Below are 57,671 nucleotides of genomic sequence, written 5' to 3' on the forward strand. Positions count from 1 at the left end.
AAATTTTAGCGCTGGCCGGCATTGCCCCTGCCGGCCGCGGCGTTGACAGCGGCGATGATTCCCTGCAAGCGCTGCCCGCCGCACGGGCGCTGGCCAAGGATTGCGGCGCGGTGGTAGCGGTAACCGGCGCGGTAGACGTGATTACCGACGGTATTCGCGTCTGGCAGGTCGATGACGGCCATCCGTTAATGACGCGCGTGACCGGTACCGGTTGCGCATTGTCGGCGGTGGTGGCCGCCTGCACGGCCTTGCCGGGCGAGCGGCTGGACAATGTCGCCGGCGCCTGCCGGCTGATGGCCCGTGCCGGCCGTCTGACCGCCGCCTGGGCAGCGGGGCCTGGCAGCTTTTCCAGCGGCATGCTCGATGAGTTGTATCGTCTGTGCGCGGAGGATGTGCAATGAGTCGAATTTACTATGCGCTGTCCATCGCCGGCACCGATCCCAGCGGCGGGGCCGGTATCCAGGCCGATTTGAAAACCTTTTCCGCGCTCGGCGCCTATGGCACTACGGTTGTGACCTCGCTGGTGGCGCAAAACACGCGCGGCGTACAGTCGGTCTATCCCATTGATGCGGCGTTTGTGGCGGAGCAGATGGAGTCGGTGCTGAGCGACGTGCGTATCGATAGCGCCAAAATCGGTATGCTCGGACAAGCATCGGTTATCCGCGCGGTGGCGGCCAAGCTGCAAAAATACCCCATTCCCTGGCTGGTACTCGATACGGTCATGGTTGCGAAAAGCGGCGATGCGCTGTTGGATGAGGACGCGGTCACCAGCCTGCGGGATATTTTGTTGCCGTTAGCGTCAATTATTACCCCCAATCTGCCCGAGGCGGCGGTCCTGCTCGGCTGTGCGCCGGCGGTGGATGAGCATCAAATGCGTCAGCAGGGCCGCGCGCTTCTGGCGTTGGGGTGTCAGGCGGTGGTGATGAAAGGCGGCCATTTGGCCGGCGGCGCGAGCCCGGACTGGCTGATAAGCCCGGAGTATGAGCTGCGCTTCGACAGCGCGCGGGTCGCCACACGCCACACCCACGGCACCGGCTGCACGCTGTCAGCCGCGCTGGCCGCGCTGCGCCCGCGTTATGATGATTGGCCGCAAACCCTGCGGGCGGCCAAAGCGTGGCTGCAGCAGGCGCTGCTGCATGCCGATGATTTACGCGTGGGGCAGGGTATCGGACCGGTCCATCATTTCCATGAGTGGTGGTGATACCCCTTCAAGAATGCCGGCGGCGTAGGTGAGCAGGTCATGCGCCAGCTGCAAATGCCGCGCATCGAACGCGTTAAGCATGAAACTGGTCTCGGCGCGCTGCGGCCGGATCAGCAAGGCGGGACGCGATTGTGCCTGCGCGTTTGCTTCCGCCTGAGCGGTACTGGCGGCCAGGGTATAAATATAGCCCGGCTGGATCTGGTTTTGCGCATCGCGCCAAAGCAGTTGCAGCGCCGGCACCGCGCCCTGTCGACGGCTGATAAAGACATTGCCTGCCCAAAAACCGGTGAAGTCTCCATCCTGCTGTAGGCGCTTGTCGTCGAAACGGGAGGAGTCGACCCACTGAGCGAGGGCATCGGCGCTGAGGCTGTCCATGAGGGTCCGCCAGAGCGGTTGATCATTTTCCAACTGGTAACACGCCATTCCGACGTAGTCGTTGAGCGCCTGCCATTCCTGCTCCAGCCGCTGTTTTAACGCTTTATCCGTCAACTGGGAATATTGCACCAGCGGGCTTTGCCGCTCGCCCAGTTGGCCATAGGTAATCAGGGCCATGGTACGAGGCCTGCGGCGCAGCGACATCCACAGTAAAAATTTGGGGATGCGGAAAGTAATGGACTGCACGCTCAGCCGTAATTCGCCCTCTTTGGTCAGCACCAGGCCACTCGCGGTGCCACGTTTGTCCTGATAGTGATGAATGATGACGACGCTATGGGCGCCCATCCATCCGGTCACATAGTGTTCTCGTTCGCTGGAATGGATACGCAAATCGCTAACGATATGGTCGATGGTATCGACGGCAAGCGTTGCCAAGGGGTGGGCTTCGCCCGCGCTGTAGTAGAGCGACGGCGGCATCGTGGCGTCAGGGGTAAAGAGCGGCATAAAGGCATCCTGAGGGAAAGATATGGCAGATAGCTTAACTCAAGTTGTTATACAGATTCCCCTTTAACCCGCCGAAAACTGTGATTAATGTGCGGAAGATCAACTCAGCGCGCGCGGTCGCCTCTTTGCCGCGCCGCTCACGCCAGCAGGGGACACTGCGGCGGCAGCCGGCAGGTTAGCGCGGCGGGGATGACGGTGATATGGAATTGGCGGCCGCGCAGCGGTTCCCCGTCCAGATTAAAGGTAATCTCATTCGGTGCATCAACCTGTAACCAGGGCAGGGAGGCGCTGATGGATTGCGGGTGATCATCGCCGCTCGCCAGACTATTGATAAGCGTCGGGAGCCACTCTTCCGAGGCGATAATGCGCAACTGCAGCCGGCCATCATTAATCAGCGCCCCCGGGCAGAGGGCCTGGCCGCCGCCCGCCAGGCGGCCGTTGCCGATGCCGATCACCAGCGCATCGCCTTGCCAGCGGAAATCCGGCCCGCGGATTTCGCAGCTGTCCGCCTTGAGCGTATCCATGCGCAGCAGGCCGTGGATGAAATAAGAGGCGCCGCCCAACGCCGATTTCAGTTTTTCCGGCGTTTCCGTGGTGATGCGCGTGCCGAAGCCGCCGGTTGCCATATTGATGAAGAAACGGTCGTTATTGACCTGGGCGATATCGATGGGCGTTGGTTTGCCGGCTATCGCCAGCAGCAGCGCTTTATCCATCTCCAGCGGGAAGGTGCAGGCGGTGGCAAAATCATTGGCGGTGCCGAGCGGCAAAATGCCGAGGCACGGGCGCTGTTGTGCCGGCAGCAGCGTCAGGGCGCCGGCGACTTCGTTGATGGTGCCATCGCCGCCGCCGGCGATGACGGTGGCTACGCCGAGCTCAACCGCTTCCGCGACGTAGCGTTGCGCATCGCCCTGCTCCCAGGTGACGCGGACGAATAGCGGGTAGCCTTCCTGGCGATAAAATTTGACCGCCTGGCGCAGCTCTTCATTGCCGGCGCTTTTGCCGTTGAGGATCAGGAGTGACGCCGGCTGTTTTGGCACCTGTGCTTCCATTGAGGCTGTTTCCTTGCTGAAATCGGAGGATTGACCGCTTGCGGAGGCGGCATTTATTTAAGCATAGATACTAACTTGGGCCACGGGAAAGTCGAGCGCCGGCGAAAGGAAATATCTTGACGGGCGCAAGGATAGCCGGGCGTGATAGTCGTGAGGAGAAGGAATGGGAAAATAAAGTGCCAGCTCAAGGGAGGATGAGCTGGCAAAAGAGGTGGTCCTGGTGAGTAACTGGTCGTTGTTTTCCTTTTTTTCAGCAAACGGATTATACCCCGTTCCCGTCCATGGGATTGTGACCCAATTCTAATTACCGGATAAAAATCAGGCGATGGCGGCGTCTGGCCTGCCGTGCGGCTGACGGGTGGTGGTACCGCCGAGATTGCGCAACAGCAGCGCAAAGCGTACATCGACCTCCGGCGGCACCGGCAGATAAATCGTATGGCCGTTACCCGGCGCGACCTCAATGGCGTCGTCTTGGCCGTTGGTCATACTTGTCACCGTAAAGCGAATATTACCCTGCGGCGTCATCAGTTCGACGCTGTCGCCGCAGGCGAACTTATTTTTCACCCAGACTTCCGCCCGGTCGCCGCGGCGTTCGCCGCTGAATTCACCGACAAATTGTTGCCGGTCGGATACCGAGTAGCCATAGTCGTAGTTTTGCAGCTCCTGATGGGTATGGCGGCGCAAAAAGCCTTCGGTATAGCCGCGGTGGGCCAGCCCTTCCAGGGTCGTGAGCAGGCTGGGATCAAAGGGTTTGCCGGCGACGGCGTCGTCAATCGCCCGGCGATAGACCTGGGCCGTGCGGGCGCAATAGTAAAACGACTTGGTGCGCCCCTCGATTTTCAACGAATGTACGCCGATGGCCGCCAACCGTTCCACATGCTGCACCGCGCGCAGATCGCGGGAGTTCATAATATAGGTGCCGTGCTGATCCTCGAAGGCGGACAGGTATTCGCCGGGGCGTTGTCCCTCCTCAAGCATGAAAACCTGGTCCGTCGGCGCCCCTTCGCCCAGCGGCGCATCAATTTCCGTTACCGGGATAGACGACGCGTGGACGATATTGCCCACCTCGTCTTCCATACCTTCATGCACCTTGTATTCCCAGCGGCAGGCGTTGGTGCAGGTGCCTTGATTGGGATCGCGCTTATTGATATAGCCCGACAGCAGACAGCGGCCGGAATAGGCCATACACAGCGCGCCGTGCACAAACACCTCGATTTCCATTTCCGGCACGTGGGCGCGGATCTCGCCTATCTCTTCCAAAGACAATTCCCGCGACAAAATGACGCGGCTCAGGCCGGCCTGTTGCCAAAATTTCACCGTAGCCCAGTTAACCGCATTGGCCTGTACCGATAAATGTATCGGCATGGCCGGAAACGCCTCGCGAACCAGCATAATCAGGCCGGGATCCGACATAATCAGGGCATCCGGCCCCATGGCGATAACGGGCTGCAGATCGCGCAAAAAGGTTTTTAGCTTGGCGTTGTGCGGGGCGATATTCACCACTACGTAGAATTTTTTGCCCCACTGATGGGCTTGCGCGATGCCCAACGCCAGATTCTGGTGATTGAATTCATTATTGCGCACCCGCAGGCTATAGCGGGGCTGGCCGGCATAAACCGCGTCGGCGCCATAGGCAAAGGCGTAGCGCATATTTTTTAGCGAGCCGGCGGGAGAAAGTAATTCCGGTGTCAACATGGGTCCCTCGTCTGATGTCAGGTCAGGCTGCCCTGCATGGGCAGTATTGCGGCGGCGATTTTAGCGCCTAAAGGAGAAAAAAGCAGGAGGTAATGGCGGGAAGGGCGGTTTTTCGGCCGGCGGCTTGATCCCGGGCAATAAACGCCGCCGCGCACAACCAGACCGGCGCGGGGCGCCGGCCTGGAGTGGCTAGTGGGTCATATCCTTGATTTCCAGGGTGATGGCGAGGGCCATTGCTGCCCTGATACCCTGTTTTGCCGCTTTGAGCGAATTATAAGGATTGCTGTGGCCTATAATCTGCTGATTCTTCCCGCGCAGCACAAAATAAGCGGCGTCATCGCTGTTCTGTTTCAGTTCATAATTGGTTTCATCCGGCGCAACATACCGGGCGAAAGTGATGGCATTCTCGGCGGAGGCTTTGCTGGAAAACGTTTCGCTGTGGAGAATAGTCTCACCATTGTTCCCTTTTAGATGAAAAAGGAAGTGTCCATTTCGCACTTTTTGTAGCTCATAATGACCGGTTGACATACAAGCCCTCCTCTTCTGTTCGGCGCTTTCGCGCTCTTGGCAGTATAGGAGAGGATTCTGAATTTCACCGTGGCTGAATCGGTTATTTTAACTCGCAGGGGGTCGATTCCCAGCGATAGCCCACGCCATAGACCGCCCGGATAAACGCCTCCTCCTCCGCCAGGCTTTCGAGCTTTCGGCGCAAGTTTTTGATATGGCTATCAATCGTGCGGTCGGTCACCACCCGATAATCGTCATACAGCTGGTTGAGCAAGGCTTCGCGGGAAAAGACTTTTCCCGGCGCGCTGGAGAGAATTTTCAAAAGCCGCAGCTCCGCCGGGGTCAAGTCCAGCGGCACGCCCCGGTAGCTGGCCTGGAAACGGCTCTCATCAATATGGAGCGCGGCGGCCTGTTCGGCGGGCGCGCGGCTACCGCTGCGCCGTAAAATCGCTTTCACCCGCGCCACCACTTCGCGCGGGCTATAGGGTTTGCAAATATAGTCATCGGCGCCGATTTCCAGCCCGAGCAGGCGATCGATTTCCTCGGTTTTCGCGGTGATCATGATCACCGGCACGTCGGAGAAGCGCCGTAGGTCGCGACACACGCTTAAACCGTCCCGGCCCGGCAACATGAGATCGAGCAGCACCAGGTCGGCGCGCTCCGATTGCAAATAATCGATGACGCCGTCGCCGCGGGTGAGCCAGCGCGTGCGGTAGTCCGCCGCCTCAAGGTAATCCACCAGCAATTGTCCCAGTTTGGGCTCATCTTCCACGACAAGGATAATCGGCGCAGCGGTTGTGTCTTCAGTCATAGACGGTTACGGGTCTGGGGTCGAGGGGTAATTCTAGCGTGATTTGCAACCCGCCTAAAGGCGAATCTGCGGCGCTGATTTGCCCGCCGTGCGCGTCGACGATGTTGTGACAAATCGCCAGACCCAGCCCCGATCCCCCGCTGGCGCGATTGCGTGACCCTTCCGTGCGGTAAAAACGTTCAAAAATATGCGGCAGCTGGTGCGGTTCCACGCCCGGCGCGCTGTCGAAAAAGCGCAGGGTAAGCCTGCCGTCGTCCACGTCGCCCACGATGCGCAACTGACCGCCCTCATCGGTATAGCGCAGGCTGTTCTCCAGCACATTATGGAATAATTGGCTCAGACGTTCCGCATCGCCGAATACCGTGACCGACGGCGGCAACTGCTGGCTGAGCGCAATGTTTTTTAGCTGAAAACGGTCGGCGAAGCCCTCCAGCGACCTTTCCAGCAGCGGCACCAGGTCCAACCTGGCTTTGCGGTAACTCAGCGCCCCCGAATCCGAGAGGGAAAGCTGATGCAGATCCGCCACCAGTTTGGTAAGCAGTGCCACCTCCCCCAGCAGCGAGCTCAGCGATTCCGGCCCGGCACGCCTGACGCCGTCCTGCAACGCCTCCAGTTCGCCGCGCAGCACCGCCAGCGGCGTGCGCAGCTCGTGGGACACATCGGCCATAAACGCCCGGCGCGTGGCCTGATTTTTTTCCAGCGTCATCGCCAACAGGTTGAAATCCCGTGCCAGCCGGCCTAACTCATCGCGCGAGCTTTCCGGCACGCGGGCCGAGAAATCGCCGGCGGCCAGCCTGTGGGTCGCGATAATGAGACGTTTGACCGGCGCCAGCAGACCGCGGGCGGTGAACCAGGCCACCGCCGCCGCCAGCAGCGCGGCCAGGGCCACGATAAGCCAGCTGGTACGGCGCTGCTGAGTGTCGAAGGTGATATCGGCGTTGCGGGTCAGCCGCTCTATAGGTGTGGACACCAGCCAGCCGACGATTTGGTCATCGGCGCGGATAGCATAGCGCGGCCCTTCAGCGGGCGGAGGGCCGGGCGGGCCGACCAGTTTTCGCTGGCGGTTATCCAGCACCCAAATTTGCGTGCGCCAGCCGTGAGGTGGTAAATCGCGGCTCTCTTCGGCGCTCTGCTCAAACGAACGCAGCAGCTGATACACCAGCCGCTGATTATTATGGAGAAATTCCCAACTGCCGTGCAGGGCGTACTGCTCCGCCAGTGCGTTGCCGAGCAGGCTTATACGCTGGGTGTTGCTGCGTTTAATATAGTGGATAAAACCGTGCTCGAAACTGACCCTCACGCCCCACTGCATGGTGATGACCACCAGCATACAGGTGGCAAACAGGGCGAAAAACAATTTGGCGGTGATCCCGTAGCGCATCAGGAACCCTCGCCGTTACGCTGGGCGAGCGCCGCGTTTTGTCCGCTATCCGCCGGCACGCGGGCGAAAACCAGCGCCGGCAGCGCAATCACCACCGCCATGCACAAGTAGGTAGCGATAAAGACGGCATGCATATTGGTGCTGCCGTCCAGGGTATGGGCCGGTACAAACAGACCAAGCAGTATGCCGGCAATGGTGACCCCGAGGCTCATCGATAGCTGCATAACCATCGACAATAGGCTGTTGCCGCCGCTGGCCAGCGAATCCGGCAGATCTTTCAAGGTCAGCGTATTCATCGAGGTAAAACGCATCGCATTCACCACCCCTTGCAGCAGCAGCACCACGGGAATCGCGTATAGCCAGCCCGCCAGCGCGACCAGGGGAAAAAGCAGGTTAATCACCGCCAGTCCCAAGGTGGCGCCGGTCAGCACATGCCGATAACCGAACCGATTAACGATCTGTACTATCAGCCGCTTGGTGCCCATGCTGCCGATGACCATCGGTATCATCATCAGCCCAGCGTGAAAAGGGCTAAAACCGAGACCCAACTGCAAAAACAGCGGCGTCATGAACGGCAGCATGCCGCTGCCGATCCGTCCGAGTAAACTGCCGGTCAGGCCCAGGGAAAAAGTAGGCGTGTCAAACAGACGCAACGTAAACAGGGCATTGTCGTTGCCGCGCGCGTGCAGGTAATAACACAGCAGCGCCAGCACGCCGACCACCACCAGCGCCGTCACGTTGGCCAGGCTGATATTCAGGCTCTTATGCCCGTCAAGCGCCAGCGTTAACGTCGCCATGCCCAGCGCCAGCAGCAGGAAGCCGCCAAAATCAAAGCGTCGGGTCTGCATGGTGTAATTGGGCATCAGCCACCAGGTCACCATGGCGCCGATAATGCCCACCGGCAAGTTGATGAGGAATATCCAGTGCCAACTGGCGTACTCCACTAAAAAGCCTCCCAGCGCCGGTCCTACCAGCGGTCCAATCTGGCCCGGCAGGGTGACGAAGGCCATCGCCGCCATATACTGCGCTCTGGGGACGATTTTCATTACCGTCAGCCGGCCAACCGGCACCATCATCGCGCCGCCAACCCCTTGCATGACCCGGGACATCACCAGGTCTTGCAGGCTGGTGGCGCGCGCGCACAGCAGCGAGCCCAGGGTGAACAGCACAATGGCGCTGAAAAACACCTTTTTCACCCCGAAGCGATCCGCCAACCAGCCGCTGGCGGGCAACATTACCGCGACCGTCAACACATAGCTGACGATGACGGAATGCATGCGCAGCGGGCTTTCGTTGAGGCTGTGCGCCATTGACGGCAGGGCGGTATTGACGATAGTGGTATCCAGCGTTTGCATGAAAAAGCCGAACGCTACGGTCCAGAGCTGCCAGCGCACCGTGGCGGATTGAGCGGGCGGTGTGTGTTCTGTGCGGGAACGAAACAAAAGCCTGAACATAAAACGCGATTACCCCTCTTAGAACGTGGGCGACGGAACGCCGGCGGTGCTGTTGCGCACAGAGTGTATCAAAAAAATAGCCCTTGGCGGCAGGGGCGCCGCCCACCGCGCTCGCGGCTATGCCGCCGAACAGCTTTCGTCGGCAGGAGCACCCTGCGTCCCGCCGATAGTGGGATGCGTTGTCGCGGTGCACGTTCATCGCACTGTAAAATGATAATAAGTGTAGCCAATGGGCTTAGGAGAAAAATGGAGGAATTAAGGAGGTCTCTTCCGGCGTCCAGGGCCGCGCTCATTAGCCCCGCGTTTGGCGCGGCCGGCGCTCGCGCGAAATCCGCACCTCCAGGCTCGGTGGCGAGGATCGGGTTGTGGTTAACGGAGTTCCGGGCGCTGCGCTGATGCGCAGGAGCGGTAATAGGTTGTTGCGCGCCCGCCATCGAAGCCGCGATTGGCTATTATAAGGTAACGGCTGGGCCTAAGGCGAACAGGGCCAACCTGTCATGCGGATAGGGCTCATAGTCACGCTAAACGGGACGGTGAGTGCCGGGCGTGGTCGAAAGCGGTTTTGCCGGGCAAACCCGGTCGGTGTCGACGCTAAATAAGGAGAGGGCGATGGAACAAAGAACACTTGGCCGTTCAGGTCTACAGGTGCCTAAGCTGGCCTTCGGCGGGAATGTTTTTGGCTGGACCGTCGATCGGCCCACCTCGTTCAGTATTCTCGATGCGCTGTTGGACAACGGATTGAATTTTATCGATACCGCCGATGAATACTCCCACTGGGCGGCGGGCAACCAGGGCGGTGAGTCGGAAACCCTCATCGGCGAGTGGTTAAAAAAGAGCGGCAACCGCGATCGGATCATCCTGGCCACCAAAGTCGGCATGCCGATGGGCGCCGGTAAGAAAGGGTTATCGGCAGCCTACATTCGTCAAGCGGTGACCGATTCGCTACGACGGCTGCAAACCGAGTATATCGATCTTTACCAGGCGCATACCGATGACGCTTCGGTGTGCCTCGAGGAAACGCTAAGCGCTTTCGATGCGTTGATCAAAGAAGGGAAGGTACGGGTTATTGGCGCTTCCAACTACAGCGGCGTGCGTCTGGCCGAGGCGTTGCGCATTAGCGAACAAAACGGTTTAGCCCGCTATGAATGCCTTCAGCCGGAATTCAACCTCTACGATCGGCGTATGTTTGAGCAGGATCTACAACCGGTCGTAGCCGCCCATGGCGTCGGGGTTATCAACTATTATGCGCTCGCCAGCGGCTTTTTAAGCGGAAAGTACCGCGCGAAAGAGGACGCCGGCAAAAGCGCGCGCGGCGCGACGGTTATCGAACGCTATCTCAATGCGCGCGGGATGCAGATCCTGCAAGCGCTAGACGCCATCAGCGAAGCCTATCGGGTGACGCCGGCCCAGATAGCGCTGGCCTGGCAGATGAAGCATCCCGCTATCACCGCACCGATAGCCAGCGCAACGTCGCTGGCGCAGCTCGCGGAATTGGCGGAGGCGACCCGGTTAACCCTCAGCGACGAGGATTATCGCACCCTGGATGAGGCCAGCGCGGGCTAAAACAGCTTCACCGCCAGGTCGGCGGGCTGCTCGCGCCCATGTTTGAGCAAGTGATCGAAGGCTTTTTCCGCTCTGATCAGCGCCTGCAAAAATTCCGCCGGCGATAAACGTTCCGAACGGCCGGTCATATACGCCAGCGCCAATTCCTTTGCCTGATAACGGGAAAAATTATACATAACGCGCACCTGTTCACATCCGGGTAAAAACGGTTTGGGCGCGCCGAACCCCGCGGCCGAGCCGCGGCAGGACAATCACCCGCCTTAGAAAACGGCTCTATGATAGCGCAACGGCGGCGCCCTGCGGATGGCTTATACGAATAGATTCAATCGTTAAAGCTTATGACGACGTCGCGCGCGTGGAACGCATCTGACCGCCCTGCGCGTCGCAACGACGCGGCGAGTGCGCATGCCGATGGCCGCCGGAGTTATTAGGGCAGGCAAAATGGCAGATGGCCGAGAGGCGGAAATCCGTTTCCAGCGCGTCCTTGCGGTAGGGGGGCTGGCGGGGCCACGCAGGAGAAAAGGACTTTCGCGCCATTATGGTGCGTTAACCCCACATGCGATCGTTTTGGGTGCGTGGCGTGCAACTTTTTGGTGCAGTTCCCTTTGCCGCCGCGCCGCCGCCGTCTTGCTCCCGCTGGATCAGAATTTGCATCTCGCCCTGCCATTAGCGCATTTCCAGGATGTAAAAACCGCATGATTCACCCGCCACCCGCCGCCGCGACGCTCTCCGCCAGCCTGTCTGAACCGGACTCAACCGGGTGGTTGGGCGAGCTGTCGCTGGATTTCAGCGTACGTGACGGACGTACGCTGCTGAGCCGCCGGCGCCATCGCGGGCCGTTTACCGTGCAGCGGCCGTTCTATCCCGAGGAGGGCTTACCCCACGTTTATCTTTTGCATCCTCCGGGCGGCGTGGTCGGGGGCGACAGGCTTTATCTGAATGTGACCTTAGCTGCCGGCAGCCGGGCGCTGCTGACCATGCCCGGCGCAACGAAATTCTACCGCAGCGCCGGCGCGCAGGCGGCGCTGCGCCAGCGTTTTACCCTGGGAGCCGACAGCGCGCTGGAGTGGTTGCCGCAGGGAAATATTTTCTTTCCCGGAGCGAGGGTGAGGATGCAAACCGACTTCACCCTCGCCCCGGGCGCGCGGCTGATTGGTTTTGAAACGCTGTGCTTTGGCCGCCCGGTCATGGAGGAGCGTTTTAGCGAGGGCGAGCTCGATACGCAATTGCGCATCACGCTGCCCGACGCCGCCGGGCTGATGGAACGATTGCGCGTCACAGGCCCCGACCTGGGAAAAATCGGGGGCTACCCGCTGTGCGCTACCTTTTTTGCCGCACCGGCGGATGAGGCGATGCTGGCGCAAACGCGGGCGCTCATTGCGTCGGCCGGGATCAAAGCGGCAGGGGCCACGCGCTTGGAGACGTTGCTGGTGGTGCGCGCGCTTGAGGAGGATAACCAGCGGTTACAGGGAATGTTGCACCGGATGTGGGCTGCATTACGCCCCGGCATTATGGGACGCGACGCGGTGGCGCCGCGGATCTGGTCGACGTGAGGAATTTGGCATGCAATTAACACCCCGAGAAAAAGACAAACTGTTACTGTTTACCGCCGCGTTATTGGCGGAGCGCCGGCGCGCGCGCGGTTTAAAGCTTAATTACCCCGAGGCGGTGGCGCTCATCAGCGCCGCTATCCTGGAAGGGGCGCGTGATGGCCGTACCGTCGCCGAACTCATGAGCCTGGGGCGGGAGGTGCTGACCCGCGAGGAGGTGATGGAAGGGGTTGCCGACATGATCCCCGATGTCCAGGTGGAAGCGACCTTTCCCGACGGTACCAAACTGGTAACGGTTCACGACCCGATAATCTGACATGAGAAAAGCGCAATGATCCCAGGTGAAATGCGTATCGCCGCGGGCGATATCGAACTGAATGCCGGTCGTCCGCGTGTCACGGTAACCGTCGCCAATCATGGTGATCGCCCGGTACAGGTCGGCTCCCATTTTCATTTTTACGAGGTCAACCCGGCGCTGAAATTTGACCGTGCCGCAGCCCGTGGCTGTCGGCTGGATATCGCCGCCGGCACCGCGGTACGTTTCGAGCCCGGTCAGGCGCGGGATGTTCAACTGGTGCCCTACGACGGCAAGCGGGAAGTGTATGGTTTTCGCGCGCAAATCATGGGCAAATTGGAGCCAAAGACATGAGCCATATTTCCCGGCGTGCTTATGCCGATATGTTCGGTCCTACCACCGGTGACGCGGTACGGTTGGCGGATACCGACTTGTGGGTGGAAGTCGAGCAGGATTACACCTGTTATGGCGAAGAGGTGAAGTTTGGCGGCGGAAAGGTGATTCGCGACGGGATGGGGCAGGGGCAAATGATCGCGGCGCACTGTGTCGATCTGGTGCTCACCAATGCGCTGATTATCGATCATTGGGGGATTGTGAAAGCGGATATCGGCGTTAAAGATGGACGTATTCTGTGCATCGGTAAAGCCGGGAATCCAGATGTGCAGCCGGGCGTCACGGTGCCAATCGGCCCCGGCACCGAGGTCGTGGCGGCGGAGGGAAAGATTGTTACCGCCGGCGGAATCGATGCGCATATTCACTTTATTTGCCCGCAGCAGGCGCAAGAGGCGCTGTGTTCCGGCGTGACTACCTTAATCGGCGGCGGTACCGGCCCGGCGGCCGGCACTAACGCCACCACCTGCACGCCGGGCCCCTGGTACCTGGCGCGCATGCTACAAGCGGCGGAGGCGTTGCCGGTCAATATTGGTTTTACCGGCAAAGGCAATGCCTCGCTGCCGGCGGCGCTGGAGGAGCAGGTGCTGGCGGGCGCTATCGGGCTGAAGCTGCATGAAGATTGGGGGACCACCCCGGCGGCGATTGATTGCTGCCTTGGCGTGGCGGACCGCTATGATGTCCAGGTCGCTATCCACACCGATACTCTCAACGAAGCGGGTTTCGTCGAGGATACGCTGGCGGCGATCGGCGATCGGACCATCCATACCTACCACACGGAAGGGGCGGGCGGCGGCCACGCGCCCGATATTATCCGCGTTTGCGGCGCCGGCAATATTCTTCCGTCGTCCACTAACCCCACCATGCCCTATACGATCAATACGATTGATGAGCATCTGGACATGCTGATGGTCTGCCACCATCTGGATGCCGGTATCGCCGAAGACGTGGCGTTTGCTGAATCGCGTATTCGTCGTGAAACCATCGCCGCCGAGGATATATTGCACGATCTGGGCGCCTTTTCGATGCTATCTTCCGACTCCCAGGCGATGGGGCGAGTCGGCGAGGTTATCCTGCGCACCTGGCAGGCGGCGCACAAGATGAAGCAGCAGCGGGGCGCGCTGCCGGAAGAGCGCGGCGATAATGATAATTTCCGCGTCAAACGCTATATCGCTAAATACACCATCAACCCGGCCATTACCCACGGTATCGCCCATGAAGTGGGGTCTATTGCGCCAGGGAAACTGGCGGATCTGGTGCTCTGGTCGCCGGCGTTCTTCGGTGTCAAACCCGCGCTGGTGATCAAAGGCGGCATGATCGCCACCGCGCCCATGGGCGATCCCAACGCCTCCATTCCCACGCCGCAACCGGTGCATTATCGGCCAATGTTTGGCGCGCTGGGTGGCGCCCGGCACGCGACGCGCATGACGTTTATGTCCGCGGCGGCCCGCGCGCAGGATCTGCCCGCGCGGCTTGGGCTCGCAAGCCTCATCGGCGAGGTGCGCGGGTGTCGCACGGTGCGCAAAAAGGACATGATTAACAATCACTGGCAGCCCACTATCGAGGTGGATGCGCAGACTTATCAGGTGCGCGCCAACGGTCAACTATTGACCTGCGAACCGGCCGCGGTGCTGCCGATGGCGCAACGCTATTTTCTTTTTTAAACCGACAGGATCTGCGGATGATTGTATTGACCCAACGCCTTGACCATGCCCATGCCGTTACCGCCAGCGCGACGCTGGCGCTGGATACGCGGTTAAAAAGCCGTGGGCCTATCCGTCTGGATGACGGGCGGGAGGCGGGGCTGCTGCTGCCCCGCGGCCATCTGTTGCGCGGAGGAGACCTGCTTGCCAATGATGACGTTAGCGAAGTGGTGCGCATCATTGCCGCCCCCGAAACCGTTTCCACGGTAATCGCCGGTGATGGCCTGCTGCTGGCGCGCGTTTGCTACCATCTCGGCAACCGGCATGTGCCGCTGCAAATCGCGGCCGGCTGGGCGCGCTACCAGCACGATCATGTGCTGGATGACATGGTGCGCGGCCTGGGGGCCGAGGTGAGCGTCGAGCAGGCGCCCTTCGAGCCGGAAGCGGGCGCCTACCAAAGCGCGCCGCACGACCATGGGCATGGACACGGGCATGCACACCCCCATCAACACTGAATTTGACGATCCCGGCGCGCTGCTGCGCCTGATGCAGTTGATAAGCCCCAGCTTGCCGGTAGGGGGATTTACCTATTCTCAAGGGCTGGAGTGGGCGGTGGAGTGCGGCTGGGTCAACTCCCCCGCGGCATTTGCCCGTTGGCAGCAACAGCTCATCGACGATCAGCTCAGTTGCCTGGATTGGCCGCTGCTAAAGCGTTTATATCAGTGCGCGCGCGAACGGGACGATGCCGGCTTTGCCCGCTGGGCGGCGATGGCGGTAAGCTGCCGCGAAACCCATGAGCTGCGGCTGGAAGAGCAGCAGCGTGGGCAAGCGCTGGTGCGGTTGATGGCGCAGTGGCCGTCGCTGCCGCTAACGGCGGATCGCTTGCCGGCGCTGCAACAAAGCGGACTGGCGGCGCTCGCCTGGTTAGGGTGCCAGTGGCGGATACCGCTAGAGCCGCTGGCGCTCGGCTTTGGCTATAGCACGTTGGAAGGGGCGGTAATGGCGGGCCTGAAATTGGTGCCCTTCGGTCAGCAAACGGCCCAGGGATTGCTGGCGGCGTTGGCCGCCACGCTGCCGGCGGCCTGGCAACGCGCCGCTTCCCTGGAAGACGCAGCGCTGGGCGGCAGTTTTCCGTTGCAGGCCATCGCCTCCGCCTGCCATGAAACACAATATTCACGTCTATTCCGTTCCTGACCGTCCTCGCCGTCCATGAGGCGCCGGCACGATGCAGGAACGCTATGTTAACTCGATTGCAGGGAGTCCAAATGGCACACTACAAACAACCGCTGCGCGTCGGCGTCGGCGGACCGGTCGGCTCGGGTAAAACCGCGTTATTGGAAGCCTTGTGCAAAGGAATGCGCGATCGCTACCAGCTGGCGGTGGTGACTAACGATATTTATACCAAAGAAGATCAACGTATTTTGACCGAGGCCGGCGCGCTGGAGGCGGAGCGTATCGTCGGTGTGGAAACCGGCGGCTGTCCCCATACCGCTATCCGCGAAGACGCCTCGATGAACCTGGCGGCGGTGGACGAACTGGCGCGCCGGTTCGGCAACCTGGATATTATCTTTGTGGAAAGCGGCGGCGATAATCTTAGCGCCACGTTCAGCCCCGAACTGGCGGATTTAACCCTTTACGTCATCGATGTGGCCGAGGGGGAAAAAATTCCGCGCAAAGGCGGGCCGGGCATTACGCGTTCCGATTTTCTGGTGATCAATAAAATCGACCTGGCGCCCTATGTGGGCGCCTCGCTGGCGGTCATGGCGAGCGATACCGACCGTATGCGCCCCCAGCGTCCCTGGGCGTTTACCAATCTGAAAACCGGCGAAGGGCTGGAGGCTATCGTCGGTTTTATCGTTAAACAGGGCATGCTGGCGGGGTAATTTACGTCACCGGCGCCGCCTCTCAACCCCTGCGAATAAAGGGCGGCGGCGCGGAGGTCGGTCTGGGGCGCGGGCCGCCGCCGTAGGCACCGCCGGCGTAAAACGCCGGGGGCATCAGGCGCGAAACTGACGCTGCGCCCAACGCGCCAGCCCGGCGGTGACGGAGCCGAAATCATCGCCGCCGGCGAGCGGGATCCCCGGCAGGCTGTCCGCCAGCGCCTGACGCAGCAGCGGCGAACGAGCGCTGCCGCCGGTCAGGTAGACCACATCGGGGCGCGTTGCGCCTCCTTGCGTCAGCACCGCGTCGACCTGCTCCAGGATCCGCTGCAAAGGCTGCTCGATGGCCTGCGCCAGCAGCGTTGGATTGAGATCAGCGCCCAGCCCTGGTTGAATAAAATTCAATTCCGCTCTCGCCCGCGGCGCGGATGAAAGCGCGATCTTGCTCTCCTCGGCGCTTTTCACCAGCCGATAGCTTAACCGCTGGCGGTAAACTTTAAGCAGTGCGCCGAAGACCTCGGGCTCGGCCGCATCGCGCAGCAGTTGGCGCAGCAGCAGACCATTCGCGCTGCTGTAAAACTCGCTCTGGGCCGGAATATCGTTGATGGCCACCGCCTGCCAGAAGGGCAGCGCCGGCAATGCCAGACCTTTGTCCATCGCGCCGCCCATCCCCAATAGCGGCATCAGATGTTTGAACGCCAGCATAATATCCAGATCGTTACCGCCGACCCGGCAGCCGCTGTGGCCAAGCAGGCTATGCTGTCTATCGCGCAGCTCGCGCCATTTCGGCCCCATCAGCAGTAATGAACAGTCGGTGGTGCCGCCGCCGATATCTACCACCAATACCCGGGTTTCCGCGCTTAGGCCGGCTTCAAAATCCAACCCCGCCGCGACGGGTTCGTATTGAAAAGCCACCTCGGTAAAGCCCGCCCGCTGCGCTGCGCGCTGTAATATACCCTGCGCCTGGCGGTTGGCTTCATCTCCGCCGGTGCCCTGGAAATTGATCGGCCGGCCGATCATCGCCTGGGTTATCTCTGCCTGCACTTGCGCCTCCGCCTGACGCTTGATATGGCACATCATGGCGCACACCAAATCCTCGAACAGGGCGATTTGCGGCGGCTTTAAACCATTGGCGCCAAGAAACGATTTTGGCGATTTGACGAAATAGCTGTCCTCCGGATCGGCTATATAGCTGGCCAGCGCCTGTCTACCGAATTGCAGACTAGGGTCACGCAGCAAGATCCCCTCTTCGCGGTTAAACCGTATCGCCCGCGCCAGCAGCTGCTGGCTCTCGTCGCTGCCGGTGGGGATGTGCCAGACGCGGTGCAGATATTCGCTGACCGCTTCACGCGTGGGCGCGCTGAGCATCGACGCCATATAGGGTGAGTCGCCATCCAGCGGTAACAGCCGCGGCGTTTCCTCCGTCATGACCGCGACCGAACAGTTGGCGGTGCCGTAGTCAAAGCCAATAAACATTACTGCCTCCCATGCCGTTGAGGCGGGAGACTTTAGCGCAAAGCGGCCGGGGTCACAATCCCGCATGGGGTTAGCGCTTCCAATTGCATAGCCGCGTCGACAACATAAAATCTCCCGTCGGGCGCGGCGAGACGGGAGCGACGCGTCTGCCTGAGGGGCACGTCTCAGGGCCCTAAACGCCGCCGGCTAAATCGATAAAACTTCCGGTGACGTAAGAGGCCCGCGCCGACAGTAGCCAGGCGATGGCTTCGGCGACTTCGCGCGGCTGCCCGCCGCGGCGCATCGGCAGCGTCGATTGCACCCGCGCGATCCTGCCTGGCTCACCGCCGGCGGCATGCATGTCGGTGTCGATAAAACCCGGGCGGACGCCGTTCACGCGGATCCCCTGCGGCGCCACCTCTTTGGCCAGCCCCAGGGTCAGCGTATCCACTGCGCCCTTGGAGGCGGCATAATCGATGTATTCATGGGGGGCGCCGAGACGCGCGGCGGCCGAGGAGACATTAACGATAGCGCCGCCGCTGCCGCCGTGACGCCGCGCCATCCGTCTGACCGCCTCACGGGCGCAGAGCAGCGTGCCGGTAACGTTTGTCGCGAGGATAGCGTTGACCCGAGCGGCGTCCAGATGTTCGATACTCGACTGCGGCAGCAGCATGCCGGCGTTGTTCACCAGACCGCTGAGCGGCGGCAGCCGCCTGTCCAGCTCGGTGAACAGCGCCCGCACGCTTGACTCATCGGCAACATCCGCCTGGAGCGCCAGCGCTTTGCCGCCCTGTTGACGTATTTCCTCTACCACGTTTTCGGCCAATTCCCGGCGTGACAAATAGCTTAGGCAGACCCAGTGTCCTTCGGCGGCCAGCTGTAGGGCGGTAGCGCGGCCGATACCGCGCGATCCGCCGGTAATCAGCGTCACTTTTTCCATAATATGTTCCTTAGAGAAGACCTTAAAACCGCCACGGCCGGCGAAGAGGGCTTCGACGATAGACAGGCCGCGTTAATGAATAAGAAACAGCGTCGCCAGGCCGAGAAAAATAAAAAAACCGCCGGTATCGGTAATGGCGGTAATCATCACGCTCGAGCCTACCGCCGGATCGTGGCCGATGCGGATCATCAACAGCGGTATCAACACGCCCATCAGCGCCGCCAGCAGCAGATTAAGCAGCATTGCCAGCATCATCACGCCGCCGAGACCGGCCTCACCGTATAACAGCCAGGTGACGATCCCCATAATACCGCCCCACACCAGACCGTTGATGATCGCCACGCCCAGTTCGCGCAGAATGAGAAAGCCGGCGTTGCCTTTTTCCAACTGATGCAGCGCCGCGGCGCGCACGATCATGGTAATGGTCTGATTACCGGTGTTGCCGCCGATGCCGGCGACGATGGGCATTAGCGCCGCCAGCGAGACCAACTGGGCAATGGTGCCGTCGAACAGGCCAATGACGCGTGAGGCGATGAACGCAGTGCACAGGTTCACCGCCAACCAGGTCCAGCGGGTGCGCACCGCTTTGCGTACCGGCGCGAAAATATCTTCCTCCGGGCTGATCCCCCCCAGCCGGCGAAGGTTGCTGTCGCTCTCTTCAAAGTAGAGATCAACCATCTGTTCAATACTCAACCGGCCCATCAGCTTGCCTTTACTGTCGATAACCGGCGCGGTGATCATATCGTAACGTTCAAAGGCGCTGGCGGCCTCCTCGGCGCGATCATCGGGGTGAAAGGTGGTGGGGTGCGCGTCCATCACCTCGCTCACCCGCCGGTTGAGCGGATTAAGCAGTAGCGCGGATAGGGTCAGTTCACCGACCAGGGTGTTGTGCCGGTCGACGACGAACAGTTTATCGCTGTTTTCCGGTAGCTTTTTGCGCCAGCGCAGCCAGCGCTGTACCGTGGTCAGCGTGACATCGGAACGAACCGTCGCCAGTTCAAAATCCATATGATGACCGACACTGTCCCGGTCGAAATGCATCATTTCGCGCACCTGGGCGCGGCGGTGCGGTTCGAGGGCGGTCAGCACGCGGCCGACCAGATCCCGCGGCAGGTAGCGGGCCAGATAGGCTTGCTCGTCCACGTCCAGCGGGCTGATGGCCTGCAGAATATCGCGGTTGGACATCTCGGCGATAAGGCTTTCCCAGACGTTCTCCGAGGCTTCCACCAGCGTTTTGCCGCGCTTATTGTTGTCCACCAGCCGCCAAAGCGCCAGACGCTCGTCGTGGGGTAGGCTTTCCAGCAGATCCGCCAGATCCGCGGCGTGCAATTGGCGCACGATCGCTACCAGCTCAGCGGTTTGATCCAACAGATGGCGGTTATCGCCGACCGGCTCCCGCGTGGGACGGTTGAGGATACTGTCGATAAGCGGACGGTTTGCCAGTAAAACGCTTAAGGTCTGGCGCCGTAGTTCGGCGAGTTGCGGGGCCTGATGTTTTACGGCTGGCATGATTTACCTGTTCCCTCCCGGCTGCTCGGACGATAAAGAGTGACGCTTACTCAGTAAAGATAGCGTAAGTCTGTCAAAAGAAAGTAGATTTGTCGCAATTTGCCCGCAATGGGGCGGTGAGGATGTTCAGGGACGCTCAGGCGGCGGCGTCGGCTTAACGGTTTGTTCCGCCGGCGTAACGCGTTTATTTTGATGATGATGCCAGGCGCCCACCGTGGCATAGAGCAGGCGGCCTACGAGAATGATAAAACTGATAAGCAATATCCAGCGGGTCATGCGCCCGGTGGTGGGTCGTCTTCGCATGCGAAATGCCGCTTTCACAGGGTTGGCCTCTTACGGGCGGAGGCAGAAACGGGTTTAAGGGCCGATTGTAGAGCATAAGCCGGCGCCGTTTCAAGGACGCCGCACCGTGGCGACGCACGCGCGACGGGCTCGGAGGCGCTACGGTCGGCCGCTGCCAGGACGCAACGGCGGACCGACGCAGCCAAAGAGGCCTCGGGCAGCTTGCATTCCAGAGCGTCTGCGGGCGCGCCCAGGGCGGCCTTGGCCAGCATGAGAACGGTATCGCTGGCCGGCGCGCGGAGCGGATCCTTGGCCCGCAAGGGCGCGGCAACGCCTGCGGGCGCCAAAGCGCTACCGCCAGCCCGCTGCCCGCTAAGCGCCCGGCTCACGACGGCGTTACCGATTCGGCGACGGCGTCGGCTTCCTCAACTCGCAAACACCAGCCGGGGGTATCCGCCCAATACGCCTGCTCACGCTCCAGATCCAACTGCACCAAATTGTTTTGAGCGAAGAAGCCGGCGGGAAACGTCAGCGTCCAGTGATTAGCCTGGGTAGTAAGCTGCACCGTCACCGGTGAGGTGGCCTGGCGCTGGTTATTAAGCAGCACGCCGAGGCGCAGCAGCTGCAGGCAAGGCAAAAAATGCTTTTTCCTGAAGAGATTGAATCGGGGAAGATCGTCTATCTTGATCGCTTTGCGATGATAGCGCACCAGCGTTGCCAGCAGCAGTTGCTGCTCTTGATTAAAGCCGGGCATGTTGCTCTGCTGCAAAATATAGGCCGAATGGCGCTGCATACCGCTGTGGTTGATACCCAGACCCACCTCGTGCAGTTGTGCGGCCCATTTCAGCAGCGCCGCAAGCTGCACCTGTTCAAGGGCGGCGTTTTGCACCCGCCATTGCTGATAAAGCGCGTCGGTGGTTTCCCACACCCGCCGGGCCTGATCGCTGTCGATATTATAATGTTCCGCCAGACTTTTCGCGGTGCGCATGCGAATATCCTGATGACGAAACCGGCCTTCCATTTCATACAGTACGCCTTCGCGCAGGGCGCAGTCAGACAGTTTGAGTTCCTTAATCGCCAGGGCATCCATGACGCCGCACAGAATGGCCAGTCCCGGCACAAAAACCGCTTTACGTTCATCGGATAACCCCGGCAGGCTGAGCGCGGAGAAATGCGTGAACTGCAGCACCTGCTCACACAGCGTTTCCAGCCGCTCGGGGGTGATCAGGCCGTCTTTGGCGCCCATCTCGGTTAACACTTCACAGGCCGCCTTAAAGGTGCCGGAAGCGCCGAGCGCCACCTGCCAACCCATAATGCGGTATTGCCAGGCCAGCGTCTCGAGTTTTTGCGCCGCCGCCAGCCGCGCGCGGCGGAAATTGGCCGGGTTTATCTCACCGCCGGGGAAAAACAAGCGGCCAAAGCTGATGCAGCCCATGCGGCGGCTTTCCACCAGCAGCGGCTCGAAATTTTCGCCGATGACCAATTCGGTGGAGCCGCCGCCGATATCAATTACCAGCTTACGGCCCTTTTCCGCCTGAGTGTGCTCGACACCCATAAAAATCAGCCGCGCCTCTTCATGGCCGGAAATGATCTCAATGGGGTAGGGGATCGCCTCCGCCGCCCGATCAAGAAAGGCCTGCGCATTGACCGCCTCACGCAAAGCATGGGTGCCGACGATCATCACCCGCAGCGGCGAAAAGCCTTGCAGGCGTTCGGCGAACAGGGCCAGGCAGGCCAGGCCACGTTCCATCGCCTCGTCGCTCAGGCGGTGATCGTCGTCCAGGCCGTCGGCCAGATGCACGCGCTGTTTCAGGCGGCTAAGCACCTGCATGGCGCCGTTGACCACGCGCGCCACCACCATATGAAAACTGTTGGAGCCAAGATCGATGGCGGCGAATTCTTCCGGCCTTTGTGTGGTCGTCGTTGTTAAGGGCATAAATTAGTCCTGCTCTCCGGCGTTTTCCAATTGTTTGATATAGTCATAAATGGCGATTTGCGCGCGCACTTTGCGGCGGTTGCCGCGAGGAACATAATAGTTGTTCAGATCGGCATCGATATATCGGGCTTTAACGGTATCGCTGAACAAAAGCGCCAGGATATCCAGCACCTGCTGTTTCAATCGCGGATCCAGCAGCGCCACGCCCACTTCAATGCGGTAATCAATATTGCGGGTCATCCAGTCGGCGGAAGAGAGAAATACCTTTTTATCACCGCCGTTCTCGAACACATAGACCCGATCGTGCTCCAGGAAACGGTCCACGATACTGGTCACCTGAATATTATTGCTGATACCCGGCAAATCCGGGATAAGCGAACACATCCCCCGCACCAGGATGCGGATGTTCACCCCCACGCCGGAAGCGGCATAAAGACGATCGATCAACCCCTGATCGACCAGATTGTTGACCTTGAGGGTAATTTCCGCCGCTTCGCCCGCCTGCGCATTCGCGATCTCTTGATCGATCATTTGATACAGCATATGGCGCGAATTTTGCGGCGACACCATCAAATAGTCGAATTTAACCGGGCGATAAGGGTTCTCGATGAAATTGAACACGCGCCGCACTTCGTTAGTGATGCGCGCATCAGACGTCAGCAAGGAGTAATCGGTATATAAGCGCGCGGTTTTTTCGTTGAAATTGCCGGTGCCGATATGGGCGTAGCGCACAATATCGTCGCCCTCGCGGCGGGAGATAAGAAACAGCTTGGCATGTATTTTTAGCCCCGGCGCCGAGAAAATAACGTGCACCCCGGCTTCGGTAAGCCGCTTGGCCCAATGGATATTCGCCTCTTCGTCGAAACGGGCCTGTAGCTCTACCACCACGGTCACTTTTTTACCGTTATGGGCGGCATGGATCATTGCGTCGATAATATGCGAGTCCTTGGCGACCCGGTAAATATTGATTTTCACCGACAGCACATTGGGATCGAACGACGCTTGACGCAGCAGCTCCAGCACATGGCTGAATGTGTGGTAGGGGAAATAGAGCAGGATATCATGGTGGCGAATGGCGTCGAACGCGTTGCGGAATTTATCGAACCAAACATGGCGCAAGCGCGGCAGCGGCCGGTTGACCAAATTGGCTTTGCCGACGTTGGGGAAGCTGATGAAATCCTTGAAATTGTGATAACGGCCGCCGGGGATGACCGAGTCATAGGATGAGATGCCTAGTTTGGACTTAAGCAGCTCCACCATGGCGCTGGGCATATCCCGCTGATAAACAAAACGGACCGGCTCCGCGGTCAGCCGCTGCTTCAGGCTGGAGGACATCAGTTCCAGCAGGCTCGATTCCATTTCGGTAACCAAATCGTATTCGGCATCGCGCGTCATTTTCATCGAATAGGTATTAAGCATGTCGTAATCGAAGAAGCCGGTGAAAATATCATCCAGGCAATAGCGCAGAATATTGTCCAACAGGATCATCGGCCGACGCCGACGGGGAGATTCGGCCGGCAAATTGATAAAGCGCGGCACCTTATCGGAGGGGATTTCAAGCAGGGCGTAACGCAGCGTTTGCCCTTGAATAATCTCTACCGCCAAATAGGTATAATCATCTTTCAGAAACTGCACCAAATTGGTATCGCGCTGGATAAGAATCGGCGTTATATGCTGGCGCAGCTGTTGTTTGAAGTATTGCCGCAACCAGTCTTGCTGGCGAGGGGAGAGTTGGCGTTCGTTGATGAGGAAGATCTGATTACGCGCCATCTCCAGCAGCAAGTCGTTGTAAAGGTTATCAAATTCCTGCTCGGCGTTAAGCACTTTCGCCTGGATGCGGTTGAGCAAATGGCGTGAGGCGCCTCGGGTGCCCTGTTCTTCACTTATCAGAATACGCCGTTTCAGCTCCGCGAAACGGACTTTGTAAAACTCATCCAGATTATTGGAATAAATGCCCAGAAATCGCATGCGTTCTATCAACGGATTGCTTTTATCGGCGGCTTCCTGCAACACCCGTTCGTTGAAAGACAACCAGCTTAATTCTTTCTCTATATAGAGCTTTTTCTGACCCATTTCCACTCCATTGATCTGTTCAGGAAGGGAAAATCCTGCGTTAAGCTATTATCGTCTCCCGAGCGACAAAGTCCAACATAACCCACAAACCCCCGCTGAAGATTGTTATCTTATTTTCTTACAGGCAACATAGGCTTTTCCCATTGTTTGGACCGCCCTTCTGGTCGCTGGCTAACCGAGGTCTATGAGCCCAAAAAGGATTTCTCACATCCGCACCGCGGCGTCGCGTCGTGTCATCGATCGACTGACGCGCATTGTGGTGAGCGGCGGCGGTTTGCTGGTGCTCTTAGCCCTATTGCTGATTTTTTGTTATCTGCTGTGGGTGGTGCTACCGTTATTCCGCGCGCCGGCCGTTGGCGTCGTCACGGATCTGGCCGCCTATTCCGCGCCGGCGGCGAACGTTGTGCCGCCATTATCTTTAGCTGCGCCGGAGCTGCCCTCCGCTGCACGGGTGCCGCTCGCCGCTGCGCACGTGTCGCCCTCCGCTGCACGGGTGCCGCTCGCCGCTGCGCACGTGTCGCCTTCCGCTGCACGGGTGCCGCTCGCCGCTGCGCAAGCGTCGCCCTCCGCTGCACGAGGGGCGCCTACTGCCGCGCCGGTGTCGCCTTCCGGCGTACCGCCCTCGTCGTCTCCCCCCTCGGCGTGGTCTCGTGATGACGCCAAGACGGAGAGCGCGCTGTTAACGCTGGGCATCGACGCCAACGCCGGCTGGGCCTGGGCGATTGACCGCGCGGGGCAGGGGATCACGCGCTCGTTGAACGGAGTACGGGACGCAGCGCCGGTACCGCTGCTGACGCAACCGACCCTCGTCGCTGCCGCCAGCGGCGGACAGCCGCTGTTTTGGCTAACCGACGCCTTGGGGCAGGGGGTACTGGCGCGTGTCGACAGCGCCGCCGGCGGCGCGCCGGTTTGGCTACTGCCGTTTGGCGGCGCGCAGACAATCGACCCGGCGCGGCGACCGCTGCGCCGGATCGCGTTGGCCTATTCCGACGCGGATCGGGCGGTCGCGGCGGCACAGCTTGCGGACGGATCCGTTGTGGTGCTGAACTATACATCGAACTCGAGCGCGACCCCGAACTCAAGCGCGACCCCGAACTCAAGCGCGACCCCGAACTCAAGCGCGACCCCGAACTCAAGCGCGACCCCGAACTCGAGCGCGGCCCCGAACTCGCGCGCAACCCCGAACTCGAGCGCGGCCCCGAACTCAAGCGCGACCTCGAACTCAAGCGCGACCTCGAACTCGAGCGCGGCCCCGAACTCGAGCGCGGCCCCGAACTCGAGCGCGGCCCCGAACTCAAGCGCGGCCTCGGCTCTAAACTCGACTACGAGCGCGGCGGTCGGCGCTGGGGCGGTGCAGCGTCTCTATCTGACGTCGCCCGGCCAAGAGGTGGATCGGCTGCTGCTTTCACCCGATGGGCATCTGCTCTATGTACTTTCCGGCAGCCAGCTCAGCATCTGGCGGCTTGACGCCGGCGGCGCCAGACTACGCCAGCAGGTGGCTTTGGCCGCGGCCGGTCCGCTATCGCTGTTCATATTGCCGGCGGAGGGCGCGTTGTTGGTGCGTAACGGCGCCGGCCATCTGTCGTTGTGGTTTGACGTCGCCGGCGATACCGGGCCGCGGCTGACGCCGATTTTCACCTACAACGTCACTCTGGATGCCGGAGCGCGGTTTCTGGCGCCGGCGCGCCGGGGGGGCTTTGCCGTGCTCGATTCTGCCGGGACGTTAACCTTGTTTAGCGTGCGCGATGCGCATCCGCGCGGCCGCCTGGCGATACCGGGCATGCCCCCCCCGGACCAGGGATTACCCGCGGCAAGTTCGCTGCTGTCAGCGCGCGGCGATGGGCTTGCCGGGGCGGCAACCCACGGCGGCGCGGCTCCGCCTCTAGCGCTGTCGCCGCGGGGGGAGGCGCTCATACGCGCCGGTTCCGCCGAATGGCGCGTGTGGGCCCTGTCGCTCGGCGCGCCCGACATGAATTGGCGCACGCTGACCGAAAAAATCTGGTATCCCGGTTACCCAGCGCCGGCGTGGTTATGGCAGTCCACGCCGGCCGGCGACAGTTTTGCCGCGGGGAAATTCAGCCTGGTGCCGTTGGCGGTCGGAACGCTGAAAGCCGCTTTTTGCGCCATGCTGTTCGCTACCCCCCTAGCGCTGGCCGCCGCCATGTATAGCGCTTGGTTCATGTCTGCCGGACTGCGCCGCTGGATAAAGCCGGCCATGGAGATTATGGGCGCGGTGCCGAGCGTGATCGTCGGCGTCATCGCCGGCCTGTGGCTCGCGCCGCATTTGGCCGGCGCGCTCGGCGGCATTATGCTGCTGCCGGCGTTGTTGCCGCTGCTGGTGCTTGCCGTGGCCTACCTGGCCGGCCGCCTGCCGCTGCGCTGGCGTCGCCGATGGCCCGTTGGGGTAGAATGTCTTTGTCTGCTGCCGCTTCTCGCGCTGGCGTTGTGGGGCTGTTTTACCCTCGCGCCGCCGCTGGAACGCCTGTTGTTCGGTATGCCGCTCTCCCTGGCGTTGGGCGAACATTATAATCCGCTTAACGCTCTGGTGGTGGGGATCGCGATGGGCTTCGCGCTGATTCCATTAATGTTTACCCTCGCCGAAGAGGCGCTGTTCGGCGTACCGACCCGTTTGATCCAGGGGTCGCTGGCGCTGGGGGCAACACCCTGGCAGACGCTGCTGGGAGTGACGCTGCCGGCGGCCAGCGCGGGGTTGATCTCGGCCTTTATGTTGACGCTGGGTCGGGCCATGGGCGAGACGATGATCGTGCTGATGGCCAGCGGCAACCTGCCGCGCGTCGACGGTAGCGTGTTGCAGGGGCTGCGCGCGCTGGCGGCCAATATCGCTATCGAGATCCCTGAAGCGCTGCGCGGCACGGAGCACTACCGGGTGCTGTTCCTCAGCGCGCTGCTATTGCTGGTCTTTACCTTCATCATTAATAGCGTCGCCGAGCTGTTGCGTTTACGGCTGCGGCGCCGCTATCGTCAGCCTGGTGGAGGTGACGAATGAGGGCATGTTATCGTCAGCCTGGTGGAGGTGACGAATGAGGGCATGTTATCTTCAGCCTGGTGGAGGTGACGAATGAGGGCATGTTATCGTCAGCTTGCTGGAGGTGACGAATGAGGACATGTTATCGTCAGCCCGGTGGAGGTGCCGAATGAAGGCATGGTGGCATTCTGGCCGGCCGTGGGTTTGGTTAACCTCTGGGGCGGTGAGCCTGAGTTTACTGGCGATGCTGGCGCTGCTCGCGCTGCTTACCGGCCAGTCGCTGCGGCTGCTGTGGCCGCAGCCTATTTATAGTTTTGATCTAATCAGCCCACCTGGCGTGCTTTTGGGCGAGCGCGTCGGCGTGCAGCGGCCGCTTGTACCGACGGCCGGTGTGCCGATGGACCCGGAAATATGGCTTATTCGCACCGGCAATCGCCCTCAGGACAGCTATCGTCTGCCGGCGGCGCAGGTGCGCGCCAGCCGTTTGCCGGCCGATGTGCTGGTGGTACAGCGCCGAAACGGCGCGCGGCTTTACGGCTATCTAGCGGGCATGCGTGAGGACGGGCAGCCGCTGACCGCCGCTTCGATGTCTGCCGCGCTGGAACAGCGGCTGCGGCTCAGCGCCACGCAGCGCCGCCTGGCCGCTCAGGTGGAACAGCAGCGGAGTGCGGTGCGCGCGCAGCGGGCGCAGCAGCAATCGTTGCCACTGCATCGACAAGGCGTGCCCAGCGAGCAGCAGCGGGCCGCCCAGCAGGCGGCGCAAAATGAACGGCAAACGGCCTATGAGGCATTGAGCGAACAACTGGCCGCTATCGAACGGGAGCGGGGGCGCGTGCAGCTGGTGCTGGCCGATGCGCAGGGACAGCGTCAGGTGATCCCGCTAAGCGATATCGACAGCCTCTGGTATCCCAACGCGATGAGCCTGGGGCAAAAACTGCGGCATCTGGCCGCGCAGACCTGGCGTTTCGTTAGCCTGCATGACCCGGTGCGGGAGGGCGACGGGGTCTTTCCGGCGATGGCCGGCACGCTGCTGCTGGTGATACTGATGTCGGTGATCGTCATGCCCCTTGGGGTTATGGCGGCTATCTACCTGCATGAATATGCGGCTCGACACTGGCTGACCCGGCTTATTCGTATCGCGGTGGGCAACTTGGCCGGCGTGCCGTCAATTGTCTACGGTATTTTCGGCCTGGGTTTTTTCGTCTATGCGGTCGGCGGCTCGCTGGATAAACTCTTTTATGCCGACACCTTGCCGGCACCAACCTTCGGCACCCCCGGATTACTGTGGGCCGCGCTAACGCTGGCGCTGCTGACCCTGCCGGTGGTGATTATCGCCACCGAGGAAGGGCTGGCGCGCATTCCGCCCTCCCTGCGCCAGGGATCGCTGGCGCTCGGCGCGACTCAGGCTGAAACGATATGGCGGGTTGTCTTGCCCGGTGCGGCGCCGGCGATGATGACCGGGCTGATTCTGGCGGTGGCGCGCGCGGCGGGGGAAACCGCGCCGCTGATGCTGGTAGGCGTCATCAAATCGGCACCGAAGCTTCCCCTGGACGGGACATTTCCGTTCCTGCACCCGGAAAGGCAATTTATGCACCTCGGTTATCAAATATACGATTTGGCGTTTCAAAGCCAGGACGGCGATGCGGTGCAACCGATGGCGTTCGCCACCGCGCTGCTGCTCATTGTCATCGTCGTGTCGCTGAATCTGGCCGCAATGGGCCTGCGCCACCGGCTGCGTGAAAAGTATCGCGCGTTAACGTTATGATGGAGAACAGGCTGTGATGTTCCGAGTCCCCCCTTTACCCTCTAACGGTGCGGTCGCCGCGCCGGAACAGGACACGCCGCCGGCGGCGCTGGAAACCGAACATCTGCGGGTGCGCTACGGCAATCGGCTGGTCCTCGACGATATATCGCTGCGCATGGCCAAAGGGCGGATTACCGCGCTGATCGGCCCTTCCGGATGCGGCAAATCCACGCTGCTGCGCTGTTTTAACCGCATGAACGATCTGAGCGACGACTGTCACATCAGCGGCGCGGTGCGTTTACTGGGGCAGAATATCTATGAGGACGCACAGGAAGTGGTGGCGCTGCGCCGGCGGGTGGGCATGGTCTTTCAGCGGCCCAATCCGTTTCCCAAATCGATTTATGACAACGTCGTTTACGGCCTGCGGCTATTGGGCATCGGCGATCGCAGGCTGCTGGATGAAGCGGCGGAGCGGGCGCTGCGCGCGGCGGCGCTGTGGCATGAGGTTAAAGACCGCCTGCGGGAAAACGCGTTCAAGTTGTCCACCGGACAACAGCAGCGGCTGGTGATCGCCCGCGCGATCGCCATTGAGCCGGAAGTATTGTTGCTGGATGAGCCAACGTCGGCGCTGGATCCCATCTCCACGCTGACCATCGAAGAGCTAATGATATCGCTGAAGGCGCATTTCACCCTGGTGCTGGTGACGCATAACATGCAACAGGCGGCGCGCGTTTCCGACGACACCGCCTTTTTCCATCAGGGAACGCTGGTAGAGTTTGCCGCCACCGACCGGCTATTTACCGCGCCGACGCATCGCAAAACCGAGGAGTACATCACCGGCCGGCTGCGTTAACGGTCGCGGCGCAGCGACCAGAGGGCAAAACAGCGATGGCGCCGCTATGGCTGCTGCTGCGCATTGCTCAGGAACCCCATTCTCACCAGGTGCCCGTTGAGCCCGCGCCGCAGGCGCAGAGCGTGAGAGGGGGAGGGAATTTTATCCTCTCCCGCCCGTATGAGGCGCTGCCCCCCTCTCAATTGTCGCCAATCATCCGAGTGGTAACAGCATCGGTGGCACAGGGGCAGAAACGTCTTGATTGTCTGTTCGCGCCCACCGGCCAGCGGTTAATCCGCGGCGTAACCGGCGGCCGGCAGGGGCGCGCCGTCCAGCCAGGCGACGTTATCGCGCAGCGTTAGCCGACCCGCCAGCAGCCAGCCGACGACCAAGGGATAAATGGCATGTTCCTGGGCTTTTACCCGTTGCGCCAGTATCTGTTCATCGTCTCCCGCAAAAACCGGCACCCGCGCCTGTAGCACCACCGGGCCGCCGTCCAGTTCGTCGGTGACGAAATGCACGGAAGTGCCGTGTTCGGCATCGCCGTTGGCCAGCGCCTGGCGATGGGTATGTAAGCCGGGATAGCGCGGCAGCAACGAGGGATGCACGTTGAGCATCCGGCCGGCGTAGCGGGCGACAAAGGCGGTTGACAGAATACGCATATAACCGGCGAGCACGATAGCCTCCGGCCGGTAGCGGTCGATAAGGGCGCTGAGCGCCAAATCAAACGCTTCACGGCCGGCGAAATCCGCCGGGTTGAGCGATACCGCCTCGATACCCGCAGCCGCGGCGCGCGTTAGCCCGTAGGCGTCGGCGCGATGGCTGATGACCGCGGCGATGCGCGCCGCGATTTTGCCCTGCTGGCAGGCCTCGATAAGCGCCTGGAGGTTACTGCCTTCACCCGAGATCAGCACAACCAGGCGTTTCATCAGCGGATAATCACCTGTTGCTCGCCGTCGGCGGGCTGAATTTCGCCGAGTACCCAGGCGGTTTCACCCAGGCCGGCGAGTATGCCGAGCGCCTGTTTGGCGCTGGCCGCGGGAACGGCGATAACCATGCCGACGCCGCAGTTAAAGGTACGGTACATTTCATGGCGGCTGACGTTGCCGGCCTGCTGCAGCCAGCGGAATACCGCCGGCCACTGCCAGCTGTTTTCATCGATCACCGCCTGGGTACCGGCCGGCAGAACGCGCGGGATATTCTCCCAGAAGCCGCCGCCGGTCAAATGCGCGATCGCATGTACCTCGGTCTGCTCGATAAGGGAAAGCAGCGCTTTAACGTAAATGCGCGTCGGCGCCAGCAGGTGATCCGCCAGCGATTTGCCCTCAACCCGCGTCTGTTCGGGGTCGGTCTGGCTGAAGGATAAAATCTTGCGCACCAGCGAGTAACCGTTGGAATGGGGGCCGCTTGAGGCCAGCGCCAGCAGGGTATCGCCGGCCTGAACTTTGCTGCCGTCGATAATATCCGCTTTTTCCACAACGCCGACGCAAAAGCCGGCGACGTCATAATCTTCACCGTGATACATGCCCGGCATTTCCGCCGTTTCGCCGCCGACCAGCGCGCAGCCGGACTGCCGGCAACCCTCGGCAATGCCGGTTATCACCGCGGCCGCGGTATCGACGTCCAGCTTGCCGGTGGCATAATAATCGAGGAAAAACAAGGGCTCAGCGCCCTGAACCACCAGGTCGTTAACGCACATTGCCACCAAATCGATGCCGATGGTATCGTGGCGTTTTAAATCCATGGCCAGACGCAGTTTGGTCCCGACGCCGTCGGTGCCTGAAACCAGAATCGGCTCGCGGTATTTCTGCGGCAGCGCGCACAGCGCACCGAAGCCGCCCAGCCCGCCCATCACTTCCGGGCGTTTGGTCTGTTTCACAACACCTTTAATGCGGTCTACCAATGCGTTGCCGGCATCGATATCCACACCTGCGTCTTTGTAACTGAGAGAGGTTTTGTCGGTCACTGCAAGATCTCCACGGAGATAACCTGTTGCTTGGAATGGGGCGCCGCCAATTCTAACAGCGTGGGCAATCGTTTGCGAGAGCTGTTGCATTCGCGTCGACGTTTTTGTTGACTATAGTAAATTCCATATAAGGCTTGATCCTGATCAGGCAAATACGTATGGTGCGGCGCGAAAAAGGGGTTATAATCTCGCGATTTTTTTGGCCGTTCAGTAGCCTAGGGGAGAGATAACATGAAGGTCGTTGAGGTTAAGCACCCGCTGGTCAAACACAAGCTGGGGTTGATGCGCGCTCACGATATCAGTACCAAACGCTTTCGCGAATTGGCGTCGGAGGTGGGGAGCCTGTTGACCTATGTCGCCACCGCCGATATGGAAACCGAAACGGTAACCATCGAAGGCTGGTGCGGACCGGTTGAAATTGATCAAATCAAAGGAAAGAAAATCACCGTCGTACCTATCCTCCGCGCCGGCCTCGGCATGATGGATGGCGTACTGGAAAATCTCCCCAGCGCGCGCATCAGCGTAGTCGGCGTCTACCGTGACGAAACGACGCTGACGCCCGTGCCTTATTTCCATAAGCTGGTATCAAGTATCGACGAACGCATGGCGCTGGTGGTGGATCCGATGCTGGCGACCGGCGGCTCGATGATCGCCACCATCGATCTCTTGAAGAAGGCCGGCTGCCGCTGTATCAAAGTGTTGGTGCTGGTGGCGGCGCCCGAGGGCATTGCGGCGCTGGAAAAAGCACACCCCGACGTGGAGCTTTACACTGCGGCTATCGATAAGGGACTCAACGAAAAAGGCTATATCATGCCGGGCCTGGGTGACGCGGGCGATAAAATCTTTGGTACCAAATAATCCTAAACCGGCCAATGAGTCGGTTTTTTTTGACCCTGAATCTGAGGAAAGTCGCCATGACCCGTCGCGCCATCGGGGTGTCGGAACGCCCGCCGCTGCTGAAAACCATCCCGCTGAGTTTGCAGCACCTGTTCGCCATGTTTGGCGCCACGGTGCTGGTGCCGATTTTATTTAAAATCAATCCCGGCACCGTCCTGCTGTTTAACGGTATCGGCACCTTGCTGTACCTGTTTATCTGCAAGGGCAAAATCCCTGCCTATCTCGGCTCCAGCTTCGCTTTTATTTCGCCGGTGCTGCTGCTGTTGCCGCTCGGCTATGAGCTGGCGCTGGGGGGCTTTATCGCCTGCGGCGCGCTGTTTTGCCTGGTGGGCCTTATCGTCAAGAAGGCGGGAACCGGTTGGATCAACGTCATTTTTCCCCCCGCCGCGATGGGGGCGATAGTGGCGGTCATCGGCCTGGAGCTGGCCGGTGTCGCGGCCAATATGGCGGGTCTGCTGCCCAGCGCCGATGCGCCGGTGGACGCCACCACCGTGGTCATATCCATGGCCACCCTCGGCGTTACGGTGCTGGGGTCGGTATTGTTCCGCGGGTTTTTGGCCATCATCCCCATTCTCATTGGGGTGCTGGCGGGCTATGCGCTATCCGCCGCGCTCGGTATCGTGGATTTTTCGCCGGTGGCCGCTGCCCCCTGGTTCGCGCTGCCGACGTTTTACCATCCGCGCTTTGAATGGATGGCTATTCTGACTATCCTGCCGGCGGCGCTGGTGGTGATAGCCGAACATGTGGGGCACCTGGTGGTGACCGCCAATATTGTGCAGCGCGACTTATTGCGCGATCCGGGCCTGCACCGCTCGCTGTTCGCCAACGGCGCGTCAACCCTGCTGTCGGGCTTTTTTGGCTCGACGCCGAACACCACTTACGGTGAAAATATCGGCGTCATGGCGATAACCCGCGTTTACAGCACCTGGGTCATTGGCGGGGCGGCGATTCTGGCGATCGCGCTTTCCTGCGTCGGCAAGCTTGCGGCGGCGATCCAGGCGGTGCCGGTACCGGTGATGGGCGGCGTGTCGCTGCTGTTGTACGGCGTCATCGCCGCCTCCGGCATCCGGGTGCTAATCGAGTCGAAGGTCGATTATAACAAAGCGCAAAACCTGATTCTGACCTCGGTTATCCTGATTATCGGCGTCAGCGGCGCCAAAATTCATCTGGGCGCCGTCGAGTTGAAAGGTATGGCGCTGGCAACGGTGGTCGGTATCGCGCTTAGCCTGATATTCCGCGTTATCACGCTGCTGCGCGGCGAAGAGAAAATCCTCGAGCCCGATGAAGGCACGCCCTCCTGACGACCGCGCCGCGCCGTCCTCGCGGCGCGGTAAAGTTATGGTAAACTGGCAAAGATCTTTGCCAGAACGCAAGAGGTACATCTGAACACGCCGGCGCAGCTTTCTTTACCGCTCTATCTACCCGATGACGAGACCTTCGCCAGCTTTTATCCCGGCGAAAATGGCGCGCTGCTGGCGGCGCTACAGGAAATGCTGTCCCGCGAACACGGCAGTTACCTCTATTTTTGGTCACGCAAGGGGGGCGGCCGCAGCCATTTATTGCACGCCGCCTGCGCGGCGCTGTCGGCGCGCACCCAGGCGGTAGGCTATGTGCCGCTGGATAAACGCACCTGGTTCGTGCCTGAGGTGCTGGAAGGGATGGAGCAATTAGCGCTGGTGACCATCGATAATATCGAGTGTATCGTCGGCGATCCGCCGTGGGAAATGGCGATTTTCAATCTCTATAACCGCATTCAGGAAACCGGGCGCACCCGGCTTATCATTAGCGGCAATTGCCCGCCGCGCCAATTAAATCTCAGCCTGCCTGACCTGGCCTCCCGTTTGGATTGGGGGCAGATTTATCGTTTGCAGCCGCTCTCTGACGAAGAGAAGGGCGCGGCCCTGCAACTGCGGGCGAAGCTGCGTGGATTTGAGTTGCCGGAAGACGTCAGCCGCTTTTTGTTAAAACGATTGGAAAGGGATATGCGCACGCTGTCGGCGACGCTGGATCAGCTGGATCATGCGTCAATCCGCGCGCAGCGTAAACTGACCATTCCGTTCGTCAAAGCCATCTTGAATCTCTAAGGCTGTGACGCGCTTTAACCCTGAACGCCGCTTATCCTGGTCGCCAGTGCGGCGCGCCACCCGCGTGTCCCGCAGTAGGGCGCGGTTTAGCGGCGCGCGCCTTTCTCATACTGGGCGAAGCGCAGCTGCAACTGCCTAATCTGATCGATACGCGCGTCATAACGCGCCTGCTGTAGGCTGCCCAATTTGACCCGGCTACTGGCCTCGCTTAACGCCCGCACCGCTTGATCCAACTGCCCCGTTAGCGCCAGCCGTTCGGCGCGCGCCGCCAGCTCCTGATCCCCCAGACCCTGCCCGGCGCATGCCTGGGCCAGCAGATCCCAGCCGTTGGTGTCGTCAGGGTGGGAAAAGGTGTAGCGATTGAGGATCCGTATGGCGTCGCTATAGCGATGCCCCTCGACATAGGCGTTGGCGAGGTTGAGCAGCAGCACCGGGTTGGCATCGCGCTCATTGCCGCGCACCAGCGCCTCAAGCCGGCTGATGGCCTGTCCCGTCTGTTTTAGCGCCAGATCGATATCGGTCATCAAATCCACCAGCCAGATGTTGGACGGCTGCCGGGTTAACAAAGGTTGCAGCGACCGTTTGGCGTCGTCGTATTTTTTGGCCTGATAGAACAAAATCGCCTGGCCGTACTGCGCGGCCAACTGCCGGCGCGCGTTGCCTTTCTGCCAGGCGTCCAGCACATCGCTGCGCAGCACGTTGTCACTTGACCCGAACATCCCGAGCACGCGCGCCTTCGCCAGGTAAAAGTCCTGCGATGAGTCGATGGCGATGTGTTTCATCTGGTTGGCGCGGTTACGGGTATCCGCCAGCCGGCTCAGCGGCAAGGGGTGGGTTTGCAGCATCTCCGGCGGCGCGGTGGAGTAGCGGTTCTGGTCCGCCAGCTTCTGCAAGAAGGTCGGCATCGCCTGCGGGTCAAAGCCGGCGCGTTGCAGCACCTGCAAACCAATGCGATCCGCTTCCTGCTCGTTGGCCTGCGTGAAGCTGATGTTACCCTGGGCGGCGCCGGCGATGGTGCCGGAGAGTGCGGCCATACCCAATTGCGGATTGGCCATGGTCAATAGAATGGAGCCCAGCGCGCCGACCCAGGTCAACGGCGCGTTGCGTCGCTGATCTTCCATGGCGCGCGCCAGATGACGCTGGGTCACATGCGACAGTTCGTGGGCCATGACCGACGCCAGTTCGCTCTCATTGTCGGTATAGTTAAACAGCGCCGAATGCAGCACTACGTTGCCGCCGAAAAAAGCGAACGCGTTAAGCTCGCTGCTGCGCAGCAGGAAAAAATGGAAGGGCGTGCGTACCGAGTTGGCATGGGCCACCAGTGTCCCGCCCAAATGATTGATATATTGATCTAACAGCGGATCGTTGATAATCGGAGCGCCGCCGCGCAGCTGGCGCACGAAGTAATCCCCCATTTGCATCTCTTCGCCGATGCTTAGGGTGCTACCGGCGGTGGTGCCCATATCCGGTAGATTGTCCTGGATTTCATCAGCCTGCGCCGGGAATGCGCCGACGAACGCGGTCAGCAACAGCGCGATAAAGCTTTTTTTCAACCGAGTAACCATAGTTAACCCATGTTGCCGGCGGCGGCCGGCCGTCATCCCACGCCGCCGCCCGCGCCGTCGTGAGGGCGCGCCGGCCTGCGCGGCGGGCTGCGTTCAGACGCTTTTCAGATAGGCCAGCACGATATCATGGTGATTGCTGGTTTTGAAATCGTCGAACACTTTTTCGATGGCGCCATCGACACCCACCAGGAAACTGATGCGGTGAATACCATCATAGGTTTTGCCCATAAAGCTCTTCTCGCCCCAGACGCCGAACTGGCCGGCGACCTGATGGTCTTCATCGGAGAGCAAGGTGAAATTCAGCAGCTCTTTTTCGGCGAAGCGGGATAGCTTCTCGGGTTTGTCGGTACTGATGCCCAAGACTTCCACCCCGGCCTTTTTCAGGTCGTCCATGTTATCGCGCAACCCGCACGCTTGTACGGTACAGCCTGGCGTCATCGCTTTGGGATAAAAGTAGACCAACACTCTTTGTCCCTGGAAGTCGGTAAGGCTGATGAGTTCACCGTCCTGATCGGGCAGGCTAAATTGTGGTGCTATATCACCGGCTTTCAGTGGCGTCATTGCAATACTCCGTCTCTTTCCTGATGCTGTGGATGATTGATAACTCTAATACTGCCTTGCGCATGCAGTTCTGTACAGAGTTGATGAAACCTCTGTTCAATCAGCAGAACCTGACCCCCGGCCGGACCGTGCGCGGTCATCGAGAGCGTCAGCCGCGGCGGCGATTGCGGGCGTGCCGGCTGCGTTTTCGACGCCAGCTCCGCCAAGGTCATCTGATGGCTATCAAACAAATCGGTATAACGCTCAATGATGTGGGGAGAGTCATCCACCTCCACCGTGACCCACACCGTCGTCGGCGTCGCCGGCTGCTCTTGGGCGTTGGTGCGCTTCATGACAATCAATAAATCCAGCTCGGCCCCTTTCAGCGGCAGGGTAGATTCAATTTGCGCGATGGCGTTCCACCCGCCGGAAAGCAGCATAATAAAGGTAAATTCCTCGCCCAGCATGGCGAGTCGGCTATCTTCGATATTGCAGCCGCAGCTGCTGACGTGGCGGGTAATGGTATTGACAATGCCAGGCCGGTCTGTGCCCAGAGCGGTGATAACCAGATAATGTTGCTGTAACGGTGGCAAAATGGCGCTTCCTGTCCGGCGGGTTGTGATTTACATGGTAACCCTAAAAAAAACCTGCTGCCAAGGGCTTACCGGGCCGATGTTTGCTTGCTTTTGGATAGGTGACAAAAGTACCATGAATAACCTGTTTGTGGAGGGATGGTCAATGTTTACGGGAAGCATAGTTGCACTGGTTACTCCGATGGACGAAAAGGGCGCCATCGACCGGGTCAGTCTGAAAAAATTAATCGATTATCATGTCGCCAGCGGTACCGCAGCCATCGTGGCCGTGGGAACGACCGGCGAAACGTCTACCCTCAGCCATGAAGAGCATGGCGATGTGGTGATGTGGACCCTTGAGCTTAGCGACGGGCGCGTTCCCGTTATCGCGGGCACCGGTGCCAACTCTACCTCCGAGGCCGTATCGCTGACTCGCCGCTTCAACGACAGCGGCGTCGTGGGATGCCTTAGCGTCACGCCCTACTACAACCGTCCGAGTCAGGAAGGGTTGTTCCAGCACTTTAAAGCCATTGCCGAAAGCAGCGATTTGCCGCAGATCCTGTACAATGTGCCGGCGCGCACCGGCTGCGATATGCTGCCGCCGACCGTCGCCCGCCTGGCGGAAATCAAAAATATTATCGGTATTAAGGAAGCGACGGGGAACTTAAGCCGCGTTAGCCAGATCCAAGAGCTGGTCAATGCCGATTTCCTGCTGCTAAGCGGCGACGACGCCAGCGCATTGGACTTCATGCAACTCGGCGGCAAAGGGGTGATTTCCGTGACGGCGAACGTGGCCGCGAAGGAAATGGCGCAGCTTTGCGCGCTGGCGGCCGACGGCAATTACGCTGATGCGCGCCGTCTGAATCAGCGCCTGATGCCGCTGCATCAGAAATTATTCTTTGAACCCAGCCCCATACCGGTTAAATGGGCTTGTAAAGCATTGGGATTAATGGCGACCGATACCCTGCGCCTGCCGATGACGCCCCTGACCGAGGCGGGCAGCCGCGTGGTGAGACAGGCGTTAACGGATGCGGGTTTGCTGTAACTCTTAGGGAGATTTAATGGCTTATTCAATGCAAAAGTCGCGGGTAGCGAAAGGGGTAGGCGTCACGCTTATCGTGCTGCTCGCGGCCTGTACCAGCGATCAGCGCTATAAACGTCAGGTAAACGGCAATGAAGAGTACCTGAAAGCACCGTCGCTGCACGCGCTTTCCAGTCCTTCCGGTATGATTCTGCCCCTGCAGAACGGCGACTATGAGATTCCCGCCGTCACGCGCAATGGCGCCGTGGGCAAAGGGCTGGACATCCGCCCCCCCGCGCAGCCGCTGGCGTTGCTGAACGGTTCCCGCTCGCAATATTCCGGCAACAGCGCCGTTATCCAGCTGGAGAACAGCGCGCAAAGCCGCGATCTATGGTCGCAGGTAGCGGCGGTAGTGCAAAGCAAGGGCTATCCCATCGCCTCACGTCAGGACGCGCAGCAGAGCTTGAATACCGATTGGATCCTCTGGAGCCGCGCGGATGAAGACGAACAGTACAGCGGCCGTTACCAGATAAGCCTGGCGACGCAGGGCTATCAGACTTCGCTGCAGGTGACCTCGCTGGGTTTGCGGCAGCAGGATAAGCCGGTGACCAACCCCGCGCTGGTGCAGCGCTATACCGTCGAGATGCTCAACAGCGTCGCGAGCGGGCTTCAACAGCTTAACGACGAGCGCGCCAACCGTATCGCGCAGGGCGAAACCGCCGATCTGAGCGTGCAAAGCGGCGCCGACGAAAGCGGGCTGCCGCTGTTGGTGGTGCGCTCGCCGTACAATGCCGTGTGGACCCATCTGCCGGCGGCGCTCTCGCGTATCGGCATGAAGGTCAAGGACAGCAGCCGCCCGCTCGGTACCGTCTCGGTGACCTATGACGCCCCGGGAAGCGGTACCTGGGACGATTTAGGCGCCAAAGATCCGGATTTGCGCAACGGCGACTATAAACTGCAGGTCGGCGACCTCGGCAACCGCAGCACGCTGCAGTTCACCGACCCGAAAGGACATACCCTGACCCAGTCGCAAAATGACGCGCTGGTGGCGGTGTTCCAGGCGGCATTCAGCCAGTCATCTACCCGTTAATCAACAGGGGGCCTCGGCCCCCTTTTTTACCTGTATTACAGCGTTATCTGCCACTGGAGTATGTAAAGATGCAAAAGTTAGCTGAGTTGTATCGCGGCAAAGCGAAAACGGTCTATACCACCGAGGATCCGGATTTGCTGATCCTGACCTTCCGCAACGATACGTCAGCGCTGGACGGTCAGCGTATCGAGCAATTCGAGCGCAAGGGCATGATCAACAATAAGTTCAATTATTTCATCATGACCAAATTGGCCGAGGCCGGCATTCCGACCCAGATCGTGCGCCTGCTTTCCGATAATGAGGTGCTGGTGAAAAAGCTGGCGATGGTGCCCGTGGAATGCGTTGTGCGCAACCGCGCCGCCGGTTCGCTGGTGAAGCGCTTGGGCGTGGAAGAAGGGCTGGTGTTGAATCCGCCGCTGTTCGATCTGTTTTTGAAAAACGACGCCATGCACGATCCGATGATAAACGACTCCTATTGCACCACCTTCGGCTGGGTCAGTGAACACCACCTGGCGCGCATGAAGCAATTGACCTATCAGGCCAACGATGTGCTGAGCAAAATTTTTGACGATGCCGGGCTTATTCTGGTGGACTTCAAGCTGGAATTCGGCCTATTCAACGGCGAAATTGTGCTGGGGGATGAGTTTTCCCCTGACGGCAGCCGTTTATGGGACAAAAACACCCTGGATAAAATGGATAAAGACCGCTTCCGTCAGAGCCTGGGCGGCGTCATCGAAGCCTATGAGGAAGTCGCCAAGCGTATCGGCGTGTCGTTGGACTAACCGCGCAATCGTTTACCTGGCGCCGCGGCGGCCTGCCGTTTGTCCGGGGTTATATGCTATCCTCATTATTCTATGAAAATAGTTTAAATGGGGATGACGATGCGTTGGCAAGGCGGTCGCGAAAGCAATAATGTGGAAGACAGGCGCGGGCAGTCATCCGGTCTCGGCGGCGGCGGCTTCAGGCTGCCGATTCGCGGTAAGGGCGGTATCGTACTGCTGATTGTGGTGGTGGTGGCGGGTTATTATGGCGTTGATCTCACGCCGCTGCTTACCGGCGGCCAGTCAAGTTCGCCGGCGACCTCGCAAACGCGCGTCAGCGCCAATGACGATGAAGCGGCCAAGTTTACCGCGGTGATCCTCGGCTATACCGAAGATACCTGGCAGCAGATTTTCCAGCAGATGGGCAAGACCTATCAACCGCCGAAGCTGGTGATGTATCGCGGCGCGACGCGTACCGGCTGCGGTACCGGCCAATCGGTGATGGGGCCGTTCTATTGCCCGACGGACAGTACGGTGTATATCGACTTATCGTTTTATGACGATATGAAAAATAAGCTCGGCGCCGGCGGCGATTTCGCCCAGGGTTATGTTGTCGCTCACGAAGTGGGGCATCACGTCCAAAAACTGCTCGGCATTGAAAGTCAGGTGCGACAACTTCAACAGGGCGCGCCGGAAAAAACCGTGAATCAGCTGTCGGTGAAGCTGGAGCTACAGGCGGATTGTTTCGCCGGCGTATGGGGCCACAGCATGCAGCAGCGGCAGATCCTGGATGAACAAGACCCCCAGGAAGCGCTGAATGCCGCGCAGGCTATCGGCGACGACCGTTTGCAGCAGCGCGGACAAGGTAGAGTCGTGCCGGACAGTTTTACCCATGGCACCTCCCAGCAGCGTTATAGCTGGTTTAAACGCGGATTCGACAGCGGCGATATCAAGCAGTGTGATACGTTCGCCAGTCGCTAAGTTATTGTTCAGGGACAGTGTATGAATTTTTCCGATCCGACGCTGCTGATCCTGCTGGGTCTGGCGGCGCTCGGTATTATTAGCCACAACAACACCGTGACGGTGGCGATCCTGGTGTTATTAATTATTCGCCTTACGCCGATGGAACAGTATTTCCCCTGGGTGGAAAAGCAGGGATTGACCATCGGTATTATTATTCTCACCATCGGCGTACTGGCGCCCGTCGCCAGCGGCACGCTGTCCGCGTCTACCGTACTGCACTCCTTTTTGCATTGGAAATCGCTGCTGGCGATTGTGATCGGTGTGGTAGTGTCCTGGCTGGGCGGCCGCGGCGTCTCATTGATGTCCAGCCAGCCCTCCGTGGTCGCCGGGTTGCTGGTGGGCACGGTGCTCGGGGTCGCGCTGTTTCGCGGCGTGCCGGTGGGGCCGCTGATAGCCGCGGGGTTGCTCTCTCTGCTTGTGGGCAAAACCTGAGGTGACGGCGTCGCGGCCGTCCTGGCTGGCCAGCGTGCATCATGAAACGGCGGCGATGCGGCGTGCCGGCGTGCGGCGCTTGTTGGTCATAAGCGGCGAGCCCGGCTGGTGCTCTTGGCAGGCGGCGACGCTCTGCGATGCCCTGGCAGGGGATTGGCTGTGGGTGGGTGAGCAAAGCGAACGCGGTGTCGGCTGCCGCCCGGCGGCGCTGAAGACCCTACTCGGTCGCGAGTTCTTGCATGCGGTATTCGACGCCCGCCAGGCGCTGTCGGTGGATGCGCTGGCGGCGCTGGCCGGTACGTTGGTGGCCGGCAGCTGGCTGGTGCTGCTGGTGCCGCCCTGGTCGCGCTGGCCTCGTGTGCCCGACGGCGATTCGCTGCGCTGGAGTGAACAGCCGCAGCCGATCGCCACCCCGTGTTTTACCCGCTATTTTCGCGCTTCGCTGTTGGCGGACCCGGCGGTGGCGCTGCTGCGCCAGAACCGCGCGCCGCAGCTCACGCCCCTCCCGTCCCGCCCGCCTTGGCAGGCGCCCGTCCCCGGCCGGCCCACCGCCGATCAGCGCCGGCTATTACGCCGGTTGACCCAGGCCGAGCCCGGCATCTATATCATGATTGCGCCGCGCGGACGCGGTAAATCGGCGCTGGCCGGGATGTTCGCCCATAAACTGGCCGATGCCTGCTGTATCACCGCTCCCGCCAAAGCCGCCGTGGACGTTCTGCGGCGTTACGCGGGGCCCGACGCCCCTTTTTTTGCCCCCGATGCGCTGCTGGCCCGCTGTCGAGAGGGAGCAAGGGCGCGCTGGCTACTGGTTGACGAGGCCGCCGCGCTGCCGTTACCGCTGCTGCGTCAGCTGATGGGGTATTTTTCCCACGTGCTGTTGACCACGACCGTCGCGGGGTATGAAGGCACCGGGCGCGGTTTTTTGTTGAAGTTTTGCGATGGGTTGCCGCGCTGGCATCCGCTGGTCCTCGATGCGCCGTTGCGCTGGTCGATAAACGATCCGCTGGAGCGCTGGCTGACGCAGACATTGTTGCTGGAGGATGCTGATGCGCAGATCATTGCCGCCGAACCTGCGCCGCCGGACGCGGATCGCGTCGCCGCCCGCGTGGCGCCTCAGGATAGCGCCATGGGGTCAACACCGCCTGCCGTCGCTGTGGCATCGGCACCCTCGTCTGCCCCCGGCTTTACATCGGCGGTCCGCACGGGATCCCGGGCGGTGTCAGGGGAGAATCCGTCTGCGCGTGGCATCATGGACGACCGGTGCGCGGCGCGATGGCGCATCGACAGAGTAGGGGCGCTGACGTGGCGGCGCCAGCCTGCGGCGCGGCAGGCGTTTTACCGGTTGCTTACCCGCGCCCATTACCGCACTTCCCCCATCGACCTGCGCCGTTTAATGGACGCGCCCGGCATGTCGTTTTTTACCGCCCATCAGCACGGTGACATGATGGGGGGGTTATGGCTGGTGGAGGAAGGGGGATTAACGCCGCGCCTGGCGCATGCTGTCTGGGCAGGCTATCGCCGGCCGCCCGGGAGTCTGGTAGCGCAGTCGCTGGCGGCGCACGGGAATCTGTGGCGGGCGCCGCGGCTGCGCTCCCGTCGCATCAGCCGTATCGCCGTGGCGCCGGCGGCGCGCCGTCACGGCATGGGGCTGGCAATGATTGACCAGGCGGCGCGGCAGGCCGCCAGGGACGAGCGCGATTTTCTCTCGGTTAGTTTTGGCTATACCGCCGCGCTATGGCATTTTTGGCGGCGGGCGGGCTTTCAACTGGTGCGCATGGGGACGCACCGGGAAGCCAGCAGCGGTCTGTATAGCGCCATGGCGCTGCTGCCCCTGAGCGACGCGGGGCGCGAGTTGACGCGGCGCGCGGCGGAAGGCTTCGAGCGCGATGGCCGCCTGGCGGCCGGCGAGCAACAGCCGCTCGCTCTGGAGGACTGGCGCTGTCTGGCGGGTTTTGCCTTCGCTCAGCGGCCGCCGGAAGCCTGCCGCAGCGCGCTTATTCGCCTCATCCGCCACAGCACGCTGCCGCTGCCGGCGCTGCGCCTGTGGCTAACGCAACCGCTGCCGGACGAGGCGCTGGCGGCGCATTTGGCGCTCAGCGGGAAAAAAGCGCTGTGGCGACGCTGGCGGCAGGAAACGGCGGCGGCAATGACGGCGGTAGACGCGCGCTTAACGCGCCGCTGGCGATGTTTTAGCCAGCAGCCGACGCGCTAAGGAAAGGTTATTTTTTCTTCGGCCAGTCATCTTCCTCGTCCCATTGCGCGTTGTTGTCCCGGTGCGGGGGCAACTCGGGACGATTTTTCAGGTAGCTGGTCGCATCCACCCGGCGCAGCGCTTTCACGCCGCCTATCAACATGCCTGCCAGAACTAATAACACTACCCACCAATAATCCGCTAACCATCCCATAGACTTACTCCTTATCGATATTATCAATGTAGCGCTGGAAGATATCGTCCAGCCGCGGCGCCAGCCACCCACTGCCCGCCACGTCCTGGCCTTGCCAGGCCTCCAGCAGCACGGCGGGCGTCAGCAGCAGCGCGGCGCGGTCCGCCAGCGGCCGGTAGCTGATGTGCCAGGGCTCCACCGCCACGCCGCCGCGAGCGCGCGCATAGGGGCGGTAGAAGCCGTATTCGCCCAGATGCCGGTCAAGCCAGCGGGTGAGCGAGGCGAAACAGCCGCCGGGCAAATACTCCTCGGGCGTAAGCTGCAATTGCGCGCCGGGAGGCAGTAAATCGGGATCAAAGATATCCAGATCGGTACCCCAGTGGTGGCGGCTGGCGCCCGGCAACGCCGACCAGCGCAGGATGGCCTCGCAGCGTGGCCCTGTTGCCAGACTCAGCGCCTCCAGCGGCCGGCTAAAGTGATCCAATAATGGCCGCTGACCGTGAAATTTGCCATTCCAGATGCGCAATTGGCGGTCAAAGTCACGAAAACTGCTGGCCGGGCGCAGGGAGAACCCCGCTTGTGTCGCCGCTTGCTGCAACCGCGCGAAAGCCGTCGCAGCAAGCGGCTGTAGCCGATGACCCGTTTCCAGCGGGATCAAATGCCGGTCGGTGCGGCCGGTCACCGCCAGGGTATCCATCATAGAACCAATTGTTCCATGATGCGCTGGTACATCCGGCTCAGCAGCTGTAAATCGGCGGCGCTTACGCACTCGTTGACTTTATGGATGGTGGCGTTGACCGGGCCGAGCTCCACCACCTGCGCGCCCATGCGGGCGATGAACCGGCCATCGGAGGTGCCGCCGGTGGTTTCCAGGCGCGGCGTTAACTCCTGATAGTGCTCCACCGCGCGCACCGCTGCGTCCACCAGCTCGCCGCGCGCGGTCAGGAACGGCTGGCCGGATAGCGACCAGTCAATGCGATAGCGCAGCCCATGTTGCTGCATCAATGCTTCTACCCGCTGACGAAGGGTGGCGTCAGAGAGCTCGGTACTGAAACGAAAGTTGAATTGCACCTGTAGCTCGCCGGGAATGACATTGTTGCTGCCGGTTCCGGCATGAATATTGGCGATTTGCATCGTCGTGGGCGGGAAAAATTCATTGCCCTCGTCCCACCGGGTTGCCACCAGTTCCTTCAGCGCGCCCATCGCGCGATGCACGGGGTTCTCCGCCAGATGCGGATAGGCGACATGACCCTGTACGCCCTCCACCACCATATTGGCGGTGAGCGAGCCGCGCCGGCCGTTTTTGATGATATCACCGACCTGACGGCTGCTGGATGGCTCACCCACCAGGCAATAGTCCAGCCGTTCCTGACGGGCCATCAACGCTTCCACCACTTTGACCGTGCCGTCGCGCGCGTCGGCTTCCTCATCGGAGGTGATCAGAAACGCCAGCCGGCCCTGATGATGCGGATGTTGAGCGACAAACCGTTCGGCGGCCACCACCATGGCGGCCAGCGACCCTTTCATATCCGCCGCGCCGCGGCCGTAGAGCAGGCCATCACGTAACGTCGGCTCGAACGGCGGGTTATCCCAATGTTGTGTCTCGCCGGTCGGCACCACATCGGTATGGCCGGCGAAGGCCAGGGTGGGGCCCTCGCCGCGCCAGGCCCAGATGTTAAGGGTGTCGCCGAACGGCATCGGTTCGATGGTGAAACCCAGCGCCCGCAGGCGCGCCGCTATGATCGCCTGGCAGCCGGCGTCATCAGGGCTTAAGGAGGGGCGTTTGATTAATTGCTGCGCGAGTTCCAATACGGGACAAGACATGTCAGACCTCGCTGGCGGTAATCTGCTGATAATCTTGCGAAGAGAACCCCAGCAGCAGACGGCCATCCGCCATTTGCAACAGGGGACGCTTGATGATGGCCGGTTGGCTGAGCATTAGCGCCGCCGCGCCGCGCGCGTTGCCGGCCTCGACACGCTGTTGGTCGCTGAGTTTGCGCCAGGTGGTGCCGCGGGTGTTAAGCAGCGGTTGCCAACCCAGGCGGTCGATGAAGCGCTGCAAAAGGATGGCGTCAAGGCCATCGGCGCGGTAATCGTGAAAGCGGTAGGGCACCTGCCGTTCGTCGAGCCAGCGGCGGGCTTTTTTTACCGTATCGCAGTTTTTGATGCCATACAGCGTGGCGATGGGGTGCTGTAAATCGTTGGACATACCTAAAGCTACCTTAAGCGGGAAAGGAGGCGCCTGACGGCTCTCTCTAACGGCCGACCAGGGCAACACAAGGCTCCATGATGAGGGAAAAAGAGCGCGGGATCCAGCGTCGTGGCACGCTTGTGCGGTGGGCGTCGGGGCGAAGGTTGCCCCGCAGGTGCCGCGGCCGGTTGACGGGATTACGACGGGACAGTGCGGCTGTTAGCGTACGATGGTCGGGTTGTCGGTTGCCCATCGTGCCCATGGCCGGGGTAATGGCTGGCGCGTTGAGTGTTTTACCCAAGCGATAGCGCCCAAAAGCCGCTGGGTTGTAAAAGCGGCTATGGGTATGGCCGGCGTCACGCTGCGGTTAACGATCAGCCATTGCTAATCTTAATAATATAAATAAATAATAGATTTAATGATTATTATAACGGCCAACATGTACCCGACGTTTATTACGCCAAGGGACAGCGATGAATAGAGCGAAATGATGAGAGCGGCTTATGAATAATCGCCGTCGGCGCTGGCCCGGATAAACGCCTGGCTGAAGCGTTGGTGTGGCGGCTCAAATCCTGGCGCATTCTGCCGGATCTGCGCTGCCGCGCAGGTGACAACTGACATCCGTCCGACGCACCAACGGCGGCGCGACCACGGCGTTAATATCCTCGGTTAACAAGTGTTAATACAATTAACAGATATCTTATCAAATATATGTCATCTATTTTACTTTCACTGAATATAGCCCCATAGCACCCGGTTTTGGTGCCGATTCATTTCTATTTCCGTGTGATGGATCTTATTTTTAGTGCCCTTAAGGGTGTTATTAACCATCGTCTATCGGTATAATGCAACCAGAATAAAGATGAGGTGGTTATGTTAGATAAAGAATTAGGCAATTGGAAAGATTTTATAGAAGCGATGCTCCGCAACCAGCAGCAGCCTGTGCCGGTAAGCGCTTAAGAATAACGGAGATGTTGAATAGACAGTGGCCGATTGAATTTTGTTATCCCTTAGCAGCCTGTAGGCATTGATGCCCCCCGGTCGTCCTGCACCGGTTCAGTTGCCCCTATTATAGGGTAGGCATCCGCTTCTCTGCATTTAATTCGTCACGTTGCCACGTTTGCCAGATTAATTCAGGGCCTGCTTTTCGTTCGCCAGCCAGCGGTATGCGTTCGCGCGCCGTGAGGGCCTGCCGGTCCAGGGCGTGTTAGCAACGCATACCTAATAGCCGATTGAGCGTCATGAGCAGGGCGATGATCTGGATTGTACCCAGACGCTGGGCGATGCTCCCGCGTTGTTATTCGAGGTGCCGGCGGCAATTCTGGCGCCCGCCACCGCCCTTCACCGCCGCGCCGGGAATGACCCCGTCACTTAGAGCCTGTCTTTGGCCCGGCGTTCAGCGCGCCGCGCCGGCATTCAAGTTTGTCGCGGATGTTACGGGTGTGGCTCGGTATCCGTGCTATCAACGGCGGTCGTCGACACGGCCGGCGGAGTGCCGGGCGTCAACGGGAAACGCCGCCTGATTAACACGTAAAACAGCGGGATAAAAAAGATCGCCAGGAAAGTGGCGCTTAGCATACCGCCGATGACGCCGGTACCCACCGCATGCTGGCTGGCGGAGCCGGCGCCCTGACTGCTGGCCATCGGCAATACGCCGAAAACGAACGCCAGCGACGTCATCACTATTGGCCGTAAACGCATGCGCGCCGCCTCAAGGGTCGCCTCCATCAGCGCCATGCCGCGCGTGTGCAGCTCATTGGCGAACTCAACAATCAGAATAGCGTTCTTGGCCGAGAGGCCGATGACCGTTAATAGCCCCACTTGGAAATAAACGTCATTGTCCAGGCCGCGGAACCAGGTCGCCACCAGCGCGCCCAGCACGCCCAATGGAACCACCAGCATGACCGAGAACGGGATCGACCAGCTTTCGTACAGCGCCGCCAGACATAGGAACACCACCAGCAGCGAGATGGCATACAGCGCCGGCGCTTGGGCGCCCGATAACCGCTCTTGATAAGACATGGCGGTCCATTCCAACCCCAGTACGCCAGGCAATTGGCGCACCAGTTTCTCCATCTCGTCCATTGCGGCGCCGCTGCTGACGCCCGGGGCCGCCTCGCCGACGATCTCAAGCGACGCATAACCGTTGTAGCGTTCCAAACGTGGCGCACCGTATTCCCAGCGCGAACTGGCAAAGGCCGAGAAGGGAACCATACTGCCGCTGCTGTTGCGGACATACCAGCGATAGATATCCTGCGGCAGCATGCGATATTTTGCCGCCGCCTGAACATAGACGCGTTTGACCCGCCCGCGATCGAGGAAGTCATTAACGTAACTGGAGCCCCAGGCGGTTTGCAGCGTATCGTTGATATCATCCACCGACACCCCGAGCGCCTGCGCCTTGCGCTGATCAATATCGATCTGCAACTGCGGGCTATCATCCAGGCCGTTATGCCGGACACGGGTAAGTAACGGGGAATTCGTTGCGGCCGTTAACAGTTGGTCCCGGGCCGCCATCAGTGCGTCATGGCCGATGCCGCTATGATCCTCCAGCATCAAATCAAAGCCGGCGGCATTGCCCAACCCCGAGATGGCCGCCGGGTTATTGGCCAGCACCTTCGCCTCGGGGATCTTGTTAAAGGCTTTAGTCGCGCGTTCGATAATGGCAAAGGATGAGCGGTCGGCGCTCGCGCGGTCCTCCCAGTTTTTCAGCCGGATGAACAGGCGCGCCACGTTCTGGCCGTTGCCGCCGGGACCGGCGCCCACCGTGGAAAATACCGACAGCACATTATCCTTTTCCTGGGTCATGAAATAGTTCTCGACCTTCTCAACCACTTTCAATGTCTGTTGTTGGGTGGAGCCGACCGGCAATTGCACTTGCGCCATAAAGACGCCGCGATCTTCGTCGGGCAAAAACGAGGTGGGCAAATGGATAAACATCCATGCCATGACGCCAATCAGCAGCGCATAAAGCAGCAACCAGCGGGTAGCGCGCTGTATCACGCCGGCCACGCCGCGCTTATAGCGCAGGGCGCTTTGGTTGAAACAGCGGTTGAACCAGCCGAAAAAGCCGCGTCGGCCGTGATGCTGACCGGCGGGCTGGGGTTTAAGCAGCGTGGCGCACAAGGCGGGCGTCAGGATCATCGCCACCAATACCGACAGCACCATCGCCGCCACGATAGTCACGGAAAACTGGCGATAAATGGCGCCGGTGGTGCCGCCGAAAAACGCCATCGGCACAAACACCGCCGAAAGCACCATTGCGATGCCCACCAGCGCGCCCTGGATCTGGCCCATGGATTTGCGTGTCGCCTCGCGCGGCGACAGCCCCTCCTCGCTCATCACCCGTTCGACGTTCTCCACCACGACGATGGCATCGTCCACCAAAAGGCCGATAGCCAGCACCATGGCGAACATGGTGAGGGTATTAATACTGAAATTAAACAAATAGAGCACCGCAAAGGTGCCCAACAGTACCACCGGGACGGCGATAGTGGGGATAAGCGTGGCGCGAAAGTTTTGCAAAAACAGGTACATCACCAAAAACACCAACACAATGGCTTCACACAGCGTTTTCACCACATCGCGGATCGAGGCGCTAACGAACGGGGCGGTTTCGTAGGCGATTTTCGCCTCCAGACCGTGGGGAAAGAACGGCTCCAGCTCCGCGATTTTCTTTTTCACCGCCAGATTGGTTTCCAATTCATTGGCGCCGGAGGCCAATTTGATGCCCATACCCGACGCGGCCATGCCGTTGTAGCGCGTCAAATAGTCATAGTTTTCCGATCCCAGTTCCACGGTCGCGACATCGCCCAGGGTGATATACGAACCGTCCTGATTAACGCGCAGCGTAATGGCGCGGAATTGATCCGGCGTTTCAAGCTGCGCTTGGGCATTGATAGTGGCGTTAAGGGCCTGATTGTCCACCGCGGGGGTGCCGCCGAGCTGGCCGACCGCTACCTGGCTGTTCTGCGCCTCGATGGCCGACACCACATCATCGGTAGTCAAACCGTAGTTATTCATTTGATCGGGGTTGAGCCAGATACGCATCGCATACTGCGAGCCGTAGGCATCGATACTGCCGACGCCGCTGACCCGGCTTACCGGATCCTGTACGTGGCTAACCACATAGTCGGCGATGTCCTGCTTATCCATGGATCCATCGGTCGAGACGAAAGCCACCATCATCAAATTGGTGTCGCCGGTTTTGCTTACGGTTACGCCCTGGCTTTGTACCGCCTGCGGCAAGCGGCGCTGCGCGGCCTGCAATTGATTTTGTACCTGCTGCATGGCTTCATTGGGATCGGTGCCCGCCAAAAAGGTCAGCGTGGTGGTGGCGCGGCCGGTATTGGTACTTTGCGAGGCCATATACAACAGATTATCGAGGCCGGTCATATTCTGTTCGATAATCTGGGTAACGGTATTTTCCAGCGTTTGCGCAGAAGCGCCGGGATAATTGGACGAAATACGGATCGTCGGCGGCGCCAGCCGGGGATATTGCTCAATCGGCAGCGATATGATGGCCATCACGCCAGTCAGGCAGACAATAATTGCCAGCACCCAGGCAAAAATAGGGCGATCAACAAAAAAATTAGCCATCCAGTCATAACCTCAAGGCAATAGCTTATCGGGTCGGCGCTACGCGACCCTTCGCACAGGTGCCCTGTACTTTACCCGTCTGTTACGGATAAAACGTGGAGAAATAAAGGAGATATTGTAAAAAACTGATCCCTTAGACTGGCCTGACGCCGCGGGGCGTATTAGGTTATGATCATTTTTACGCGATTCTCCTGAAACCACCATCGGAAAGATTATGTCTTTTAAGATTAAAATCATTGAAAATACGTTGTTATCTCAGCATTGGTTTGTGCTGCGCAAAATTGTCTACGATCTGATGAAAAAAGACGGCGGCAGCCAGCGTCAGATGCGAGAAGTGTACGACCGCGGCAACGGTGCGACAATATTGCTGTATCACCGCGGCAAAAACAGCGTGGTGTTAATCCGCCAGTTCCGCATGCCGACCTATATCAATGGCAATGCCGACGGTATGTTGATTGAAACCTGTGCCGGCCTGCTGGACGATGACTCTCCCGAGGAGTGTATCAGACGCGAAGCGATGGAGGAGACCGGCTTTGCGGTGGGCGAAGTGGAAAAACTGTTTTCGGCCTATATGTCCCCAGGCGGCGTGACCGAGCTGGTACATTTCTTTGCCGCCGAATATGACGATACGTCGCGCCGCAACGCCGGCGGCGGGGTTGAGGATGAGGTTATCGAGGTTATCGAGATGCCTTTCCCGCAAGCGTTGGCGATGGTGCGCGATGGACGCATCTGCGATGGCAAAACGATTATGTTATTGCAGCAGGCCCAGCTTCGCGGCTGGTTGACGGCGGCCGAGTAACGGCCGCGCGCAAAAAATGCCCGGCGCACGGAGAGCGGCAGCCGGCGGGCTAGTGCATTTCACGATAGCGCCGATCGCGATGCTCAAAAATCAAACGGACAATCTGATCATGCCCCTGCGATAAGGCGCACATCGCAGGGGTTAAGCCGGCATGGTTGATTCTATCGACGTCAATGTCCGCCGCCCGCAATAATCGCCGGACCATCGCCGTCTTACCGTTGCTGGCCGCGATGTGCAGGGGGCTGTCTCCCGCCAGGTTCACCGCGTTAACCGCCGCGCCGTGTTGTGCCAGCAGATCCACCACGTAGGATAATCGTCGCTGCTGCATCGCCAGATGCAGCGCGGTGTTGCCCTGAGCGTCGCGTAACGCGGCGTCCGTCGCCGGATGAGCCAGGATATTACGATGCAGCGCCGGATTTTTCTTGCTTATTGCTATCATTAACGCCGTCATCCCGTTCTGATCTTGGCGGTTAACGTCGGTGCGGGCGTCGCTAAGCAGCAATGCTTGCCTGTCCACCTTACCGTTTCGGGTAGCGCACATCAGCGGCGAGGCGCCGTACATATCAGCGCAATTGACGTCAATATCTTCTCGGCAAATCAAGGCGGCCATCGTGGCGGCGCGGCCGGAATCCGTGGCCAACCACAGCGCGGTGCGATGTTGCGGGTTGACGCTATTCACATCGATGCCCGTCACGTTGAGCAGGACCTGGCACAGCCTAATGTCAACCTGATGTACCGCATACATTAACGGCGTCCAGCCCCGTTCATCCTGAAGATTACTATCCACGCTGCCGCGGGCGGCGATCGCTTGCACGACAGCGTGATTGCCCGACAGGACGCCCAGATGCAGCAGCGTTTCCCGGTTCGGTGTGACCACCGTGAGACTGGCGTTATGGTTGAGCAAGGCGTCGACCGCTTCCGCGCGCCCGTTGCGCACGGCATGTTGCAGCGCGGTGAGGTGATGAGCATCCGGCGCGTCGATCGCCGGGTTATTGCGCAGCCAGGCGTTAACGCAGGGGATGTCTCCCTGCTCGGCGGCTTCCGACAGGGTAAGGGGAAGGGGGGCAGGTGGGGTATGCCGTGCGCCGGTATACTCGGCACGACAGCGCGAGGCCCCGACGGGTGGCGGGGTGACTGGTGAAAACAGCCGCGTTTCCTCAAGGCGGTGCATTGTCGGCAGTCGTTTCGTACGCCGGATGGGACGCTTGAGCTGGTCCTCAACATGGGCCGGCCGGGGAGTGGAATCAGGGTGAGGCAATCTCGAGCTGGCGCAGGCCGGCTGCCGGGCTAACGCTGAGCGATGCGACCCCTTTGGCGCTCTGGTGAAGAGTGATCCGGGGGCTAAATTGCCGGGCAGGGGCTGCGACGACGGCGCGATACGCGTACCGCGAAGCGCGCCCACGCCCCGCGCGTCACGCGTTTGCGGCATTGAACGGGGTTCGGGGACGGCGATTACGGCGCTAAGTTGGTTCAGTAGCAACAGTCCCACGAATACCATCGGTATCGGGCGCGACGGCAATGCATCCCCACACCGGGTATTAGGACGATGAGGCGTTTGGCGGCGGTAATGGGACGGGAGCGGTGGGCGCAGATGATGCATCCCAATATGGCGACGATAGGAAGGTAATTCATTCGACATATATCCTCCTATTAACATTCCCTGTTATTTGCATGATGAAGTATCTCGGGAGCATGAACGTCAGGGCACTATATCCCAGTTTTCATTCCCGCTGATGAATTAACTTTTTTCTGATGGCGGTCAACGACGCCTTCGGCGAAAATAATCACGCTGGCGAGAAATGAAAATACATTGACCGGCGAGATCGGCTGCGACGGCAGGCCAAAGCCCGCCGTCCGCCGCGCCAGGTCACCCCTGGCGCGGCCAGGGAACACCCTGGGTGGAGAAGCGCTAGAAGCGCCGCGGAATATTTACCTTATTCAAGGGTGAGAGTAAATGAAAGTTGAATGATGGCCGCACAATAGGAATGCCGCCACGCTTTATTGTTTATCGTGCGTGAAATAAGCGTGCATACCGCGAAGGTTTATTATTATTTCTTGCTCAACGGGCGCCAACGCGAATAATACCTTAGGGTGCGGTGAGCGCTGTACGCAATAAACACTCTCGCGACAGCGGGCGGGTTTACTCTCCCAGATTAGGCCGCAGAAAATAACTCTGGCCCGGCGTTAGCAACGCCGGCCGGAAAGCGGCGATGGGCATGAGGGCGCACCGTGACGATGACGCGGCGGCAATCCGCCGTTTCCGGCCGGGCGGAGACGGTGCCGCGCGCCAACAGATTGCAGCGGGCGCGGGCCCCGCGCCGAGTGCGGGGCATTGCCCTCAACGCCTCAGCGGCGGGCATTGACAGAAGGGCCTCGCGCGGTTGGCCGAAGTCACCGGGGCGCCGCCGCGTCAGCGGCGTATCGTTCGAGCAGCGCCGCAATACGCGGGTGCCGTCCGTGCTGCGCCAGCGTCAGCGGTGTACGTCCGGCGTTATCCCTTTGTTGGATAGTGACTCCCGCTACCGACAGCAGTTGTTGTACCGCCTCGGTATGACCCCTTTCCACCGCCAGCGACAAGGCGCTCATGCCGCTGATATTGCGCAGGTTTATCGCGATGGCGGGGTGGGTTAACAGTTCGGCGATCGCGGCGTGATGGTTGCCCTGCGCCGCACGCATCAGCGGCGTAAAGCCCAACTGATCCCCGCGGTTTATATCGATATCATTATGATTCAGCAATATCTGTACGGTCATCGCGTTGCCGCGCCGCGCGGCGTAGGCCAGCGCGGTGGCGCCGCGCCTGTCCCGGCGGTTGACGTTTACGCCCGGCGCGCGGACCATATTGATGACGTTAAGGGCGATATCGCTTTCGACCGCCTGCATCAACGCGGTTTCGCCTAATGCGTCGGCATTATCCAATGCGATGCCGGGGGCATTCAGAAGCCGCAACAAGCACAGTAGCCGATCCTGGCTGACGGCCAGGCTAAGCGCGCTCTGCCCGCCGTCTCGGGAGGCGTTGACGTCCAATAGCGGGTTTTTAAGTAGCTGATCGACTACTTCGGCATCGTTAATCTCCACCGCTCTCATCAGCGGCGTAAAGCCGGTCAGATCGGCATCATTGACGTTGATATTGGGCAATTTCAACAAGCGGAGGGCGAGGTCGCGCCGCTCACTGGACAGCGCCAGCGTCAGGGCGCTAAATCCCAGGTGGTTGTGCTGGTTATAGTCAATTCCGGGGGTATTGAGCAGCAGTTCCACGCAGCGGCGATGATTATTGCGTATTGCCAGCAGCAGCGCGCTATTGCCGTCATGCCGCTGTGCATTGACGTTGCAGCCGGGCGCGGAGGTGATAGCGCGTACGATACTGGCTTCGCCGTTCTCGGCGGCTATCATCAGCGCCGTCATGCCCTGTTGATTAGTGAAATTGATTGCGATGCCCGGCTGCGCCAGCAAGAGGCGCACCATCGCGCTACGGCCGTTCAGCGCGGCCTGAATCAGCGGCGTGCGCAGGTTGGTGTCGGAGAGATTGATTTGGATGCCCTTCGCCAGCAGCAGCGTTTGTAGGATCGCGGGATGATCGTCGCTTGCGGCCCACAGCAGGGCGCTGGCGCCATTGTAGTCCATCCGGTTCACATCAATCCGCCGTACCGCCAGCAGGAGCCGCACCGCTTCGGTGTCGTGACGCATCACCGCCATCATCAACGGGGTTAGCCCTTCGTTGTCGCCGCTATTGACCTCGATGTGCGGGACGCGCAGCAGGGCGGGAAGCATAGCGGTACGCCCTCTGCGTACCGCTATGGCCAAAGCCGAATTGCCGGCGACATCGCGCAGGTTGATATCAAGCCGCGACTGGCGCAGCAGCATAGGGACGATATCAGCACGGTTGAGTTCCAGTGCGTGCATCAGGGCCGTTTGTCCCTGCTCATCGACGGCATTGATATTGACGTCGCTTATCTTCAACAACATGCGTACCGCGGGTTTATGGCCCTGCATACAGGCTTGAATCAAGGGCGTGAAACCATGCTCGTCGGCGGCGTTGATCTCGCGATTCGGCATGACATTCAACGCCCGCAGAATACCCACATTACCCTTACCGGCGGCCCAGATGAGCGCGCTGGCTTCCTCGGTGTCCCTGAGGTTAATGTCGATGTCCGGTTTGGCCAACAGCAGGGTGACCAGCTCGCTGTATTCATGGCTAATCGCGTGCATGAGCGCGGTCATACCGCAGTTATCCGCCGCGTTGACATCCAGATGGGCAAAGGCCAGCAGGGCGCGGGAAACGGGGAGATTGCCGGTCTGCGCCGCCATGATGAGCGGCGTAATATCGCGCAGATCGCGGCTGTTAACATCAATGCCCGGCGTATGCAGCAGCAGCAAGGCGATATCGCTGCGATCTTGCGTAATGGCCAGGAGCAACGGTGAAATACCGTTATGATCGTCGGCGTTAATATCAAGGTCCGGTACCGCCAGCAATTGGCGCACACGGTCGATATAGCCGTGCTGAACCGCGTTTAGTAAAGCGAAGCTACCCTCATGGTTGACCGCATTGACGTTGATGTCCGGCCGCGCCAGCAGTGCGCTGAGCAGGGCGCCATCGCGATGTCCTGCCGCGATCAGGGTGGCGGTATTGCCTTGCAGATCCGTGGCGCCGGGGTCGACGCCTGCGATCGCCAGCAGGGGGGTAAGGAGATCGACACGCCCTTCTTGCACCGCAAACAGCGGCAGGCCGGCGGCCTGATCGAACCCGGCCACAGAGCCGCCATGGGCACTGAAAAATTGCACGGCCGGCACGTTGAAAGCGCGTGCCGCCGTCACCAATTGTGCCGCCTGGCGCTGAGCGCTGAATTGCTTCAGGCTATGCGCCGCCTCCTGCCGGTAGCGATCGTTAAGTTGCGCCACGGCGGCCAGGCTGGCCAAATCCAGCTGACGCAGAATATTTTCCACCACTTCGCCCGGTAGGTCATCAATGGATCGCACCTGACCGGCCACGTCCGCCGCCCATTTGCGCGCCGCCGCCTTGGAGCCTTTCCCTCCCAGCCCCTGGGTGCGGATATTGCGCAGATGAACGGCCAATTTTTTTGGCACTTCGCGCAGCACCCCTTCAGGACTCAATGTATATTTGATCCCGCAAACATCGCCGCTGTACGGGTTGATGCGCACGAACACCGTCTGCCCGCGATAGGTATCGCCCGCCAACGCCAGTAGGGGCACCTCGTGCTCCAGCCCGGGCAGACGCCCGGTGCGGTAGGCCGGTGCTGCCGCCGCCGGTAGCCGCGCGTCAACATGGCTAATCACATTGCCAAGCGTAGGCAGGGCCGGCTGCAATTGACGCGCGACCTCCATAAGCCGCGCCGCGCCGACCCGCCCGATGTACCCCGCCAATTCAAACCCGGGATCCAGGCTGCGCAAGGTTGCGATGCCGAGCGCGGCAAACGCCCGCGGCGTTAATTGCCGCGCGGCCGGCAAGACGCCGTGGCGCACGAAGACCGCGCCGCCCTGTTTAAGCGCCGACGCGAGCAGTTGTTCGCAGGCCATGACTTTCACCGCGCGACGGACGGCAAATAAGCCACCGCGTCCTAGCGCAGAGCCGAAATGCAAGCTGATCGCCGATGCCTCGCCAACAACCGGCACCAGCGCAAGCGCATCGAAGGCGCAGGGCAGCAGCGCGTTGGCCGTCTCGCCGCGGCTCAGGAGG

50 protein-coding genes (2 of these 50 running past the window's edge) are annotated in these 57,671 nt (G+C 60.4%); 24 read left to right on the forward strand and 26 right to left on the reverse strand.

Annotation, left to right across the window (positions count from 1 at the left end; translation table 11 throughout):
- Positions 1-401 carry the 3' portion of a hydroxyethylthiazole kinase gene (gene thiM, locus SANT_RS05895; RefSeq protein ID WP_398458726.1) on the forward strand. 388 nt of this gene lie to the left of the window's left edge, so the window shows 401 of its 789 coding nt (coding positions 389-789); its start codon lies beyond the left edge, outside the window; its stop codon occupies positions 399-401.
- Positions 398-1,201 carry a bifunctional hydroxymethylpyrimidine kinase/phosphomethylpyrimidine kinase gene (gene thiD, locus SANT_RS05900; protein WP_025421378.1) on the forward strand — a complete coding sequence of 268 codons (804 nt, stop codon included), beginning with the start codon at positions 398-400 and terminating at the stop codon, positions 1,199-1,201. Before thiM ends, thiD begins: the two co-directional genes overlap by 4 nt.
- On the opposite strand, the gene SANT_RS05905 is transcribed toward thiD, so the two are convergent.
- The 7 genes from SANT_RS05905 to mdtD all read right to left on the reverse strand — a co-directional run bounded on the left by SANT_RS05905 (position 1,148) and on the right by mdtD (position 8,977).
- Positions 1,148-2,080: a hypothetical protein gene (locus tag SANT_RS05905; RefSeq protein ID WP_025421379.1), complete on the reverse strand. Its 933-nt coding sequence runs from the start codon at positions 2,078-2,080 to the stop codon at positions 1,148-1,150. The two genes, thiD and SANT_RS05905, sit on opposite strands and share 54 nt — an antisense overlap.
- Before the next feature lie 137 nt (positions 2,081-2,217).
- Positions 2,218-3,129, reverse strand: a complete 912-nt coding sequence (yegS, locus tag SANT_RS05910) for a lipid kinase YegS (RefSeq protein ID WP_038668266.1) — start codon at positions 3,127-3,129, stop codon at positions 2,218-2,220.
- A 318-nt stretch (positions 3,130-3,447) separates the two neighbouring features.
- Entirely contained in the window at positions 3,448-4,824 is a 1,377-nt protein-coding gene (yegQ, locus tag SANT_RS05915) for a tRNA 5-hydroxyuridine modification protein YegQ (RefSeq protein WP_025421381.1), read from the reverse strand.
- Positions 4,825-5,013: 189 nt separating this feature from the next.
- On the reverse strand, positions 5,014-5,352 hold the full coding sequence (locus SANT_RS05920; RefSeq protein ID WP_025421382.1) for a YegP family protein: 339 nt from the start codon (positions 5,350-5,352) through the stop codon (positions 5,014-5,016).
- 82 nt (positions 5,353-5,434) lie between these two features.
- Positions 5,435-6,142 carry a two-component system response regulator BaeR gene (gene baeR / locus SANT_RS05925; protein WP_025421383.1) on the reverse strand — a complete coding sequence of 236 codons (708 nt, stop codon included), beginning with the start codon at positions 6,140-6,142 and terminating at the stop codon, positions 5,435-5,437.
- Positions 6,135-7,523 (reverse strand): two-component system sensor histidine kinase BaeS, encoded by a 1,389-nt coding sequence (gene baeS, locus SANT_RS05930; protein ID WP_025421384.1) that lies wholly within the window; start codon positions 7,521-7,523, stop codon positions 6,135-6,137. Before baeS ends, baeR begins: the two co-directional genes overlap by 8 nt.
- Entirely contained in the window at positions 7,523-8,977 is a 1,455-nt protein-coding gene (mdtD, locus tag SANT_RS05935) for a multidrug transporter subunit MdtD (RefSeq protein WP_051440119.1), read from the reverse strand. Before mdtD ends, baeS begins: the two co-directional genes overlap by 1 nt.
- Before the next feature lie 609 nt (positions 8,978-9,586).
- Between mdtD and SANT_RS05940 the strand changes: the two genes are divergently transcribed.
- A complete protein-coding gene (locus tag SANT_RS05940; protein ID WP_025421386.1) occupies positions 9,587-10,540 on the forward strand; it encodes an aldo/keto reductase in 954 nt (317 codons plus the stop codon).
- Here the strand turns inward: SANT_RS05940 and SANT_RS05945 are convergent.
- Positions 10,537-10,716, reverse strand: coding sequence for a hypothetical protein (locus SANT_RS05945; protein WP_025421387.1), 180 nt, complete (start codon positions 10,714-10,716; stop codon positions 10,537-10,539). The genes SANT_RS05940 and SANT_RS05945 overlap by 4 nt on opposite strands.
- Positions 10,717-11,235: 519 nt before the next feature.
- Here SANT_RS05945 and SANT_RS05955 point away from each other — a divergent pair.
- The 7 genes from SANT_RS05955 (at position 11,236) to ureG (ending at position 16,301) form a co-directional block, all read left to right on the forward strand.
- Complete coding sequence (locus SANT_RS05955) at positions 11,236-12,093, forward strand: urease accessory protein UreD (RefSeq protein WP_025421389.1); 858 nt, start codon at positions 11,236-11,238, stop codon at positions 12,091-12,093.
- A gap of 10 nt (positions 12,094-12,103) precedes the next feature.
- Positions 12,104-12,406, forward strand: coding sequence for an urease subunit gamma (locus SANT_RS05960; RefSeq protein WP_025421390.1), 303 nt, complete (start codon positions 12,104-12,106; stop codon positions 12,404-12,406).
- A 15-nt stretch (positions 12,407-12,421) separates the two neighbouring features.
- Positions 12,422-12,739, forward strand: coding sequence for an urease subunit beta (locus SANT_RS05965; protein WP_025421391.1), 318 nt, complete (start codon positions 12,422-12,424; stop codon positions 12,737-12,739).
- Positions 12,736-14,439, forward strand: a complete 1,704-nt coding sequence (gene ureC / locus SANT_RS05970) for an urease subunit alpha (RefSeq protein WP_025421392.1) — start codon at positions 12,736-12,738, stop codon at positions 14,437-14,439. Before SANT_RS05965 ends, ureC begins: the two co-directional genes overlap by 4 nt.
- A 17-nt stretch (positions 14,440-14,456) precedes the next feature.
- Entirely contained in the window at positions 14,457-14,933 is a 477-nt protein-coding gene (ureE, locus tag SANT_RS05975; RefSeq protein WP_025421393.1) for an urease accessory protein UreE, read from the forward strand.
- Positions 14,911-15,612: an urease accessory protein UreF gene (locus SANT_RS05980; RefSeq protein ID WP_051440121.1), complete on the forward strand. Its 702-nt coding sequence runs from the start codon at positions 14,911-14,913 to the stop codon at positions 15,610-15,612. Before ureE ends, SANT_RS05980 begins: the two co-directional genes overlap by 23 nt.
- Positions 15,613-15,683: 71 nt before the next feature.
- On the forward strand, positions 15,684-16,301 hold the full coding sequence (gene ureG, locus SANT_RS05985) for an urease accessory protein UreG (protein ID WP_025421395.1): 618 nt from the start codon (positions 15,684-15,686) through the stop codon (positions 16,299-16,301).
- 114 nt (positions 16,302-16,415) lie between these two features.
- Here the strand turns inward: ureG and yegD are convergent, their stop codons facing one another.
- The 6 genes from yegD to ppk1 all read right to left on the reverse strand — a co-directional run bounded on the left by yegD (position 16,416) and on the right by ppk1 (position 24,493).
- Positions 16,416-17,774, reverse strand: coding sequence for a molecular chaperone (yegD, locus tag SANT_RS05990; RefSeq protein WP_025421396.1), 1,359 nt, complete (start codon positions 17,772-17,774; stop codon positions 16,416-16,418).
- Between the two features lie 172 nt (positions 17,775-17,946).
- Positions 17,947-18,693 (reverse strand): SDR family oxidoreductase, encoded by a 747-nt coding sequence (locus SANT_RS05995; RefSeq protein ID WP_025421397.1) that lies wholly within the window; start codon positions 18,691-18,693, stop codon positions 17,947-17,949.
- Positions 18,694-18,765: 72 nt separating this feature from the next.
- Positions 18,766-20,202, reverse strand: coding sequence for a magnesium transporter (locus SANT_RS06000; RefSeq protein WP_025421398.1), 1,437 nt, complete (start codon positions 20,200-20,202; stop codon positions 18,766-18,768).
- A gap of 126 nt (positions 20,203-20,328) precedes the next feature.
- The gene (locus SANT_RS23260) at positions 20,329-20,505 is read right to left on the reverse strand and encodes a YfgG family protein (RefSeq protein WP_071882002.1); all 177 of its coding nucleotides are present in this window, start codon (positions 20,503-20,505) and stop codon (positions 20,329-20,331) included.
- Between the two features lie 364 nt (positions 20,506-20,869).
- Positions 20,870-22,420, reverse strand: a complete 1,551-nt coding sequence (ppx, locus tag SANT_RS06010) for an exopolyphosphatase (protein ID WP_025421400.1) — start codon at positions 22,418-22,420, stop codon at positions 20,870-20,872.
- 3 nt (positions 22,421-22,423) lie between these two features.
- Positions 22,424-24,493, reverse strand: coding sequence for a polyphosphate kinase 1 (gene ppk1 / locus SANT_RS06015; RefSeq protein WP_025421401.1), 2,070 nt, complete (start codon positions 24,491-24,493; stop codon positions 22,424-22,426).
- Between the two features lie 184 nt (positions 24,494-24,677).
- On the opposite strand from ppk1, the gene SANT_RS22875 reads away from it, so the two are divergent.
- The 3 genes from SANT_RS22875 (at position 24,678) to pstB (ending at position 30,076) form a co-directional block, all read left to right on the forward strand.
- Entirely contained in the window at positions 24,678-27,500 is a 2,823-nt protein-coding gene (locus SANT_RS22875) for an ABC transporter permease subunit (RefSeq protein WP_025421402.1), read from the forward strand.
- A gap of 148 nt (positions 27,501-27,648) precedes the next feature.
- On the forward strand, positions 27,649-29,244 hold the full coding sequence (gene pstA, locus SANT_RS06025; RefSeq protein ID WP_025421403.1) for a phosphate ABC transporter permease PstA: 1,596 nt from the start codon (positions 27,649-27,651) through the stop codon (positions 29,242-29,244).
- Between the two features lie 16 nt (positions 29,245-29,260).
- Positions 29,261-30,076 carry a phosphate ABC transporter ATP-binding protein PstB gene (gene pstB / locus SANT_RS06030; protein ID WP_025421404.1) on the forward strand — a complete coding sequence of 272 codons (816 nt, stop codon included), beginning with the start codon at positions 29,261-29,263 and terminating at the stop codon, positions 30,074-30,076.
- Positions 30,077-30,345: 269 nt separating this feature from the next.
- Here pstB and purN read toward each other — a convergent pair whose 3' ends face one another.
- A complete protein-coding gene (gene purN, locus SANT_RS06035) occupies positions 30,346-30,984 on the reverse strand; it encodes a phosphoribosylglycinamide formyltransferase (RefSeq protein WP_025421405.1) in 639 nt (212 codons plus the stop codon).
- Positions 30,984-32,021 carry a phosphoribosylformylglycinamidine cyclo-ligase gene (gene purM / locus SANT_RS06040; RefSeq protein WP_025421406.1) on the reverse strand — a complete coding sequence of 346 codons (1,038 nt, stop codon included), beginning with the start codon at positions 32,019-32,021 and terminating at the stop codon, positions 30,984-30,986. The genes purN and purM overlap by 1 nt, the downstream gene beginning before the upstream one ends.
- A gap of 231 nt (positions 32,022-32,252) precedes the next feature.
- On the opposite strand from purM, the gene upp reads away from it, so the two are divergent.
- Genes upp through hda form a run of 3 tightly spaced genes read left to right on the forward strand, consistent with a single transcriptional unit; the run spans position 32,253 to position 35,002 of the window.
- Positions 32,253-32,879 carry a uracil phosphoribosyltransferase gene (gene upp, locus SANT_RS06045; protein WP_025421407.1) on the forward strand — a complete coding sequence of 209 codons (627 nt, stop codon included), beginning with the start codon at positions 32,253-32,255 and terminating at the stop codon, positions 32,877-32,879.
- Positions 32,880-32,935: 56 nt separating this feature from the next.
- Positions 32,936-34,219, forward strand: a complete 1,284-nt coding sequence (uraA, locus tag SANT_RS06050; protein WP_025421408.1) for a uracil permease — start codon at positions 32,936-32,938, stop codon at positions 34,217-34,219.
- A 54-nt stretch (positions 34,220-34,273) separates the two neighbouring features.
- The gene (hda, locus tag SANT_RS06055) at positions 34,274-35,002 is read left to right on the forward strand and encodes a DnaA inactivator Hda (protein WP_038668300.1); all 729 of its coding nucleotides are present in this window, start codon (positions 34,274-34,276) and stop codon (positions 35,000-35,002) included.
- Between the two features lie 86 nt (positions 35,003-35,088).
- On the opposite strand, the gene SANT_RS06060 is transcribed toward hda, so the two are convergent.
- The 3 genes from SANT_RS06060 to SANT_RS06070 all read right to left on the reverse strand — a co-directional run bounded on the left by SANT_RS06060 (position 35,089) and on the right by SANT_RS06070 (position 37,700).
- Positions 35,089-36,567, reverse strand: coding sequence for a tetratricopeptide repeat protein (locus tag SANT_RS06060; protein ID WP_025421409.1), 1,479 nt, complete (start codon positions 36,565-36,567; stop codon positions 35,089-35,091).
- 93 nt (positions 36,568-36,660) lie between these two features.
- A complete protein-coding gene (gene bcp, locus SANT_RS06065; RefSeq protein ID WP_025421410.1) occupies positions 36,661-37,128 on the reverse strand; it encodes a thioredoxin-dependent thiol peroxidase in 468 nt (155 codons plus the stop codon).
- A complete protein-coding gene (locus tag SANT_RS06070; protein ID WP_025421411.1) occupies positions 37,125-37,700 on the reverse strand; it encodes a glycine cleavage system transcriptional repressor in 576 nt (191 codons plus the stop codon). Before SANT_RS06070 ends, bcp begins: the two co-directional genes overlap by 4 nt.
- Positions 37,701-37,845: 145 nt before the next feature.
- Between SANT_RS06070 and dapA the strand changes: the two genes are divergently transcribed.
- From dapA to SANT_RS06100, 6 genes are all read left to right on the forward strand, one after another.
- A complete protein-coding gene (gene dapA / locus SANT_RS06075; protein ID WP_025421412.1) occupies positions 37,846-38,724 on the forward strand; it encodes a 4-hydroxy-tetrahydrodipicolinate synthase in 879 nt (292 codons plus the stop codon).
- A gap of 16 nt (positions 38,725-38,740) precedes the next feature.
- On the forward strand, positions 38,741-39,790 hold the full coding sequence (gene bamC, locus SANT_RS06080) for an outer membrane protein assembly factor BamC (RefSeq protein ID WP_025421413.1): 1,050 nt from the start codon (positions 38,741-38,743) through the stop codon (positions 39,788-39,790).
- 68 nt (positions 39,791-39,858) lie between these two features.
- Positions 39,859-40,572 carry a phosphoribosylaminoimidazolesuccinocarboxamide synthase gene (gene purC / locus SANT_RS06085; protein WP_025421414.1) on the forward strand — a complete coding sequence of 238 codons (714 nt, stop codon included), beginning with the start codon at positions 39,859-39,861 and terminating at the stop codon, positions 40,570-40,572.
- A 99-nt stretch (positions 40,573-40,671) separates the two neighbouring features.
- Positions 40,672-41,532: a neutral zinc metallopeptidase gene (locus SANT_RS06090; protein WP_025421415.1), complete on the forward strand. Its 861-nt coding sequence runs from the start codon at positions 40,672-40,674 to the stop codon at positions 41,530-41,532.
- A gap of 21 nt (positions 41,533-41,553) precedes the next feature.
- Entirely contained in the window at positions 41,554-42,006 is a 453-nt protein-coding gene (locus SANT_RS06095; RefSeq protein WP_025421416.1) for a DUF441 domain-containing protein, read from the forward strand.
- Positions 41,990-44,218: a tRNA(Met) cytidine acetyltransferase TmcA gene (locus SANT_RS06100; protein WP_148296246.1), complete on the forward strand. Its 2,229-nt coding sequence runs from the start codon at positions 41,990-41,992 to the stop codon at positions 44,216-44,218. Before SANT_RS06095 ends, SANT_RS06100 begins: the two co-directional genes overlap by 17 nt.
- Positions 44,219-44,225: 7 nt before the next feature.
- Here SANT_RS06100 and SANT_RS06105 read toward each other — a convergent pair whose 3' ends face one another.
- Genes SANT_RS06105 through SANT_RS06120 form a run of 4 tightly spaced genes read right to left on the reverse strand, consistent with a single transcriptional unit; the run spans position 44,226 to position 46,599 of the window.
- Positions 44,226-44,411 (reverse strand): YpfN family protein, encoded by a 186-nt coding sequence (locus tag SANT_RS06105; RefSeq protein ID WP_025421418.1) that lies wholly within the window; start codon positions 44,409-44,411, stop codon positions 44,226-44,228.
- 4 nt (positions 44,412-44,415) lie between these two features.
- A complete protein-coding gene (locus SANT_RS06110) occupies positions 44,416-45,090 on the reverse strand; it encodes a M15 family metallopeptidase (protein ID WP_025421419.1) in 675 nt (224 codons plus the stop codon).
- The gene (gene dapE, locus SANT_RS06115) at positions 45,087-46,214 is read right to left on the reverse strand and encodes a succinyl-diaminopimelate desuccinylase (RefSeq protein WP_025421420.1); all 1,128 of its coding nucleotides are present in this window, start codon (positions 46,212-46,214) and stop codon (positions 45,087-45,089) included. The genes SANT_RS06110 and dapE overlap by 4 nt, the downstream gene beginning before the upstream one ends.
- A 1-nt stretch (position 46,215) precedes the next feature.
- On the reverse strand, positions 46,216-46,599 hold the full coding sequence (locus SANT_RS06120; RefSeq protein ID WP_025421421.1) for an ArsC family reductase: 384 nt from the start codon (positions 46,597-46,599) through the stop codon (positions 46,216-46,218).
- A gap of 855 nt (positions 46,600-47,454) precedes the next feature.
- Between SANT_RS06120 and ypfM the strand changes: the two genes are divergently transcribed.
- Positions 47,455-47,541 (forward strand): protein YpfM, encoded by an 87-nt coding sequence (gene ypfM / locus SANT_RS24035; protein ID WP_148296347.1) that lies wholly within the window; start codon positions 47,455-47,457, stop codon positions 47,539-47,541.
- A gap of 474 nt (positions 47,542-48,015) precedes the next feature.
- Here the strand turns inward: ypfM and acrD are convergent, their stop codons facing one another.
- Positions 48,016-51,180, reverse strand: a complete 3,165-nt coding sequence (gene acrD / locus SANT_RS06125; RefSeq protein ID WP_025421422.1) for a multidrug efflux RND transporter permease AcrD — start codon at positions 51,178-51,180, stop codon at positions 48,016-48,018.
- 214 nt (positions 51,181-51,394) lie between these two features.
- Between acrD and nudK the strand changes: the two genes are divergently transcribed.
- Positions 51,395-51,979, forward strand: a complete 585-nt coding sequence (nudK, locus tag SANT_RS06130; RefSeq protein ID WP_025421423.1) for a GDP-mannose pyrophosphatase NudK — start codon at positions 51,395-51,397, stop codon at positions 51,977-51,979.
- Positions 51,980-52,028: 49 nt separating this feature from the next.
- Here nudK and SANT_RS06135 read toward each other — a convergent pair whose 3' ends face one another.
- Together SANT_RS06135 and SANT_RS06145 are read right to left on the reverse strand one after the other, a co-directional pair.
- Positions 52,029-53,618, reverse strand: a complete 1,590-nt coding sequence (locus SANT_RS06135) for an ankyrin repeat domain-containing protein (protein ID WP_158500148.1) — start codon at positions 53,616-53,618, stop codon at positions 52,029-52,031.
- Between the two features lie 752 nt (positions 53,619-54,370).
- A protein-coding gene (locus SANT_RS06145) for an ankyrin repeat domain-containing protein (RefSeq protein WP_025421426.1) crosses the window boundary here: on the reverse strand, positions 54,371-57,671 show its 3' portion. 2,501 nt of this gene lie beyond the right edge of the window; the window shows 3,301 of its 5,802 coding nt (coding positions 2,502-5,802); the start codon falls outside the window, past its right edge; the stop codon is at positions 54,371-54,373.

Origin of the sequence: Sodalis praecaptivus (genome assembly GCF_000517425.1) — a bacterium.
Lineage (GTDB): Bacteria > Pseudomonadota > Gammaproteobacteria > Enterobacterales > Enterobacteriaceae > Sodalis_A > Sodalis_A praecaptivus.

Excerpts from the sequence above, each read along its gene's own strand:
- thiD (WP_025421378.1), top strand. The coding sequence starts at position 398 with ATGAGTCGAATTTACTATGCGCTGTCCATCGCCGGCACCGATCCCAGC.
- SANT_RS05905 (WP_025421379.1), bottom strand. The coding sequence starts at position 2,080 with ATGCCGCTCTTTACCCCTGACGCCACGATGCCGCCGTCGCTCTACTAC.
- yegS (WP_038668266.1), bottom strand. The coding sequence starts at position 3,129 with ATGGAAGCACAGGTGCCAAAACAGCCGGCGTCACTCCTGATCCTCAAC.
- yegQ (WP_025421381.1), bottom strand. The coding sequence starts at position 4,824 with ATGTTGACACCGGAATTACTTTCTCCCGCCGGCTCGCTAAAAAATATG.
- SANT_RS05920 (WP_025421382.1), bottom strand. The coding sequence starts at position 5,352 with ATGTCAACCGGTCATTATGAGCTACAAAAAGTGCGAAATGGACACTTC.
- baeR (WP_025421383.1), bottom strand. The coding sequence starts at position 6,142 with ATGACTGAAGACACAACCGCTGCGCCGATTATCCTTGTCGTGGAAGAT.
- baeS (WP_025421384.1), bottom strand. The coding sequence starts at position 7,523 with ATGCGCTACGGGATCACCGCCAAATTGTTTTTCGCCCTGTTTGCCACC.
- mdtD (WP_051440119.1), bottom strand. The coding sequence starts at position 8,977 with ATGTTCAGGCTTTTGTTTCGTTCCCGCACAGAACACACACCGCCCGCT.
- SANT_RS05940 (WP_025421386.1), top strand. The coding sequence starts at position 9,587 with ATGGAACAAAGAACACTTGGCCGTTCAGGTCTACAGGTGCCTAAGCTG.
- SANT_RS05945 (WP_025421387.1), bottom strand. The coding sequence starts at position 10,716 with ATGTATAATTTTTCCCGTTATCAGGCAAAGGAATTGGCGCTGGCGTAT.
- SANT_RS05955 (WP_025421389.1), top strand. The coding sequence starts at position 11,236 with ATGATTCACCCGCCACCCGCCGCCGCGACGCTCTCCGCCAGCCTGTCT.
- SANT_RS05960 (WP_025421390.1), top strand. The coding sequence starts at position 12,104 with ATGCAATTAACACCCCGAGAAAAAGACAAACTGTTACTGTTTACCGCC.
- SANT_RS05965 (WP_025421391.1), top strand. The coding sequence starts at position 12,422 with ATGATCCCAGGTGAAATGCGTATCGCCGCGGGCGATATCGAACTGAAT.
- ureC (WP_025421392.1), top strand. The coding sequence starts at position 12,736 with ATGAGCCATATTTCCCGGCGTGCTTATGCCGATATGTTCGGTCCTACC.
- ureE (WP_025421393.1), top strand. The coding sequence starts at position 14,457 with ATGATTGTATTGACCCAACGCCTTGACCATGCCCATGCCGTTACCGCC.
- SANT_RS05980 (WP_051440121.1), top strand. The coding sequence starts at position 14,911 with ATGCACACCCCCATCAACACTGAATTTGACGATCCCGGCGCGCTGCTG.
- ureG (WP_025421395.1), top strand. The coding sequence starts at position 15,684 with ATGGCACACTACAAACAACCGCTGCGCGTCGGCGTCGGCGGACCGGTC.
- yegD (WP_025421396.1), bottom strand. The coding sequence starts at position 17,774 with ATGTTTATTGGCTTTGACTACGGCACCGCCAACTGTTCGGTCGCGGTC.
- SANT_RS05995 (WP_025421397.1), bottom strand. The coding sequence starts at position 18,693 with ATGGAAAAAGTGACGCTGATTACCGGCGGATCGCGCGGTATCGGCCGC.
- SANT_RS06000 (WP_025421398.1), bottom strand. The coding sequence starts at position 20,202 with ATGCCAGCCGTAAAACATCAGGCCCCGCAACTCGCCGAACTACGGCGC.
- SANT_RS23260 (WP_071882002.1), bottom strand. The coding sequence starts at position 20,505 with ATGCGAAGACGACCCACCACCGGGCGCATGACCCGCTGGATATTGCTT.
- ppx (WP_025421400.1), bottom strand. The coding sequence starts at position 22,420 with ATGCCCTTAACAACGACGACCACACAAAGGCCGGAAGAATTCGCCGCC.
- ppk1 (WP_025421401.1), bottom strand. The coding sequence starts at position 24,493 with ATGGGTCAGAAAAAGCTCTATATAGAGAAAGAATTAAGCTGGTTGTCT.
- SANT_RS22875 (WP_025421402.1), top strand. The coding sequence starts at position 24,678 with ATGAGCCCAAAAAGGATTTCTCACATCCGCACCGCGGCGTCGCGTCGT.
- pstA (WP_025421403.1), top strand. The coding sequence starts at position 27,649 with ATGAAGGCATGGTGGCATTCTGGCCGGCCGTGGGTTTGGTTAACCTCT.
- pstB (WP_025421404.1), top strand. The coding sequence starts at position 29,261 with ATGTTCCGAGTCCCCCCTTTACCCTCTAACGGTGCGGTCGCCGCGCCG.
- purN (WP_025421405.1), bottom strand. The coding sequence starts at position 30,984 with ATGAAACGCCTGGTTGTGCTGATCTCGGGTGAAGGCAGTAACCTCCAG.
- upp (WP_025421407.1), top strand. The coding sequence starts at position 32,253 with ATGAAGGTCGTTGAGGTTAAGCACCCGCTGGTCAAACACAAGCTGGGG.
- uraA (WP_025421408.1), top strand. The coding sequence starts at position 32,936 with ATGACCCGTCGCGCCATCGGGGTGTCGGAACGCCCGCCGCTGCTGAAA.
- SANT_RS06060 (WP_025421409.1), bottom strand. The coding sequence starts at position 36,567 with ATGGTTACTCGGTTGAAAAAAAGCTTTATCGCGCTGTTGCTGACCGCG.
- bcp (WP_025421410.1), bottom strand. The coding sequence starts at position 37,128 with ATGACGCCACTGAAAGCCGGTGATATAGCACCACAATTTAGCCTGCCC.
- dapA (WP_025421412.1), top strand. The coding sequence starts at position 37,846 with ATGTTTACGGGAAGCATAGTTGCACTGGTTACTCCGATGGACGAAAAG.
- bamC (WP_025421413.1), top strand. The coding sequence starts at position 38,741 with ATGGCTTATTCAATGCAAAAGTCGCGGGTAGCGAAAGGGGTAGGCGTC.
- purC (WP_025421414.1), top strand. The coding sequence starts at position 39,859 with ATGCAAAAGTTAGCTGAGTTGTATCGCGGCAAAGCGAAAACGGTCTAT.
- SANT_RS06090 (WP_025421415.1), top strand. The coding sequence starts at position 40,672 with ATGCGTTGGCAAGGCGGTCGCGAAAGCAATAATGTGGAAGACAGGCGC.
- SANT_RS06095 (WP_025421416.1), top strand. The coding sequence starts at position 41,554 with ATGAATTTTTCCGATCCGACGCTGCTGATCCTGCTGGGTCTGGCGGCG.
- SANT_RS06105 (WP_025421418.1), bottom strand. The coding sequence starts at position 44,411 with ATGGGATGGTTAGCGGATTATTGGTGGGTAGTGTTATTAGTTCTGGCA.
- SANT_RS06110 (WP_025421419.1), bottom strand. The coding sequence starts at position 45,090 with ATGATGGATACCCTGGCGGTGACCGGCCGCACCGACCGGCATTTGATC.
- dapE (WP_025421420.1), bottom strand. The coding sequence starts at position 46,214 with ATGTCTTGTCCCGTATTGGAACTCGCGCAGCAATTAATCAAACGCCCC.
- SANT_RS06120 (WP_025421421.1), bottom strand. The coding sequence starts at position 46,599 with ATGTCCAACGATTTACAGCACCCCATCGCCACGCTGTATGGCATCAAA.
- ypfM (WP_148296347.1), top strand. The coding sequence starts at position 47,455 with ATGTTAGATAAAGAATTAGGCAATTGGAAAGATTTTATAGAAGCGATG.
- acrD (WP_025421422.1), bottom strand. The coding sequence starts at position 51,180 with ATGGCTAATTTTTTTGTTGATCGCCCTATTTTTGCCTGGGTGCTGGCA.
- nudK (WP_025421423.1), top strand. The coding sequence starts at position 51,395 with ATGTCTTTTAAGATTAAAATCATTGAAAATACGTTGTTATCTCAGCAT.
- SANT_RS06135 (WP_158500148.1), bottom strand. The coding sequence starts at position 53,618 with ATGTCGAATGAATTACCTTCCTATCGTCGCCATATTGGGATGCATCAT.